Consider the following 57502-nt stretch of genomic DNA (forward strand, 5'->3'; position numbering starts at 1 on the left):
TGGCCACTGCACAAGGCGGTCTGACGGTGGTGGCCGCAGATGCTGGCGTCCAGTTCAATAGCCGTGGCGATCTGGTACTCGATGGCGTGGGTGACGCCGGACGCCTGGAGATGAAAAACTCGACGGGTTACACCGACGCATCCGGTGCTTCTCATGACGGAGGCGGTTACAGCGGTTTCTCATTGTGGACGCCGAACACCGCGATCGATCTGTTCAGCGCGGGCGGCAACCTGACGCCGTTCCTGAAGACTGAAATCAACCCAAGCCTCAATACACCAGGCGCTGGCGGACGTATGTTCTATCCATCGATTCTGCGTGCGGTGGCGGCCAATGGCAGTCTTTACTATGGATCTTCGGCATTCGGCCTCAGCGGCGATGGCGATTCATCGACATATTCATTGATGACGGCGCCTTCGGCCAATGCCGAACTGCAATTGATTGCCAGCGACTCGATCTACGCCGGCGGTTATGCGGTGACACAATCAGGGGCCGATCCGGCGCGGATCCCCACACCGTTCAACCCGGTGTTCGTAGGGACCAATTCGTTCGGGGGTGTCGGCTATAACAACTTCAGTGCAGATGTTTACGATTCCGAATTCAACAGGTTCCCGCTGTTCACCTTTGGCGCCAACACCTACACCAACATGGCCTGGCCGGACCGCAAGCCTGTGCGTTTCTATGCCATCAATGGCGACATCATCGGTTTGCGTACGGGGGAAATCCTGCGTTTTACGGAGACAGATAACCAAGTCCGCTATGAGGGCAGTGGTCCGGTCCGGATCATGGCCGGCCGGGACATTGTCAATTCCGGTGTGCCCCTGGATCAATACACGCTTGTACCGGCTACCGTCCGCCACGCGGGTGGCCGATCCACCGGCAACCTGATCGTCCATAGCCGGGCCGATGATATTTCCATCGTTTCAGCCGGGCGCGATATTCGCCTGAGCACGTTCAACGTCGCCGGCCCCGGTTTGCTGGAAGTGACCGCCGGCCGCAATCTGTATGGCGCCGGCTCGGGTGTGGGCCAGGTGTATCAGGAGGGTGGCTTTAACAGCATCGGCCATGTTGATGCCCGTTCCTCGGTCAACGAGGGGGGTGCATCGATTTCGCTGACCGTCGGCGCCGGGGCTCAAGGGCCGAACTACCAAGGCTTGCTGAGTCGGTACCTGGGGCAGGGTGCGATCAAAAACTACAGCGCCGAACTGGCGCAGTGGTTGACCGAACGCTTTGGTTTCATCGGGGACGACAAACAGGTGGCCGCTTATTTCGCGGCCCTGCCGGCCGAGCAGCAACGGGTCTTCGCTCGCCAGATCTACTTCGCCGAACTCAAGGTCGGCGGGCGCGAATACAACACCGTCGGCGCCACTCGCAGTGGCAGTTATGCGCGAGGTCGCGAGGCGATTGCCGCCCTGTTCCCGACCAAGGACGTGGCCGGCAATACGATCAATTACGACGGCGACGTCACGCTCTATGGCGGAGCGGGCATTCACACCGATTTCGGTGGCGACATCCAGGTGCTGACGCCGGGCGGACGGCAGATCTACGGCATCGAAGGCGCGGCGCCGCCGTCCACGGCGGGGGTGATCACCCAGGGTTCCGGTGACATTCAGTTGTATGCCCAGGACAGTATTCTGCTGGGCCAGAGCCGGATCATGACCACGTTCGGTGGTTCGATTTTCGGCTGGTCGGCCCAGGGCGACATCAACGCCGGGCGCGGCTCGAAAACCACCGTGGTGTACACCCCACCGAAACGCGTCTACGACACCTGGGGCAACGTGACCCTGTCGCCGTCGGTGCCGAGCACTGGCGCGGGGATCGCGACGTTGAATCCGATTCCGGAAGTGGCGCCGGGGGACATCGACCTCATTGCGCCGCTGGGCACCATCGATGCCGGCGAGGCGGGGATCCGGGTATCGGGCAACGTCAACATCGCCGCGCTGACCGTGGTCAACGCGGCCAACATTCAGACCCAGGGCAAGTCATCCGGGGTGCCGGTCAGTGCTTCGGTCAATACCGGGGCCATTACGTCGGCCAGTTCGGCGGCGTCATCGGCCACCCAGGCGGCAGAAGACGTGGCGCGTCAGCAGCAGGCAGCGGCGCGACAGAACCAGGCGTCGGTGTTCACCGTGCAGGTCTTGAGCTTTGGCTCGGAACAACTGGCCCCCTCGCGCGATGGCGCGAGTCTGGCACCGACCAAGGGGTACAACCCCGACAGCCCGGTGCAAGTCCTGGGCGCCGGGGCGCTGGATGAACAGGCGCGGCAGCAATTGACGGAGGAGGAGCGGGGGCAATTGACCTTGTAGTGTGCAGACTGTGAGGGCCTCTTCGCGGGCAAGCCTCGCTCCTACAGGGATCGCGTCGAACAGAGCATTCGTATAAACCGCCGACCCCGTGTAGGAGCGAGGCTTGCCCGCGAAGGCGTCGTGTCAGCCAACATCAATGCTGACTGCGAAACCGTTATCGCGAGCAAGCTTTGCTCCTACAGGGGGATGAGGTGGCTGCCCGTCAAAACGCATACGGAATGCTGATTTTCGCCCACAGCATTTCGCCTTCAGGCCGGTTCTCCACGTCGAATTCCTTGGCCCAGCGAATCTCCGCGCTGGCGTATTTGAGGAAGGTCAGGTGCAGCGCCGGGCCGATGGCGAACACCTGGCCGCGCACGCCGTCGTTGACGTCTTCGCCGTTGAACTGCACGGTGCGGCCGAACTGTTTGTCGTCGGTGGTTTGCTTGAGGTAGTAGCCGTTCAAGCCAAGCATCAGGTTGTCGGTGATCTTGTAGCTGGCGGAATAATCGAAGTGGAAAATCTGCCCCGACTTGTAGTCGGTGTCCTTGTTCTTTTCGTTGAAGCTGTAAGTGGTCTTCATCGACAGCTCGGTGCGCTCCGTCGGCAGCCAGGTGAAGGAGAACAGCGGTTTGTAGGTGTAGAAGTTGTTGCTGGTGTTGGCCAGGCGATCGGCGCTGTATTCGCCGGTCGGCACGGTGATTTCCACGGCGGCGCCGAGGGTCAGGTTTTTGCCCATGTCCCACAGGATGATCGGCGCGACGGTGGTGTCGCCCATGCCTTCGCGGGTGTCCTGCAAGCCGAACACCGAGACTTCCTGCTTCAGCCAGGGCTGGGCGATGTAACCGGCCAACCGTCCGCCGAAAATGCGCACGGGGCTCAAATAATCCAGGCGCGGGATCACGGCGGTGGATTCGATATCGACCTTCGGCACTTTGCCGCCGAGGGAGCTGATGTTCAGCTTCGTGGATTTGTAATGGTTGTAGTAAACGTTGAAGGCCACCATGTTGTCCGGGAGGCTGTCCACCTCCAGCGGCAGCATGAAGAAGCCATCGGTGCCGGGGCCGATGTTGTCCACGCCCGCCTCGGTGGCGAGCGCCGGCAACTGGATGGCAAACACACCGGCCAGGCTGACGGCCAGGCGCAAGCAGAATGTCGTGCGGGTCGGGTTCATGGGTGTACTCATTATTATTGTTAGGGACGCACCGCCGGCCGCGCGGGCCGTTGCATAGAAATAAGCGGTTCAGGCCTTGCCGGGCAGGGTATTGGCGGCCACGTAGGGGGACTTCTGCGGACAGCCGTAAAACCCTGTGCTAAGTTCTTTCGACATAACCGGTAACAAAAATAAGAATTCAGCCTGCTCCGGGATGTCTTGCGCCATGCAAATGAAAGTCGTCGACCCTACCTACGAACTGGCGCTGGTTTCGCCATTTCTGTTGCAAACCCTGGCCGAAGTGGCCGAGCTCAACCAGGTTAATCCCGAGAGTCTCTGCCGAGGTTTGGGCTTCACCCTGGAAGACCTCCAGGACCCGGCCCAACGCATTTCCTACCGACAAGCCGTGGCGATGATCCAGCGCGCGCTCAAAGTGCTGCCCAATCGCGGGCTCGGCTTGTGGGTTGGCGCGCAGAACGTGCTGGGCACCCTCGGTTTGCTGGGCCATGTGCTGTCGCTGTGCAAGACCTTGCGCGACGCCTTTGAACTGGGCATCCGCCACCAGCACACCTCTGGCGGCATCGTGGTGTCGAGCGTGGAGGAGGCGGGCGACCGGGTGTTTGTCGACATCGAATGCCGCCTGCCGTTTGCCGATGTGCAGTTGTTTGCGGTGGAAGAGTTCTTCGCCAGCCTGTTGGTGTACGGGCGGGCCTTGGTCGGGGCGGATTTCAAACCGATGGCGGTGGAGTTTGTGCATGCCGCACCGGATTACCTCGCGGAATACCAGCGCTTGCTCGGGCCGGATGTGCGTTTCGGTTGCCTGCAAAACCGCATGGTGATTGCCGCGCATTGGCTGGATGTGCGGCTGCCCAATCACCATTCGTTAGCGCTGCGTCAGGCCGTCAAGTTGCTGGAACTGGAAGCGGCGCAGGTGCATCAGAAAATCGACCTGATCCAGGCGGTGGAACGGGCGATTGCCCGGGACCTGACGCGGGGCAGCCATATCGAAAAGATTGCCGGCGATTTGAACATGAGCAGCCGGACGTTGCGGCGGCGCCTGACTGAACATGCGTTGACGTTCGAGACATTGCTGGAGCAGGTGCGCCAGGCGCGAACCTTGAGTCTGCTGGCCAACCCGGAGATCTCGATCGAGCGAATTACCGAAGAAGTCGGGTATAGCGACGTACGCAGCTTTCGCCGGGCGTTCAAGCGCTGGACGGGGATGAGTCCGACGGCGTTTCGGATCAGCTCATAAATCGGGCGCCGCCCAACCCTGTAGGAGCAAGGCTTGCCCGCGAAGGCGGCGTCACATCCAACAAAGATGTTGATTGACCCACCGCTTTCGCGGGCAAGCCTCGCTCCTACACGGGATCGGTGGTGTATATGCATGCGGTGTTCGGCGCCAATCCCTGTAGGAGCAAGCTTTGCTCCTACGGGTGAACTTTTGACCTGAAAGCACACAACAGCCTTTGCCCCGGTTAAACTCCGCGCTTCTTTCCCAAGGAGTTCATATGAGTTACTACCAGCCGGGCATTCTCGCCACCCCTGTTCCGCCTCAAGCCCGTCATATGTTCTTCGCCCTCGAATCCACCGCCGCGCTGCCGGCCGCGCTCGAAAAGTTGATGCACCTGGTGGACGGCCAATCGGCGGTGGTCGGTTTCGGTGAATCCCTGGTCAAGGCCCTGCACGGTCAGATCGAAGGCCTGCGCGCGTTCCCGGCCATGACCGGCGTCGGCGTCGATAACCCATCGACCCAGCACGCGCTGTGGTGCTGGCTGCACGGCGTCGACCGCGGTGAATTGCTCAACCGCAGCACCGCCATCGAAGCCGCGCTGGCCCCGGCGTTTCGCCTGGTGCAGATGAACGAAACCTTCCGCCATCTCACCGGCCATGACCTGACCGGTTACGAAGACGGCACCGAAAACCCCCACGACGAAGCCGCCGTGGCCGCCGCGCTGGTCAGCAACGGCGCCGATGGCACGGTCGGTGGCAGCTTCGCCGCGATCCAACAGTGGCAGCACGACCTCAAGGGTTTCCGCGCGCTGCCGTCCCACGAGACGGACAACATCATGGGCCGTCGCCTGAGCGACAACGAAGAACTCGACGACGCGCCGATCTCCGCCCACGTCAAACGCACCGCCCAGGAAAGCTTCGCCCCCGAAGCCTTCGTGGTGCGCCGCTCGATGCCGTGGATCGAAGGCGACCGCGCCGGTCTGATGTTCCTCGCGTTCGGCTTTTCCCTCGATGCCTTCGAAGCGCAACTGCGGCGCATGAGCGGTCTGGAAGACGGCATTACCGACGGTTTGTATCGCATCAGCCGGCCGATCACGGGCGGCTATTATTGGTGTCCGCCGATCAAGGACGGCCATCTGGACCTGCGCGCATTGCGCATGGGCTAAACCATCAAGGAGTGACTATGAACGTGGTGCGCTGGGGCATGATTGGTTGTGGGGATGTCACCGAACGCAAGAGCGGGCCGGCCTTCTACAAGGCACCCGGTTCGGCGCTGGTGGCGGTGATGGGGCGACGGCAGGAGGCGGTGACCGACTACGCCGCGCGCCACGGCATCGCCCGGGTCTACACCGATGCTCAGTCGCTGATCAACGACCCCGAGGTGGACGCGGTGTACATCGCCACGCCACCGGACAGTCACCGCGCTTATGCCCTGATGGTGGCGGCCGCCGGCAAACATTGCTGCGTCGAAAAGCCGATGTCGCTGAATGCCGGGCAAAGCCGTGAGATGCAAAAGGTCTTCGCCGATGCCGGGCTGCACCTGTTCGTCTCTTACTACCGACGTTCGCTGCCGCGCTTCCAGCAAGTGCGGCAATGGCTGGCGGCGGGGCGGATCGGCGAGGTCCGGCACCTGAGTTGGACGCTGACCAAGGCCCCTTCACCGGCGGATCTGGGCGGCACCAACAACTGGCGCACCGACCCGGTGATCGCCGGCGGCGGTTACTTTGCCGACCTGGCCAGCCATGGCTTTGACCTGTTTCAGTACCTGCTCGGCGACATCGTCGACGTCGCCGGGTTTACCGCACAACAGGCCGGGTTGTACGCGGCGGAAGATGCGGTCAGCGCCAGTTGGCGCTTCGCCAGCGGGGCACTGGGCATGGGCTGCTGGAATTTTGTCGCGGACCGGCGTGAAGATCGGGTCGAGGTGATTGGCAGTAAGGGGCGGATCAGTTTTGCGGTGTTCGATGAGCATCCGGTGGTGCTCGAAGCCGATGAAACCCTGAGCCTGGACATTGCCCATCACGAGCATATCCAGTGGCATCACGTGCTGGGCATGAATGCGCATATCCGGGGTGAGGCGCGGCACCCGGCGGTGGCTGAAGAGGCGCTGAAGACTGATTGGGTGATGGACCAGATTCTCAAGCGCGGCTGATCAAGATCAAAAGATCGCAGGCTTTTGTGGCAGTTGATTTCCTGTGGCGAGGGAGCTTGCTCCCGTTGGGCTGCGAAGCAGCCCCAAACCCAACAACCCCAATCCATCAGACATACCGCGTGCTCAGGTTTTACGACTGCTGCGCAGCCGAGCGGGAGCAAGCTCCCTCGCCACAAGGACAGATGGCACTCAGCTCTAACCTTATGCATAAACAATATTTCTCAACCCCCACACGACCTCTCTAAGATCACGTCATAACTCGTTATAACAAGTGATCTCAGATGACCGATAACGTTCTATCCCTCAGCAGCGTGCCTTTGCACACCCAACTGCGCGACGTGCTGCGCAGCCGTATCCTCGACGGCGAATACCCGCAAGACAGCCAGATGCCATCCGAAAGCGAACTCGGTGCGCTGTTCAAAGTCAGCCGCATCACCGTGCGTCAGGCACTTGGTGATCTGCAGAAAGAAGGCCTGATCTTCAAGATCCACGGCAAAGGCACTTTCGTCGCCAAGCCCAAGACCTTCCAGAACGTCAGCACTCTGCAAGGCCTGGCCGAGTCCATGACCGGTCGCGGCTACGAGGTGATCAACCGCCTGCGCAGTTTCAAATTCATCGCCGCCGACAAACTGGTCGCCGAGCGTTTACAGGTCGCTGAAGGCGAAACCGTGGCGCAGATCAAACGGGTTCGCCTGATCAACCGCGAGCCGATCTCCCTGGAAATCACCTACCTGCCCAAAGCCATCGGCGAGCGGTTGGAGAAGGCTGACCTGGTCACCCGCGACATCTTCCTGATCCTGGAAAACGACTGCGGCCTCGCTCTCGGCCACGCCGACCTGGCCATCGACGCGGTGCTGGCCGACAGCGACCTGACCCAGGCCCTGAACGTCGAACCCGGCTCGCCGATCATGCGCATCGAGCGCCTGACCCACGATGCCGCTGGCGTTCCGGTGGACTTCGAACACCTTTACTACCGTGGCGATGCCTTCCAGTACCGCTTACGGATCGACCGGCAAAAAGGGGATCAGGCATGACCCGAACGACTCTGGAACAGGAATACGACATCGTCGTGATCGGCGGTGGCACCGCCGGCCCGATGGCGGCGATCAAGGCCAAGGAACGCAACCGCGACTTGCGCGTGTTGCTGATCGACAAGGCCAACGTCAAGCGCAGCGGCGCGATCAGCATGGGCATGGACGGCCTGAACAACGCGATCATCCCCGGCCACTCGACGCCGGAGCAGTACACCAAGGAAATCACCATCGCCAACGACGGCATCGTCAATCAGGCGGCGGTGTACGCCTACGCGACCCACAGTTTCGAAACCATCGAGCAACTGGACCGCTGGGGCGTGAAGTTCGAGAAGGACGAAACCGGCGACTACGCGGTGAAAAAGGTCCACCACATGGGCGCCTACGTGCTGCCGATGCCGGAAGGGCACGACATCAAGAAAGTCCTCTATCGCCAGTTGAAACGCGCGCGGGTCAGCATCACCAATCGTGTGGTCTGCACCCGTTTGCTCACGGACGAAGAGGGCACGGTCAACGGCCTGATGGGCTTCGATTGCCGCACCGCCGACTTCCATGTGATCAAGGCCAAGGCTGTGATTCTCGCCTGCGGTGCCGCCGGGCGTTTGGGCCTGCCGTCCTCGGGCTACCTGATGGGCACCTACGAAAACCCCACCAACGCCGGCGACGGTTACGCCATGGCCTATCACGCCGGGGCCGAACTGGCGAACCTCGAATGCTTCCAGATCAACCCGCTGATCAAGGATTACAACGGCCCGGCCTGCGCCTACGTCACCGGTCCGTTGGGTGGCTACACCGCGAATAACAAGGGCGAGCGTTTTATAGAGTGCGACTACTGGAGCGGCCAAATGATGTGGGAGTTCCACCAGGAACTCGAAAGCGGCAACGGCCCGGTGTTCCTCAAACTCGATCACCTGGCCGAGGAAACCATCCAGAACATCGAGGAAATCCTGCACAGCAACGAACGCCCGAGTCGCGGCCAGTTCCACGCCAATCGCGGCACGGACTACCGCACGCAGATGGTTGAAATGCACATCTCCGAGATCGGTTTTTGCAGCGGTCACTCGGCGTCCGGGGTGTGGGTCAACGAGAGGGCTGAAACCTCGGTCAAGGGTTTGTACTCGGCCGGCGACATGGCGGCAGTGCCGCATAACTACATGCTCGGCGCGTTCACCTATGGCTGGTTTGCTGGCACCAACGCCGCAGATTTTGTCGCCGGACGCGAGTTTTCAGCGGTCGATGTCCAACAGATCGAGACGGAAAAGCAGAGGGTCTACGCACCGCTGGACCGCGAACACGGCCTGCCGCCCGCGCAAGTCGAATACAAGCTGCGCCGTTTCGTGAATGACTACCTGCAACCGCCGAAAGTGACCAAGAAGATGCAAATCGGCCTGCAACGCTTCAGCGATATCCAGCGCGACCTCGATCAGATCAAGGCCCACAACCCCCACGAACTGATGCGCGCCATGGAAGTCAGCATGATCCGCGACTGCGCCGAAATGGCCGCCCGCGCCTCGTTGTTCCGCGCTGAAAGTCGCTGGGGGCTTTACCACTATCGGGTTGACCACCCGCAACGCAACGACAGCGACTGGTTCTGCCATTGCCACCTGAAGAAGGGCGACGACGGCCGGATGACCAGTTTCAAGAAAGCCGTCGAGCCTTACATCATCCCGCTCGATGCCGAAGAAATGCAGGCCTACGACCGGCTGCGGGTCGGCGCGTTTGCGGCCTGAGCCTGACTATAAGAGAGACCGAGAAATGGCCTATCAACCCCAGGAAGTCTTCTTCCGCTCCAACGCGCCGGTCACGGTCGACGAGGACCTTTGCATCGCCCACAAAGGCTGCACCGTGTGCGTCGACGTCTGCCCGATGGACCTGCTGGCGATCAACCCGGCCACGCAAAAGGCCTACATGGCGTTCGACGAATGCTGGTACTGCATGCCCTGTGAAAAGGATTGCCCGACCGGGGCGGTGAAGGTCGAGATTCCATATCTGTTGCGTTGAACCCCGCTTGCGTTAAAGCCATCCGGCAACACCGGACGCCTGATCCGAACACCCCTCGTTTCCCACCGCGCCCTGATCGTGGCGGAGACGAACATCCAATTAATGATTCGAGGGGAAATACGTATGTTATTGCGTGCAGCATTAGCCGGTCTGGTACTGGCCTCATTCACCGTGTCCGCGTCGGCTGAAACCATCCGCATCGCCATCGGCACCCAGGACACCACCATCAACTGCGCCGCTGGCGGCCTGCTGATCCGTGAACTCGGTTTGCTCGACAAATACCTGCCCCACGACGGCCAATACAAAGACGCCAAATACGAGGTGGAGTGGAAGAACTTCACCAGCGGCGCGCCCCTGACCAATGAGATGGTTGCCGGCAAACTCGACTTCGGTGCCATGGCCGATTTCCCCGGCGCGTTCAACGGTGTGGCGTTCGAAACGGCCGGCAAGCACAGCCTGTTTATCAGCGTGCTGTCGGGCAGCATCAAAGGCAGCGGCAACGGCATCGTGGTGCCGAGCGCGTCCGGTGTGCAGTCCCTGGCCGAACTCAAGGGCAAGACCATTTCCGTGCCGTTCGCCTCCACTGCCCACGGCATGTTGCTGCGCGCCGTGGCCGCCCAGGGCTGGGACCCGCTCAAAGACGTGAACATCATCGCCCAGCCACCGGAAGTCGCCGGCTCGGCGTTGCAGGCCGGCAAGATCGACGCCCACGCCGATTTCGTGCCGTTTGCCGAACTGTTCCCGAGCCGTGGTTTCGCGCGCAAGATTTATGACGGCGCCCAAGCCAATGCGCCGACCTTCCACGGAGCGTTGGTGGATCAGGCCTACGCGAAGAAGTACCCGGAAATCGTCGTGGCCTACCTGCGGGCGAGCATCGAAGCCAATCAACGGCTGGCGGCGGAACCGGAGAAGTACAGCGAGCTGATCGCCAAGGTCACCGGCGTGGACGCCGAGGTCAACTACCTGTTCCACGGCCCGCTGGGCGTGCAGACCCGCGACCTGAGCTGGAAACCGGAATATCGCCAGGCGGTCGGCACCGCCATCGATACCCTCAAGTTGTTGAAGAAGGCTGATCGGGGCCTCGACCTGAATACCTTCATCGATGACCAGTACATCCGCGCCGCGTTCAAGGCATCGAACCTGGACTACACCGCGCAACTGGCCAACTACGCGCAAACGCCGCTCAACGCGGTGGATGCGCTCAGCGGCAAAGCCATCACCGATGTCAGCCACGTGGCGGAAATCTGGGTGCGCGGCGAGCCGAAAGTCCGGCAGTACGCCTCGGCGGAAGCAGCGTTCAGCGCGTTGGCCGGATTGAAGGCAGAAGGCAAGAACATCCGCGCGGTGTATGCCCAGGCGAGTGACAGCGGCATCAAGTTACTGGCGGATCAGGCGTGGTTTGCCAGCGATGCCAAGGGCCGGCTCAGTGCGTTCCTGCTCAAGGGCCAGGCCCAGCAATTCGCCACGGCTCAGGGCGGCAAGGTGTTCGATTTTACCGACGCCACCACCCAGGCCGTGGCCAGCCGCTGAGTCAGATCGTTCCCACGCTCTGCGTGGGAATGCCGCCAGGGACGCTCCGCGTTCCGCTCTTGTATGTGACGCAGAGCGTCACGGGATGCATTCCCACGCAGAGCGTGGGAACGATCAGAGGTGACATATGAATTCACGCTGGCTCCCCCGAACCGCCTCACTGCTGCTGTGCCTGCTGTTCTGGCAACTTGCTGCGAGCGGTCACTGGAACCTCGGCCTGGTGACCTTCGCCAATGTGCCGACGCCCCTGTCGGTGATCCACGCCGCGTTGGGCCTGGGCGACTCCGGAAAACTCGGCCAACACCTGAGCGCCAGCCTCAGCCGGGTCTTCGCCGGTTACCTCGCGGCGCTGGTCATCGGCATCGCCCTGGGCCTGGCCATCGGCCGCTCGAAATGGGCCGAAGACTTGCTGCTGCCGCCTCTTGAAGTCTTAAGACCAATCCCCGCCGTCGCGTGGATCCCGTTGGCCATCCTGATGTTCCCGTCCTCGGAACTGTCGATGGTCTTCATCACCTTCACCGGCGCACTGTTTCCGATCCTGCTCAACACCATCCACGGCGTCGAAGGCGTCGACCCACGCCTGATCGCCTCGGCCCGCAGCCTCGGGGCAGGGCGCCGCGCGATTTTGCTGGAGGTGATCCTGCCCGGCGCCGCGCCGAGCATCATCACCGGCCTGGCCATCGGCATGGGCACGTCGTGGTTCTGTCTGGTGACCGCCGAGATGATCTCCGGTCAGTTCGGCATCGGCTATTACACCTGGGAGTCCTACACCATCCAGAACTACGCCGACATCGTCGTCGGCATGTTGCTGATCGGCGTGCTCGGGATGGGCAGCAGCCTGCTGATCAAACGCCTGGGCGGGCTGTTCACGCCTTGGCATCGACCACGAGGAAAAGCCTGATGAGCGTTTTTCAACACCCCGAAGGGCGCATCGATATTCGTGATTTGTCGATCAGCCTGGGCGAGGGCAGCACGGCGTTCGAAGCGGTCCAGGGCCTGGATTGCCAGATCGAACCGGGCCAGTTCGTGTGCATTCTCGGGCCGTCCGGTTGCGGCAAATCCACCTTGCTCGGCGCATTGGCCGGGCATCTGCAACCGCGCATCGGCTCCTTGAATGTCGATGGCGCGCCGATCTGCGGCCCGTCGCCGCAGCGCGGCATGGTGTTCCAGCATCACACGCTGTTCCCTTGGCGCACGGTGCGCGACAACGTCGCTTTCGGCCTGAAAATGCGCGGCATCGGCAAGACCGAACGCCACAAAGCCGCCGATGAAATCCTCGCGTTGGTGGGGTTGGAAGGTTTTGCCGAACGCTGGCCGGACCAGCTCTCCGGCGGCATGCAACAGCGGGTCGAAATCGCCCGGGTGCTGATCAATCGCCCACGGCTGTTGCTGATGGATGAACCGTTCGGCGCCCTCGATGCCCTGACCCGACTGAACATGCAGGAGCTGCTGCTGGACATCTGGACACGGATTCGCACCACCGTGGTGTTTGTCACCCATGACATCGACGAGGCGCTGTTCCTCGCCGATCGCTTGCTGGTGATGAGTTCGCGCCCCGGTCGCATCATCGAAGACCTGCGCCTCGATTTCCCCCGGCCACGTACCCCCGAATTGGTGACCAGCCACGACTTTTCCCGCTTGAAGCGTCACTGCCTTGAGCTCCTGCGTCACGAGGACGGTCGGCAGCTGCCACGCCTGAACCCCCTCGGACTTCCCCCAGAAAACAAACTGCCGCGATTTGCCCTATGACCTCATTATTTGATGCAACCGAAAACGACGACATCCTCGCCCTGCAACCGCGCCTGACTGATGCCGATCCCGGCGTGCGCCGCATTGCGCTGATTGAACTGGCTGATCTCGAAGAGCCGGAGGGCTTGCTGTGGCTGGTCGATCGCCTGGCCGAAGACCCGACTGAAGAGGTCCGCGCCGAAGCCGCGCGATTGCTGGAAGCCTGGGAGGACGAACCGGTTGTTGAGGCGCTGTGCCAGGCGCTGACCGATCCGTCATTGGCCGTGCAAGCCGCCGCCGCGCAGAGTTTAAGCCTGCTTAAGAGCGAAGCGGCGGGCCGGGTGATTTTGCCGTGGACCGGGCATGCCGATATCAGCGTGCGGGTGGCGGCGTTCAGGGCTTTGCGCGAATTACGGTTCCCCGAGGCTGTCGGCGCTGCTTTAAACGCGTTAAACGATCAAGACGCCAGCGTGCGCCGCGAAGCCGTTGGCGTACTCGGCTGGCTCAAGCAGCTGGACGCCTTGCCAGCCCTGGCCCGACTGGCCAGTGACGACCCGGACACCGAAGTCCGCCGCGCCGCCACCGGTGCCCTCGGATTGGCCTCCGACATTCAAGTCCTGCCGGCCCTGCGCCAGGCGTTGCAGGACCACGCCTGGCAAGTGCGCGAAGAAGCTGCCACCACGTTGGGCAAAGTGGGGCATGTGGATGCAGGCCCGGCATTGGTCGAAGCCTTGAGTGACGATTACTGGCAAGTCCGCCTGCGCGCCACCCGCAGCCTCGGCCGCTTGCGTTACGCCCCGGCCCTCGACGCGCTGATCGAAACGTTAGGCCATCGCATCAGTAATTTGCGCAAGGAAGCAGCGCTGGCCCTCGGTGAATTGAACGATCGAGGCGCGGTTTCCGCCCTGCAAGCCGCCCAGGACGACGGCGACCCGGAAGTGCGCAAAGCCGTGCGCATCGCCTTGAGTCAACTGCAATGAGCCCGCTGGCGGTGGGCAATTCCCAGAGCAGACAGCAATTGCGGCTGAACTGGCCGGATGGGCGCGAGCAATTGCTCGATCACGCCGACCTGCGCCGCCAGTGCCCGTGCTCGCAATGCCGGGCGTTTCGGCTGCAAGGGCTGACCGTGAAGGTCGATTCGCGGATTCGCGTGGTCGAGTTGAATAGCCAGGGCTACGGCCTGCAACTGGTGTTCAGCGACGGCCACGAACGCGGCATCTATCCGTGGCCCTACCTCGCAGAATTGACCTGATCCCTGCCCGAAACGCGGCTGTCTGACCGGAACCCTGTAGGAGCGAGGCTTGCCCGCGAAGGCGATGCCCCTGACACACCGCCTTCGCGGGCAAGCCTCGCTCCTACGGTTCACCGGATCAGTTCCGCAGGTGTCGGCGGTTCAGAACGATTTACTGACGCTCGCCACCACCGTCGCCGTGCACACATCACCAAACCCCCAATTGCTGGCGCATTGGCTTTGCGACAGGTCGGTGTCGATGTAGCTGACCCCCAGCAACACCCCGGCCAGTTCATGGGTCAGCTTCACTTCCCATTCGTGGTACGCGTCTTCGGCGTGGCCGTTCGAGGCGTACAGGTGCGGGTCCTTGAAGTCCATTTCGCCGTAGCGCAGTTTCAAACCCAAGTCGTAGGGCAATTCGGTTTCGTAGCCGATGTAGCTGTAGAGCGAACTCTGCTGGCTGTCGATGCCCGGCGCATCCGCCGAATAATAGGCGGCGAGTTTCACCCCATACACACTGAGGATGCCGTAGGTTTCGCTCTGATTGAACTGGCCTTCCTTGGGGTAGGCGTACTTCAAATAGCCGAGGTCCAGGCTCACTGCATCGGTCGCCTGCCACAGCCAACCGGCGTAGTAATCGATTTCCTGCCGGGTTTTCAGGCCGCCGCCGAAATCGACATTCGAACTCCATACACCCGCATACAAACCACTGCTGTGAGCCAGGGTGACTCCGGCCTGCACGGCGGGATCGTTCTGGGTTTGCGAGATGCCGCGGGTGCGGTAATCGCTGGCCAGGGTCAGGTCCAACAGCAGGTTGAAATCGTCATTCAAGGGGATGGCCTGGCTGCTCAAGGGCAGCAGGCTTAACGGCAACAAAGTTAAAGAGCGGAGGGCGAACAGGGTGAAAGCTTTCATGGGACGGTGCCTTTGTTGTGATTGTTCTGGGCAGTTTTCGGGCAAGGCTGCGCCACACCCCGGCGACGGTCGCAGGGGCAGGGCAGCAAGAGGGTTTCTTATAGGGTCGGTGCGTAGACTTCGCGTCCGGCAAACCAGGTTTGCAAGACTTTGGTGTCGTTCAGAGCTTTGTTATCGACCGTGAACACATCGCGATCCAGCACGATGAAATCGGCCTGTTTGCCGGCGGTCAGCGAACCGATCTGCTTCTCCAGCCCGATGGTCCGCGCCGCGTTGAGGGTGTAGGCGTAGAACAGGGTTTCGCGGTCCAGGCGTTCATCGGCATTCAGCACACCCAGCGGACCTTTGCGGGTGATCGCCTGGGCCATGGCATTAAACGGATTGGGCGTGGACACCGGCCAGTCGCTGGCCCCGGCAATGGTCGCGCCCTGTTTGAGCAGCGAGTGCGCCGGGTATTGATAACGGAAGGCCAGGGCGCTGACGTAGGGTTTGATCATGTCCAGGGTGTAATCGTCGGCGGTGGCCCACAGCAGTTGCATCGAGGCGATCACGTTCAGCGGCTTGAACCGCGCAAACTCCTTCGGGTTGACCATTTGCAGGTGGGTGATCGAGTGGGTCACGCCGCTCTGGCGATCCTTGCGCGCCTGGGCGATACCGTTCAGGGATTCACGCACCGCGCGGTCGCCGATGGCGTGGATGTGCACCAGCCAGCCACGCTGGTCGATGGCGCTGACCAGTTCGCCGAAATGCTTGGGATCGATCAGCAACTCGCCCTGTTTGTGCGAGTTGCTGTACGGATCGATCATCGCCGCGCTCTGCGCCGGGTATTCGATCACGCCGTCGGCGAAGATCTTGATCCCCGGCAGCGTCAGGTTGGGAATGCCCTGGAACTGCTGGCGGACCTTGTCCAGCACGTCGAGGTCGGCCGGCACACTTTTCGGATTGGCCACCAGCAGCGCGGCGACGTGGACGCTCATGTCGCCGGTTTCCGACAGCGCTTTATAGGCCGGCAGCACACCGACGGTCTTCTCCGTGGGCTTGAGCGCGAACACCGGCTCGCCCGGCGCGGCGTTGGCGGCGGGGTCCATCCACGCGGTAATGCCGAGGCTGTTGTTGTAGCGCATCGCCGATTGCGCGGCCTTGAGCATGTCGGCGGCGCTCGGCACCGGCATTTTCGAGGCGACCCGGTCCCAACCGGCATCCACCAGGAACCCGTTGGGGCTGCCATCGGCGCGTTTGCCGATCGTGTCTTTTTCGGCGTCCGGCAGGCTTTTCAGCAACGCGGCATCGATACCGGCGCGCTCCAGCATCACGTTGTTGGCCCACGCGGTGTGGTGGTCGCTGCCGCTGAATACCACGGGCACGCTGGCCCATTCGCCGTTGTTGAATGTCTTGCCAAAGGCTTCAGCCTGCGCCCAATACGCCGAACTCATGCCGGCCACGCTCAGCACATCGCCATGTTTGGCCTTGCCATCGTCACGCCAGGCGCGCAGGCGTTTTTCCAGTTCGTCGAGGCTGACCACCTCGTCTTGCATATTCGCCGAAACCATTTCCAGGCCGCCGAACACCGCGTGGGAATGGCTGTCGATCAGCCCGGGCATCAGGGTCTTGCCACCGAGGTCGATGACTTGGGTATTGGCGTCGATCAGGGCTTTGATCTGTGCGTCAGTGCCGACTTTCAGCACCTTGCCGTTCTCTACCGCTAGGGCCTGCACCTTCGGTTGGGTGCGGTCGGCGGTGAAAATCTTGCCATTGAGCAGCACCAGATCGGTGGCGGCCATGGCTTCCATCGAGGCAAAACTAACAGCGGCCATCAACAGATTCGGGATGAATCTTTTCATTGAATGTTTCCTTGTTATTGCGTCTGATGGCCAGATTAGTGGCTGCCCGCGCTCAGCAGAACGCCTGCCTCACGAAAAACGTTTTTGCCTGAATGGAAAAAGCATGGACAAGTTGGGCGCATTGAAAATGTTCGTGGTCACCGCGCAGCTCGGCAGTTTCAGCCGCGCCGCCGAGCAACTGGGCAAGACCCCGTCGGCCCTGACCAAAGCGGTCAATCACCTCGAAGCCGAGCTGGGTGCGCGATTGTTCGAGCGCAGCACCCGGCGGATTCTGCTGACGGAAGTGGGGCGGCTGTATCTGGAAACCGCGCGCCAGGTGTTGCAGCGGCTGGAGGAGGTCGGCGAGGAAGTCGAGCAAATGCAGCATGGCCTGCGCGGCAGCCTGAAAATCACCGCGCCGCTGGCGTATGGGCAGGCGTTTCTGGATCAGGTGTGTGGCGGTTTTCTGGAGCAATACCCGCAGATCAACCTGCAAGTGGATTTGTGCGACGAGTTCGTCAATCTGCTGGAAAGCGGCTACGACCTGGCCCTGCGTGAGGGCCATGACGACTTGCCGGGGCTGATCGCCCGGGTCGTCGGCAGCAATCGCCTGGCGTTGTGCGCCAGCCCGGCCTATCTGGCGCGCAAGGGTTTGCCGGTGACGCCGCAAACCCTCGATCAGCACGAATGGCTGCTGTATCGCCACCCGTTGCTCAGCCGCGAATTCTGGTGGGCAGAACGCGACGGCCAGCGTTTGAGCCTGCCGCAGCCCCAGTCGCCCCGGCTGCGCAGCGACAATTACGACTTGCTGCTGGCCAATGCCCTGGCCGGGCGCGGCTTGCTGCACACACCGTTGTGGAGCGCCGCGCCGTACATCGCTGATGGGCGGCTGGTGCGGCTGATGGCGGATTACGCCATCGACCCGGATAGCTTCGGCGCGCACATCCTGGCGGTGTACCCAAGCCATCGGCGGGCGACGGCCAAGGTGGTGGCGTTTATCGATTACATCGCCGATTTCCTGGATGGCCTCGCGCCCTGTACACACCGACTGTAGGAGCCAGGCTTGCCCGCGATAGCGATCTCAAGGACGCCATCGCAGGCAAGCCCGGCCCCTGTAGGAGCAAGGCTTGCCCGCGATGCGATCTCAAGAACGCCATCGCAGGCAAGTCCGGCCCCTGTAGGAGCAAGGCTTGCCCGCGATAGCGATCTCAAGGACGCCATCGCAGGCAAGCCTGGCTCCTACAGTCAGCGTCTACCGATTAGTGGTCGTTGCCAGAAAAACGCCAAAAGAGTACAAATGTACTCCATGACGACTCTCACTCCCCGCCGTACCGCCATCCTGACCTTTATCCGTGATCGAATCGCGGAGCACGGCCAGTCCCCGAGCCTCGCTGAAATCAGCGAGGCCTTTGGTTTCGCCTCCCGCAGCGTGGCGCGCAAGCATGTGCTGGCGCTGACCGAAGCCGGGTTTATCGAGGTCAACCCCAATCAGGCCCGGGGCATTCGTTTGCTCGGGCAACCGGCGCGCCCGGAGCTGCTGGACATCCCGGTGCTTGGCCGGGTGGCGGCGGGTGCGCCGATTGGCGCCGATGCCGAGGTGCACAGCCGCTTGCTGTTCGATCCCTCGATGTTCTCCCGGGTGCCGGACTACCTGCTGCGGGTCCAGGGCGATTCGATGATCGAAGACGGCATTCTCGACGGCGACCTGGTGGGCGTGCACCGCAACCCCGAGGCGCTCAACGGCCAGATCGTGGTGGCGCGGCTCGACGGTGAAGTCACCATCAAGCGTTTCGAACGGGTCGGCGATACGGTGCGACTGCTGCCGCGCAACCCGGCCTATCAACCGATCATCGTCGAAGCCGATCAGGACCTGGCCATCGAAGGGGTGTTTTGCGGTCTGGTGAGGCAAGGGTGATGGGCGCCGTCGTTGCGTTGGATACGCTGTTCAATGGCGGCCAGGTCTGGAAGGGCCGGCCTGCGCCCCCGGCCGTCAGCCCGCAACCCACCGGGCATGCCGCGCTGGATGCGGCATTGCCTACCGGCGGCTGGCCGGAAGCGGCGCTGACCGAAATCCTCTTGGCCGGGCAGGGCGTGGGCGAGTTGCAACTGGTGTGGCCGGCGCTGGCACGGCTGTCGGCGGCGGGCGAGCGCATCGTGCTGATCGCGCCGCCGTACGTGCCGTATCCCCAGGCCTGGCAGAACGCCGGGGTCGATCTGCGTCAGTTGTCGATCATCCAGGCCAGCGAACGGGATGCCTTGTGGGCGGCGGAACAATGCCTGCGCTCGGGCAGTTGCGGCGCGGTGCTGTGTTGGCCGCACAAGGCCGATGACCGCGCCTTGCGACGCTTGCAGGTGGCGGCGGAAACCGGCTCGACCCTGGCATTTGCCTATCGCTCGCTGGCCGAAGCGGTCAACCCTTCGCCGGCAGCCCTGCGCATAGCCATCGACGCGAAACCTGCGCAGTTGCGGGTCTTGAAGTGCCGGGGTGGGTTGGCCCGTACGGCGCCGATTGCCTTTGCCATGGGACATTGAGGTTGCCATGCGCTGGGTGTGCATTCTGTTCCCACAATTGGCGCTGGACGCGGTACTGCGCCAGCGCCCTGATCCCGATGAGCCGTTGGCGCTGCTGACCGGCCCGGCCCAGCGCCGGGTGCTGCAAGCGGTCAACGGCGCGGCGCGGGCGCTGGGCTTGCGCCCGGGCCAGTCGATGACCGCGGCCCAGGCCTTGAGCAAAGGCTTTGTCACTGCCGAGTACGACGCCGCCGAGATCGAACACTGGCAGCAGTTCCTCGCGGCCTGGGCTTATCGCTTCAGTTCCCAGGTCAGCGTGCATTACCCGCGTGCGGTGGTGTTTGAAATCGAGTCGAGCCTGGGCCTGTTCGGGCCCTGGACTACGTTTGAGGCACGGCTGCGCAGCGAACTCAGCGAACTGGGTTTTCGTCACCGCATCGTCGCCGCGCCCAACCCGGTGGCGGCGCGGGTGCTGGCCAACGTGTATGACGGGCTGGTGGTGCCGGACGATCAAGCCTTGCGTTATCACCTGGGACAACTGCCGGTCGACCGCATCGCCCTGGAACCCACGGTGGCCACGGCGTTGTCGCGCATGGGCCTGCGTACCTTGAGCCAGGTGCAGGCGCTGCCGCGACATACCCTGGCCCGGCGTTTCGAGGCCCCGGTGCTCAAGCATCTGGACGCCTTGCTCGGTCTGCGGCACCTGGCCCTGGCGTTCTACCTGCCGCCAGATCGCTTCGATGTGCGCATCGAGCTCAACTTCGACGTGCAATCCCATCAGGCGCTGCTGTTTCCATTGCGCCGGTTGACCGGGGATCTGTCGGCGTTCCTCTGCGGCCGGGACAGCGGTGTGCAGCGTTTCGACCTGCACCTGGAACACGCCGGGTTGCCGGACAGCGTGATCAAGGTCGGGCTGCTCAGCGCCGAGCGTGATCCGGCGATGCTCTTCGAACTGGCCCGGGGCCGCTTGGAGCAAGTACAGGTCGAGGCCCCGGTGCGCGGTTTTCGCCTGTGCGCCGAAGACTTGCCGAGCTTCGTGCCCCAGCGCCAGGAACTGTTCGACGACCGCCCGCAGCAGTCCTTGCCCTGGGAGCAATTACGCGAACGCCTGCGGGCACGGCTGGGGGATGAGGCGGTGCAGGGTTTGCGTTTTCAGGCCGATCACCGCCCCGAGTGTGCGTGGCAGACCCGCGTCGATAACCAGTTCTGCGGCGGATTGCCGGGAGTCCATCGGCCGGGCTGGTTGCTGACCGAACCGCTGGCGGTGCACGAAGGTTCGGCGCGGATTCTCATGGGGCCGGAACGCATTGAGTCCGGTTGGTGGGATGGCGCCGATGTGCGCCGGGATTATTACCTGATCCAGACCCGCGCCGGCCAGCAAGGCTGGGCCTATCGTGTGGTGGGTGAGGGCGGCCCGTTGTGGCTGCAAGGCTGGTTTGCATGAGCGTCGAATATGCCGAACTGCATTGCCTGTCGAATTTCAGTTTCCAGCGCGGGGCCTCCAGCGCGCTGGAGTTGTTTCAACGGGCCAGACAGCAGGGTTACCGGGCCCTGGCGATCACCGATGAATGCACCCTGGCCGGCATTGTCCGGGCGTGGCAAGCGGCGAAGTCGGTTGAGTTACCGCTGATCATCGGCAGCGAAATCCGTATCGAGGACGGGCCGAAACTGGTGCTGCTGGTGGAAAACCTCGAGGGCTATCAGGCGCTGTGTCGGCTGATCACCCGCGCCCGACGCCGCACACAGAAAGGTCAGTATCAAGTCCTAAGGGAGGACTTCAGCGAACCGTTGCCGGGATTGTTGGCGTTGTGGGTGCCGGACGCGGTCGACGATTTTGCCCAAGGTCACTGGCTCAAACAGGCCTTTGCCGAACGCCTGTGGCTGGCGGTCCAGTTGCATCGCGGGCAGGACGATAGCCGACGGCTGAACGACCTGTTGATGCTGGCCAGGGAACTGCGCATTCCGGCGGTGGCCAGTGGTGATGTGCACATGCACGCCCGTGGCCGGCGTGCCTTGCAGGACACCATGACCGCGATCCGCCATCACCTGCCGGTGGCGGCGGCCGGGTTGCGCCTGCATCCCAATGGCGAGCGGCATTTGCGCGGCCTCGACGTCGTGGGTGAACTCTATCCACGAGCCTTGCTCGATGAAACCCTGGTCATCGCCCGGCGTTGCACCTTCGACCTTGGCCAGTTGCGCTATCAATATCCCCGGGAACTGGTGCCGGAAGGTCATACGGCCACGTCCTGGTTGCGGCATTTGACCGAAGAGGGCATCCAGTGGCGCTGGCCGGTGCCGCCGCAGGCCAAGGTGTTGAAGCAGATCGACAAAGAGTTGGAGCTGATCGCCGAGCTGGGCTACGAAAGCTATTTCCTCACGGTTCACGACATCGTGCGCTTCGCCCGCGAGCAAAAAATCCTCTGCCAGGGCCGGGGCTCGGCGGCCAACTCGGCGGTGTGTTTTGCCTTGGGCATCACCGAAATCGACCCGGATCGCACCACGCTGCTGTTCGAACGGTTTCTGTCGAAGGAGCGCAACGAGCCGCCGGACATCGACGTGGATTTCGAGCATGAACGCCGTGAAGAAGTCTTGCAGTACGTGTTCCAGCGTTATGGCCGCAGCCGCGCCGCGCTGACGGCGGTGGTCAGCACCTATCACGCGGCCGGCGCGGTGCGTGATGTGGCCAAGGCCTTGGGCCTGCCGCCGGATCAGGTCAACGCCCTGGCTGATTGTTGTGGTCACTGGAGCGACAAGACCCCGCCCGTCGAACGCCTGCTGGAAGGCGGCTTTGACCCCGAGAGCCCGGTGCTGCACCGGGTCTTGAGCCTGACCGGGCAACTGATCGGCTTTCCCCGGCACCTGTCTCAGCACCCCGGCGGTTTCGTGATTTCCGAGCAGCCGCTGGACAGCCTGGTGCCGGTGGAAAACGCGGCCATGGCCGAGCGCACCATCATCCAGTGGGACAAGGACGACCTCGACGCGGTCGGGTTGCTCAAGGTCGATATTCTGGCCTTGGGCATGCTCAGCGCGATTCGCCGCTGTTTCGATCTGCTGCGCCGTCACCGAAATCTGGACCTGAGTCTGGCGACCATTCCGTCCGAAGACAAACCCACCTACGAAATGATCGGTCGTGCCGACACCATCGGCGTGTTCCAGATCGAGTCCCGGGCGCAGATGTCGATGCTGCCCCGGCTCAAACCGGTGAATTTCTACGACTTGGTCATCGAGGTGGCCATCGTCCGACCGGGGCCGATCCAGGGCGGCATGGTGCATCCGTACCTGCGCCGGCGAAACAAGCAAGAGCCCGAGGTTTATCCGTCCCCGGCACTGGAAACCGTGCTCAAGCGCACCCTGGGCGTGCCGCTGTTCCAGGAACAGGTGATGCAGATCGCGATTGTCGCTGCGGATTACAGCCCCGGCGAGGCCGATCAACTGCGCCGTTCCATGGCCGCCTGGAAACGCCACGGCGGGCTGGAACCGCACAAGGATCGCCTCGCCGCCGGAATGAAGAAAAACGGCTACACGGCAGAGTTCGCCGCGCAGATCTTCGAGCAGATCAAGGGCTTCGGCAGCTACGGTTTCCCCGAGTCCCACGCCGCCAGTTTCGCCCTACTGACCTACGCCAGTTGCTGGCTCAAATGCCACGAACCGGCAGCGTTCGCCTGTGCGCTGATCAACAGCTGGCCCATGGGTTTCTACAGCCCGGACCAGATTCTGCAGGACGCCCGCCGGCATCATTTACAGATTCGCCCGGTGGACGTGCGCGCCAGCGACTGGGATTGCAGCCTGGAACCGATCAGTGGCGCGCAACCGGCGATCCGCATGGGGTTGCGCATGATCAAGGGCTTTCGCGAGGACGATGCCCGGCGCATCGAAGCCGCCCGGTCCCGGGGCGCGTTTGCCGACATCGCCGACCTCGGCGAACGGGCGCAACTCGATGCCCGCGCCCAGGAGCAACTGGCCGATGCCGGGGCCTTGCGCGGGCTGGCCGGCGACCGCCATCGGGCGCGCTGGGAAGTGGCGGGGGTGCAGAAACAGCTCGGGTTGTTCGCCGGGTTGCCGCGTCAGGAAGAACCTGAGGTGTGTTTGCCAAAACCCACGGTGGGCGAAGATTTGCAGGCCGATTACGCCTCGGTTGGCACCACCCTTGGCCCGCACCCATTGGCATTGTTGCGCGCGGAATTGAAGGCCCGACGCTGTCGCAGTTCGAAGGAATTGCTCGACGTCGAACATGGCCGCCCCGTTAGCGTGGCGGGGCTGGTCACCGGCCGCCAACGACCGGGCACCGCCAGCGGCGTGACCTTCGTCACCCTTGAAGATGAGTTCGGCAACGTCAACGTGGTGGTCTGGCGTGATTTGGCCGAACGCCAGCGCCAGGTGTTGGTCGGCTCGCAGTTGCTCAAGGTTGATGGGCGCTGGGAAAAGGAAGGCGAAGTGCGGCACCTGATTGCCGGGCGGTTGAGCGACCTGAGCCCCTTGCTCGACGGCATCAGCGTGCGCAGCCGGGATTTCCGCTGATCCGGGACGCCGATCGTTCCCAAGCTCTGCGTGGGAATGCAGCCCGGGACGCTCCGCGTCCCAATGGAACGCGGAGCGTCCCTTGAGGCATTCCCACGCGGAGCGTAAGAACGATCATCGCGGGCCGTGTGGGGACGATTATTTACCAACAGGCCAAAACCGCTCCCCACCCCCCGGCGCCTCCGTCCACGCCTGCAACGACCGGGTCGGCAAATCGAAATAATCCCGCGTGCGCGCATAGCCATGCCCGCCCATGCGCCCGATCGCGTCCAGTCCCAGTTGATCGATGTACAGGGTTTTCGGGTCGATCAGTTCATCCCGGACGTGGGCCATCAGCACCTCGCCAAAGATAATCTCCCGGGATTGCCCGATGGACAGCGCCATCATCCGCCGACACTCCAGCGCCACCGGCGCTTCGCCGATCCGGGGGCATTTGACGGTGGTGCCGGGGATGGCGGTGAGGCCGGCGGCGGTGAGTTCGTCGAAACCGGGGGCGAAGGGCACGGCGCAGACGTTCATGGCTTCCACCAGCGCATCGTTGACGATGTTGACGGTGAATTCCTGGTTGAGCTGGATATTGCGCGTGGTGTCTTTGGGGCTCTGATCGCCGTAGTTCTCCACGCCCAGGGCGAGGATCGGCGGGTCGGCCGACAGGGCATTGAAGAAGCTGAAGGGCGCGGCATTGATCCGGCCTTCGCCGTCGATGGTGGTGACCAGGGCAATCGGCCGGGGCACCACGCTGCCGATCAGGATCTTGTATTTGTCCCGGGGGCTCAGTTGGCTGAAATCGAAGCTTTGCATGGCAGAAATCTCTAAAGAAGGGGGTCCATCGCGCTCAGCGGCGCGTGTGCGCTGTAGTCATCGGCGAACGGAATGGCCGGTTTGAACAGGTCTCGCCAGTCCGGCTGGCCAAAGGCCCGGTCGCTGTGGCTGCGCATCAGTTTTTCGAATTGGCGTTGGGCCTGGCGTTGCAGTGCGGGGTAATCGACGCCCTGCACCTGGCCGTCCTGCATCACGCAGCGGCCGTCGATGTAACTGGCGATGCAATCGTCGCCGCGCCCGGCCAGTACCAGGTTTTTCAGGGGATCGAACAGCGGCCCCAGATGCTGGCCGCGCAGGCTGAACACGGTGATATCGGCCTTGGCCCCCGGTGCCAGGCGCCCGAGGTCATCGCGGCCCAAGGCCTTGGCGCCGCCGAGGGTGGCGGCGTTGTACATATCCAGCGTGCTGGTTAACGTGTTGCCGCCCTCCATCAACCGGGCGATGTTCAAGCCCTGGCGCATGTTCTCCAGCAAGTCCGCCGGCCAGGTGTCGGTGCCCAGGGCGAAGTTGATGCCCTTGGCCCGGTAGCGACCGAACGAGTTCAACGCTTCACCATCCCGGGCAAACACCACGGGGCAATGCACCAGGCTGGTTCCGCCATCAACCAGCCGTTGCGAATCGTCGTCGCTGGCGTAGATGCCATGGGGCAGCAGACTGCGCGGGGTCAGCAGGTCAAGTTGCTCCAGCCACGCCAACGGCGAAACCCCACGCAGTTGCTCGACCATCGCCACTTCGCCAAGCCCCTGGCAGCAATGCAACCGCATCGGCGCGTTCAATTCCCGGCTCAACGCCGCCGTGCGTTGCAGCAGCGCCGGGGTGCAGGTCTGGATGCGATCCGGGAGCAGGGCGCCACGAATCAAACCGTCATGCGCGCCATCGAAATCATCAAAAAACCGGACAGCCGCCTCCAGCCCGGCCATGCCCCGAGTTTCATCCCAGTGGTGACCCAACGATCCGTCAGCCCGCCAGTAACTCATGCCACTCATGTAGCACGGCCCAAGATAAGTCCGCAGCCCCAACTCGCCAGCCACGCCGGCCACCGCCGCGAACTCGTCGTAGGTTTCAGCCCACTCGCGGTAGTACATCGAGGTGATCGGCATCGCGGTAGTAATGCCGTTGCGGATCAACTGGGTGAAGGCATAGCGATACTTGAACACCTCTTCATCCGGCGTATAGCTCTCCCGCGGACCCGCCTTCAAATAGTCCTCGGACCACATCCGCCCCATGGCCCGCTCATCGCCGTTATCGAGGGTCAGCACCGTGGAATCGAGGTCGCCAAGGGCATCCAGATCGATAAAACCGGGACCGATCAACGCATTGCCGTAATCGACCCACTGCTCCACCGGCCCCGGATACCCGCGCCCGACAAACACAATGCGCGAACCGTCGAATACCACTTCACCGTCGCGCCACAGCACATGCTGCTTGCCATCGAACCCGACCACGCAACTGGCTTTCAAACCGATCACAGGCGACTTTCCAACAAGCGACCCTCGGCCGCGATCAACCGCCCGCCGCGATAAACCTGGCGCAGCGGCCGCGACACCACCGCTTCACCCAAGGTCTGCACCGGCATCAGTAAAAAGTCCGCCGGGCTGCCGATCTCCAACCCATAACCTTCAAGGCCCAACGCCCGAGCGCCATTCACCGTCGCCGCGTTAAACGCCGCCGCCAGTTCCTCGTCCTTGTTCAAATCAAAGCGAAACGCAAGCAACATCGCCCGTTCCAGCATGTCGCCATTGCCCATGGGCGACCAGGCATCGCGAATGCCGTCCGAACCCAGGCACACGTTCACCCCGGCCTCGCGCAAGGCGAGGTACGGCGGTACCGCGCAATCCGCCGGGGCCGAACTCATCAGCGAAATTCGCAGCGCCGCCAGCCGCTGCGCCAGCGGTTTGACCTGACTCCACGCCAACATCCCCAGGCAGTACGCGTGGCTGATCATCACCCGACCCTCGAGCCCAAAACGCTCGGTGTAATCGGCGATCAACTTGATCTGCCACAGCCCCAGTTCACCCTTGTCATGCAGGTGAATGTCCACGCCGCGCCCGAATTCACTGGCCAGCGTGAACACGAAATCGAGCTGGGCAATCGGATCGTTGTCGATGCCACAGGGGTCGAGCCCGCCGACGTTCTCCACGCCCAGGACCATGGCCTCGCGCATCAGTTCGGCGGTGCCGGGGCGGCTGATCAGGCCGGTTTGCGGGAACACCACCAGTTGCAGGTCAATCAGGTCGCGGTAGCGTTCGCGCAGCTGTTGCATGGCCGTGACATGCCGCAGACCGAATTCCGGGTCGATGTCGACGTGGCAGCGCATCGTCAGCGAGCCCCGGGCGATGCAGTTTTCCAGCAGCGCACCGGCACGTTGGGCAATCGGTGTTTCGACGTCCCGCAGCACGGCGCGCTCGTTGGCGATGTAGTCCTTGAGCGTCGGCCCGGCGCTGTTCGGGCGCCAGGGTTGGCCCCAGAGGGTTTTGTCGAGATGGACGTGGCTTTCCACCAGGGCTGGGGTAAGGAGTTGGTGTTGGCCGTCGATGTCGGTGGCGGCCAATGGGGTGTTGGACGCGGGGCGGCGGGCCTTGAACAGGCCGTTTTCGATTTGCAGGTCTTCGACGGTGGCGCCGTAGGGGCGCACGTTTCTTAGCCAGGTCATTGTTTACCTCGTAATCGTTGGTGTTTGGGCGGGCGCCATCGCTGTAGGAGCAAAGCTTGCTCGCGATAGCCGCGCCTCGGTCTCAAACGAGACAATCAACCCTTGAGCTTCGACCAAATCCGATCCTGCAGCTCCCGCGCCTTGTTGCTGCATTCCTTTTCCGGCCGCAGGCGCGAGGCGTATTCGTCGGGCATGTTGATGGCGTCCATGACTTTCCATTTGGCGTCGAGCAACTGGTCGCTCTGGATGCCGTTGGCGTAGGCGATGGCGTTCGACACGGCGGCGGCGTTTTCCGGTTTCATCATCCAGTCGATGAACATCTTCGCGTTGCCGGGGTGCGGCGCACTTTTCGGTACGGCGAAGTTGTCCTGGAACATCGCCAGGCCTTCGCGGGGATACACGTACTTGATGCTGCTCTTCTGCAACGTCGCGCGGGCGGTGGAGCCGTTCCAGTTCTGCATCATGATCACTTCACCGGAAGCCATGCGGTCCACGGTGTTGTCCGAGCTGTACATCTTTAAGAACGGTTTCTGCTTTTGCAGCAGCTCCAGGATGCGCTTGGCGTCCTGGGGGTTTTCCGTGCACTCGTCGACGTTCAGGTAATGGCTGGCGGCATTGATCACGCTGCTGGAGGTGTCGAGGGCGGCGAGTTGACCTTGCAGTTCCTTGCGCGGCTCGAAGAACTCTTTCCACGAGTCGTCGAGCTTGCCCCCCGGCACGCGGGCACTGTCATAGGAAAACCCGGTGGTGCCCCACAGGTACGGTGCGGAAAATTTGCGTCCCGGATCGAAACTCGGATCGCGGAACGGACCTTTGACGTACTGGAAGTTGGCCAGGGTCGGCGTGTCGATTTCCAGCAACAGGTCCTGCTTGATCAGGGTTTGCATGATCGATTGCGACGGCACGATCACGTCATACGCCGCGCCGCCGGCTTGCAACTTGGCGAGCAGGGTTTCGTTGCTGTCGTAGCCGTCCATGGTGACTTTGATCCCGGTTTCCTTTTCGAATTTGGCCAGCAGGTCCACCGGGTAATAGTCGGTCCAGTTGTAGAAGAACAGTTCTTTGGGTTCGGCAGCCTGGACGCTAAAGGCTGCGAAGCAACTCAGGGCCAGACCAGAAATAGCCAAACGCAGGGTTTTCACTTTCATCAGAAAAGCTCCAGAATTTTATTGGTTTTTGCCGCGCTGCCCCAGCCAGAAGGCCAGCACCACCAGCACGATGGAAATCACCAGCATCAGGGTCGAGATCGCGTTGATCTCCGGCGTTACGCCGGCCTTGATCGCCGAGAAGATGTACACCGGCAAGGTCGTGGAACCGGGGCCGGCGACGAAGAAGGTCATGATGAAATCGTCGAGGCTGACCACGAACGCCAGCACCGAACCGGACAACACCGCCGGCCACAGCAGCGGCAACGTCACCCGGCGAAACACCTGCCACGGGTTGGCGTACAGGTCGTTCGCCGCTTCCAGCAGACTCTTGTCCAGATCGTTGAGCCGCGCGCGGATCGGCAGATAAGCGAAGGGAATGCAGAAGCCGATGTGCGCAACGATCACGGTCAGCAACCCGAGCTTGATTCCCAGCGCCATGAACAGCAGCAACGTGGCCACGGCGGTGACGATCTCCGGCAGGATCAACGGCAGGTTGATCCCGCCCTCGACCATTTTCTGGCCATAGAACGGCCGGTAGGTCGCCAGCGCCGCGAGCAAGGCAATGGCCGTGGCGCACACCGTGGCGATGCTGGCGACGATGATCGAGTTCAGCGCCGCCGTCTGGATCGACGGGTTGGCCAGGATCCGCCCGTACCAGGCGAAGGAAAACTCGGTCCACACCGTTGCCGAGCGGTTGGCGTTGAAGCTGTAGGCGATCAGCACAAAGATCGGCACGTACAGATAGGCCAGGATCAGCAGGCTGATTTCCCGGGTCATGGGCAGTTTTTTCAGGTGCAGGGCAATCATGCGGTGGCTCCCCGACGAAGGGTTTTCGCGGCATTGCGGCTATAGAGGGCGTAGAGCACCAGCGACAACAGCAAAATCCCCAGCAACAGGAACGACAGCGAACTGCCCAGGGGCCAGTTGCGCGCGGTGCCGAATTGCTGCTGGATCAGGTTGCCGATCATCAGCGTCTTGCCGCCGCCGAGAATCGCCGGGGTGATGAACGCGCCGAGGCTCGGCACAAACACCAGCAACGCCCCGGCAATCACCCCGGGCATCGACAGCGGCAGGATGATTCGGCGCAACGCATGCCAGCGGTTGGCGCCCAGGTCGTAGGCGGCTTCCACCAGGCGCCAGTCGAGTTTTTCCAGGGTTGAGTAGATCGGCAGAATCATGAACGGCAGGAAGCTGTAGACCAGCCCGACGCTGACCGCGAAGTCGTTGTACAGCAGGGTGATGCCACCGGCGCTCGGGAATAGCGCGTTGAGGCTCTGGGCGACCCAGCCCTGTTCGCGCAGGATGATCAGCCAGGCGTAGTTGCGGATCAGCAGGTTGGTCCAGAACGGAATGGTGATCAGCAACACCATGAGGTTGCGTCTGCGCGGGCTCAGGCTCGACATCCACAACGCCACCGGAAAGCCGAACAGGAAACACAACACCGTGGTGCCGCCGGCCTGGAACACCGAGCGCAACAGCGCCTGGGCGTAGACCCAGTTCAGCTCCAGTTCGCCGTCAAAACCTTCCTGGAAAAACAGCTGGATGTAGCTTTGCAATTGCCAGTCGGCCTGCCAGTCGACGCCGCCATACAGGTTGCGCGGCAACAGGCTGATGTAGCCCATGATCCCTAAGGGAATCGCGATCAGGGCCAATAACGTCAGGACCACCGGGCTGAGCAACAGCGCGCGGTTGAGGGCGGGAGAAGTGCTGCTGACGCTCATCTCAGGCCTCCATCAACAGGCAGGCGTGGGGCGGCAGGTTGACCGCGACGCGATCCCCGACCACCCGGCCACGGTTCAGGCCTTCGTTGTTCTCGCGCAGCATGACCTTGATGTCGTTGTTCAAGCGGCACTGGTAGAGCGTGGCGGTGCCGACGTACAGGACGGCTTCAATGACGCCGCGCAGGTGATGCGGTTGCGAAGGATCGACCAGTTGCGAACGCTCCGGACGGAACGCCAGTTGCACGGCGGCGCCGTCGAAACCCTGGGCCGGGCAGGGGATCTCCACTGGCATGCCGCTGGGCACGAAGAGTTTTTCATTCTGCTGGCCACGCTTGAGGTGGCCGGGGAGGAAGTTGATGTCGCCGATGAACTGGGCGACGAACTGATGCTTGGGGCGCTCGTAGATATCGTTTGGTGTGCCGATCTGCAGGATCTTGCCGGCGGACATCACGGCGATGCGATCGGACAAGGTCAGGGCTTCTTCCTGATCGTGGGTGACGAAAATGAACGTGATCCCGGCTTCTTTCTGCACGCGCTTGAGTTCGACCTGCATTTCCTTGCGCAGTTTGAGGTCGAGCGCTGACAGCGGTTCGTCGAGCAGCAGCACCTTGGGTTTCGGCGCCAAGGCCCGAGCCAGAGCGACCCGCTGCTGTTGACCACCGGACAACTCCGCCGGTTTACGCTTGGCCAGGTGTTGCATTTGCACCAGCGCGAGCATTTCATCGACCCGTTTCGGGATCGACTTGCGATCAAGACCCTGCATCTCAAGGCCGAAGGCGATATTCTGCGCGACACTCATGTGCGGAAACAGCGCGTAGCTCTGGAACACCGTGTTGACCCGGCGCTTGAACGGCGGCAAGTCATTGACCGGTTCGCCCGCCAGGCGGATCTCGCCGTCGCTGACGTGCTCGAAACCGGCGATGGTGCGCAGCAAGGTGGTTTTGCCGCAGCCGGAAGGGCCGAGCAGGGTGAAGAATTCGTTGTCGGCGATGTCCACGGACACGTTATCGAGGGCTGGCGCCAGGCCCGGATCGTCGGAGTACCGCTTGGACACGTTGCGCACTGCAATGGCTATCGGTTGACCCATAATGGTGCAATCCTCTAATTATTGTATGCAATGTTTGGATGCAATCTAGAAATAACCGGATTAATCTGCCCGTGCAACCCCCTTTTTCAAAGGCTGATCAGCGCCAGGGGTCGATTACGCAGGGCCAAAGGAGTGTGGGAATGGCGGAGAAAAAACTGGAGACCACGGTCGACCGCGTCTACCAAGGGGTTTACCAGGCGATCAGCAAGCGCTCGTTGCGTCCGGGGATGAAGCTGGGCGAGGCGTCGTTGGCCGAGCTTTTTAATGTCAGCCGAACGTCGGTTCGTGCCGCGCTCAAGCAATTGGAAGCGGATGGACTGGTGACCACCGAGCCCAATAAAGGGGCGTCGGTGTCATTGCCCAGTGACGAAGAGATTCGTTCACTGTTCGAAACGAGGCGCCTGATCGAGATCGGTATCGTCAGCGAATTGTGCCGGCGTCGTGACACGGCGGTGACCCAGGATTTGCGCGATCACCTGCTGCTCGAAGACGAAGCGCACCGCAGCGGCGACCATGAGCGGCTGATTCATCTGCTCGGCGAGTTCCACATCAAACTCGCCCGCAGCCTGAATAATCCGGTGTTGCTGGACTGGTTCCAGAAACTGATCTCCCGCGCCTCGCTGTACGCCGCCGCGCTGGACGATGACAGCCACGAAGCCTGCCGCGACGACGAGCATTTGCGCTTGATCGAGTACATCGAGGCCGGTAACCAGAGCGCGGCGATCGAGCTGACCTGCATGCACCTGAACGGCATCGAGAAGGCGATCCTCGACGTCGCCGCCACCTTGAAAACTGACTACCATCCGCTCAAGCATTTGATTGAGGTGTAACCCCCAACGCTGGGCCTGAGGCTGCCTCTTCACCTGTGGCGAGGGAGCTTGCTCCCGCTGGAGTGCGCAGCACTCCCAAACCGGCCACCACCGAGTTGGCTGGTTTGCGACTGCTTCGCAGCCGAGCGAGAGCAAGCTCCCTCGCAACAAAAGCCTGGCATGTGTGAATCAGCTAACCTCTATGAAACCATTGGCGCCCAGCGTGCTCGAAACAAACGGTCGCCATTACAGGACGCAGAGTCAGTCAATGCAGTTTCTATCGGATAGTCACGGATGTGCCGGCTGGAATGGCGAAATGGCCGGACGCATTCGCGCGTTCGACTGGAGCCTGACCGAGCTGGGCACGATCGATAGCTGGCCGCGCAGCCTGAGCAGTGCCGTGCAACTGATGCTCGCGTCGCCCTTGCCGATGGTGATGCTCTGGGGACGGGCGGGCTACATGATTTACAACGACGCCTACTCGGCATTCGCCGGTGGCCGCCATCCCTATCTGCTGGGTGCGCCGGTGGAACTCGGGTGGCCGGAAGTCGCCGAGTTCAACCGCCACGTGGTCGATACCTGCCTGGCCGGCGGCACCTTGACCTATCACAATAAAGTCCTGGTGCTGTTACGTAATGGCGTTCCCGAGGACGTCTGGCTCGATCTCTATTACAGCCCGGTCGCCGATGATGCAGGGCGTCCCGCCGGGGTCATGGCGATGGTGGTCGAGACCACCGCCCATGTGATTTCCGAGCGCCGGCGCCAGGAAGCGGAGGACGCCTATCGCGCCGACAACGAACGGGTGCGCCTGGCGCTTAATGCCGGAGCCTTGATCGGTTCGTTCGTCTGGGACATCGAGGCCAACGTATTGTCCGGGGACGAGCGTTTCGCCCGCACCTTTTCCTATCCCCCGGACTGCAACCTCGCCGATTTGCCCTCGCGCATCGCCGAATCGCGCATTCATCCCGACGACCGTGCCTGGGTTCAGGAACAGGTCGATCAAGCCGTGCGAACCGGCGCGCCTTACAACGCCGAATACCGCGTGCTGCGCCCCGACGGCAGCTACCTGTGGGTGCTGGCCAGCGGCTGTTGCGAGTTCAACCAACAGGGCAAGGCGTTTCGCTTTCCCGGGGTGTTGATCGACATTCACGAACGCAAGACCGCTGAAGAGTCCTTGCTCAGGTTCACCCGTAACCTGGAACAGCGGGTGGCCGATGAAGTCGGTGCACGGCTGGCGGCGGAGGAGCAATTGCGCCAGGCCCAGAAGCTGGAAGCCATCGGCGGCCTCACCGGCGGCGTGGCCCATGACTTCAACAACCTGCTGCAAGTGATTGCCGGCAACCTGCATTTACTGGCCCGCCACGAACCGGACAACGCCAACGTGCAGCGCCGGGTCAGTGCCTCGATTGCGGCGGTGGAGCGCGGGGCCAAACTGTCGTCGCAACTGCTCGCGTTTGCCCGCCGTCAACCGCTGTCGCCGGCGGTGTGCGACCCCCGGCAGATCTTCGAAGGCCTGGGCGAGTTGCTGCAACGGGCGCTGGGCGAAACCATTCAGATCAATGTGGCGCTGGCCGACGATGCCTGGCGCGTCCACGTCGACCGCAATCAACTGGAAAACGCCGTCCTCAACCTGGCGATCAACGCCCGCGATGCGATGAAGGGCGAGGGCATCATCGGCCTGAGTGCCGAGAACATCGTCCTGGACCGGCGGTTCTGCGCGGGCAAGGGCATCGTCGCCGGCGACTACCTGCGCGTGACCGTGACCGATGCCGGTGCCGGCATGCCGCCCGAGGTGCTGGCCCAGGCGTTCGAACCGTTTTTTACCACCAAGGCTGATGGCCAGGGAACCGGCCTGGGCTTGAGCATGGTGTTCGGCTTCGTCAAGCAGAGCGGTGGGCATATCGAGATCTCCAGCGTGATCGGCGAAGGCACGCGGGTGCAACTGTACTTCCCGCGCAGCCTGCGACCGTTGCCCAACGAACCAGCGACCCCGGCAGCGCCGCAGCACGGTGGGCATGAAACCATTCTGGTGGTCGAGGACAACGACGCGGTGCGCATTGCGGCGGTGGAGTTGCTGCGCGAGGAGGGCTACGAGGTGCTGACCGCCAACAATGGCGACATGGCCATGCAGATGTTGCTGGAGGGCGTGGCCGTGGACATCATCTTCACCGACGTGGTCATGCCGGGCCTGATAAAAAGCTCGGACCTGGCGGCGTGGGCCAAAGTCCAGGAACCGCCGGTGGCGGTGCTGTTTACCTCGGGACACACCCGCGACATCATCTCGCGCAATCACCAGTTGAGCCCCGATACACACCTGCTCAGCAAGCCGTATGGGCCGCAGGCGCTGGCGCAAATGGTGCGCACCGTCCTCAATGGTTAACACGCGCAAACCTGTAGGAGCGAGGCTTGCCCGCGAAGGCGTCCGTCCAGTCGATATGATGTTGACTGACACACCGCCTTCGCGGGCAAGCCTCGCTCCTACAGGGATTTGCGTTTTTTCAGTGATCTAATCAAGGTAATTTCATGACTTCAAAGCGCACCCCAACCCCTCCTTCCGGCATGGTCAGGGTGCGCGGCGCCCGGGAACACAACCTCAAGAACGTCGACGTGGATATTCCCCGTGACGCGCTGGTGGTGTTCACCGGCGTGTCCGGTTCGGGCAAATCGTCACTGGCGTTCTCAACCCTCTACGCTGAAGCGCAACGGCGCTATTTCGAGTCCGTGGCGCCCTATGCCCGGCGTCTGATCGATCAGGTCGGGGTGCCGGATGTCGACTCCATCGAAGGCCTGCCGCCCGCCGTGGCCCTGCAACAGCAGCGGGGCACGCCGAGCACGCGCTCTTCGGTGGGCAGCGTGACCACGTTGTCGAGCCTGATCCGCATGCTCTATTCCCGCGCCGGCAGTTACCCGCCGGGGCAAACGATGCTTTATGCCGAGGACTTTTCGCCCAACACACCCCAAGGCGCCTGCCCTGAATGCCATGGTCTGGGGCGCGTCTACGAAGTCACCGAAGCGCTGATGGTCCCGGACCCGGGCCTGACCATCCGCCAACGGGCGATTGCGTCCTGGCCGCTGGCCTGGCAAGGGCAGAACCTGCGGGACATCCTCGTGACCATGGGCATCGACGTCGACATTCCCTGGCGCAAGCTGCCGAAAAAGCAGCGCGACTGGATTCTGTTCACCGAAGAAACCCCCACCGTGCCGGTGTACGCCGGGCTGACCCCGGAAGAAACCAGAGTCGCGCTCCAGCGCAAGATGGAACCGAGTTACCAGGGCACTTTCACCGGCGCCCGACGCTACATCCTCCACACCTTCAGCCATTCCCAAAGCGCGTTGATGAAGAAGCGCGTCTCGCAATTCATGCTCGGCAGCCCGTGCCCGTTGTGCGACGGCAAGCGCCTCAAGCGCGAGGCGCTGTCGGTGACCTTTGCCGGTTACGACATCGGCGAGTTGTCGCAGATGCCGTTGCTGCAAGTGGCCGAGGTGCTGAAACCGGTGGCGGCGCACAGTTATCTGGAACAGGCCGACGAGCCCGGCGAAGTCCTGACCCACGACCAGACCCGCGAGGCCCGCGAGCAGCGCGTCGCCCACGGCGCCAGTGGCCACGCCAATGCGCCGGATGTGCGCCACACGCCGAACCTGTCGGTGGAGAAACGCCTGGCCGCGCAACGCATTGCCCAGGACTTGCTGGAGCGGGTCAGCACCTTGACCGATCTGGGCCTCGGTTACCTGGCCCTGGAACGCAGCACGCCGACCCTGTCGTCCGGCGAGTTGCAGCGCCTGCGGTTGGCCACGCAATTGGGTTCGCAGTTGTTTGGCGTGATCTACGTGCTGGATGAGCCTTCTGCCGGTTTGCATCCGGCGGATGGCGAGGCGTTGTTCGAAGCCTTGCAACGCCTGAAAGCGGCGGGCAACACGTTGTTTGTGGTCGAGCATGACCTGGAAACCATGCGCCGCGCCGATTGGTTGATCGACGTGGGACCGGCGGCGGGCGAGCATGGCGGCCACATTCTCTACAGCGGTCATCCTTCGGGGCTGGAGCACGTCACGGCTTCCCAGACTCGTGCCTACCTGTTCGCCGAGCAGGTCACGGCAACGCGCAAGATTCGCAAGGCCAAGGACTGGCTGCGACTGGAAGGCATCACCCGCAATAACCTGAACAACCTCAGCGTCGAGTTCCCACTGGGCTGCTTTACCTCTGTGACCGGTGTGTCGGGTTCCGGCAAGTCGAGCCTGGTCAGCCAGGCGTTGCTGGAACTGGTCGGCGCGCACCTGGGGCGAACGGCCAGCGAACCGGAAGAACTGAGCCTGGAGGACGACGCGCCGCAAGTCAGTGGCGGCCAGGTCACGGCGGGGCTGGAATCGATCAAGCGCCTGGTGCAAGTCGATCAAAAACCCATCGGCCGCACCCCGCGCTCGAACCTGGCGACCTACACCGGACTGTTCGATAACGTGCGCAAGCTGTTCGCTGCTACTCCTGAGGCCCAGGCCGAGGGCTACGACGCCGGGCAGTTTTCCTTCAACGTCGCCAAGGGGCGCTGCCCGACCTGCGAAGGCGAGGGGTTTGTCAGCGTTGAATTGCTGTTCATGCCCAGCGTCTACGCGCCGTGCCCGACCTGCCACGGCGCCCGCTACAACCCTCAGACCCTGGCCATCACCTGGGAGGGCTTGAGCATCGCCCAGGTGTTACAACTGACGGTGGACGAAGCGGTCACGGTGTTTGCCGGGCAACCGGGGATCCACCGCTCGCTGGAGGTGCTGCGCGATATTGGCCTGGGCTACTTGAGGCTGGGCCAGCCGGCGACCGAACTGTCCGGCGGTGAAGCCCAGCGGATCAAACTGGCCACCGAACTGCAACGCAACCAGCGCGGCGCGACCCTGTACGTGCTCGACGAGCCCACCACCGGGTTGCACCCACGGGATGTCGATCGGTTGCTGGAGCAGCTGGATACGCTGGTGACGGCGGGGCACACGGTGATCGTGGTCGAGCATGAAATGCGCGTGGTCGCCCAGAGCGACTGGGTGATCGACATCGGGCCGGGGGCGGGGGATCAGGGTGGCAGGATTGTGGTGGCGGGGACGCCGCAGACCGTGGCAAAAAACAAAAAGAGCCGCACGGCGCCGTTCTTGGCCCGAGTGCTGCAGTAATGATCGTTCCTACGCGCAGCAAAGGAATGCCTCAAGGGACGCTCCGCGTTCCACTGGGACGCAGAGCGTCCCGGGCTGCATTCCCACGCGGAGCGTGGGAACGATCAGGTCCTGTAGGAGCAAGGCTTGTTTTCAGGCGCCGTCGAGGGAGCGGCGAACCTTGTCCAGCAATTCACTGATCTGAAACGGCTTGACCAGCATGTCCATGCCTTCGCCCAGGAACACCTGGCGATTCAGCGCATTCTCCGTATAACCGGTCATGAACAGAATCGGCAACCCTTCACGCCAACCCCGGGCGACATCCGCCAGTTCCCGCCCGCTCATGCGCGGCAACCCGACGTCGGTGAGCATCAGTTCAATCGACGGATCACTCTGCAAACGCTCCAGTGCCGATTCGATATCACCCACCTGCGTGCAGCGATAGCCGGCGTCCACCAGCACTTCGGCGACGAACATGCACACCGAGGGCATGTCCTCGACGATCAGCACATGCTCGCCCGAGCCTTGGGAGTCGACGGTCACCGACGGGATTTCGATCGCCGTCGGATCAGCGCTGGCCGGCAACATAATGGTTACTTCGGTCCCGCGCCGGGCCACGCTGCGAATATGCGCATCGCCCCCCGACTGCCGGGCGAAACCGTAAATGGTCGACAACCCCAACCCGGTGCCCTGGCCCAGCGGCTTGGTGGTGAAGAACGGATCAAACACCTTGTCGATCACACTGTGCTCGATACCGGTGCCGTCATCACGAACCGCCAGTGCCACATACGCGCCGTCCGCCAGATTCGGGTCGCCGTGGGAATAGGCGGCGTAGGTGCTGACCCAGATATTGCCGCCCTGGGGCAGGGCATCCCGGGCGTTGATTACCAGGTTGAGCACGGCACTTTCCAGCTGGATCGGATCGACCAGCGCGATGGCCGCCTTGGAGGTCAGTTCCAGCCTCAGGGTAATGCGCTCGCCGATGGTGCGAATCAGCAGTTCTTCCAGGGAGCGGATGTTCTCGTTGATGTCCACCGGCCGGGTATCCAGCGGCTGCTGACGAGCAAAGGCCAGCAGGCGATGGGTCAGGGACGCAGCGCTCATGGCCGAGTTCAGCGCCGCCTCGGCGTAGAACTGAACCTTTTCGGTGCGCCCATCGGCCATGCGTTTCTGGATCAGTTCCAGACTGGTGATGATGCCGGTGAGCAAATTGTTGAAGTCATGGGCGATGCCGCCAGTGAGCTTGCCCAGGGCATCCATTTTCTGCACTTGCAGCAGTTGTGCTTCGGTGCGCACCCGTTCGGCGACTTCCTTGGCCAGTTGCGTGGTGGCGTCGTCGAGCCGGGCCAGGTGCGAGCGTTCGCGGTGCCGGTGTTCGGTGACATCCTCGACGAAAACCAGGCTCAATTCCGGGGTGCGATAGGGTGAAATCTGCCACTCGGTTTCCCGCACCTGACCTTCGACCCGCATGTTCAGCGTGCCTTTCCAGCGCTCGCCATAGGCCAGGCGCAGGCGCAGTTCATCAATCACCGCGCCTTGATCGTCGGCAAAGCACTCGCGCAGGGTGTCCGGGTCGAGGTTGTCCTGGATCAGTTGGGCGAAGGCGTGATTGCATTCGTGGACTTTCAGCGCCGCGTCCATCACCGCGATGGGCGCCGAGACGTTGGTGAAAATCTCGCGAAAGCGCGCCTCGCTTTCGCGCAAGGCATTCTCGGTGTCGCGCACCCGCAGCAGCGTGCGCAGGGTGGCCAGCAACACGTCCGGGTCCACGGGGTGAATCAGGTAGGCATCGGCGCCGGCGTCCAGGCCGGTGATGATGTCGCCGGTCTGGATCGAGGCTGCTGACACATGGATGACTGGGAGCAGGGCGGTCGCCGCATCGGCGCGCAGTTTGCGCACGATGTCGAAGCCGCTCATGTCCGGCAGGTTGACGTCGAGGATCAGCGCGTCGATCCGCTCGCTGTCGATCAGCGCCAGGCCCTCGCCACCGGTGCCGGCTTCGAGAATAGCGTAGCCATGCCGTTCCAGGCGCCGACGCAGGGCGTAGCGGGTGGCGACGTTGTCGTCGACGATCAACAGGCAGATATCACGTTTCATCGGCAGGCTCCACGGCGATGGCCAGCGGGATGATCACGAAAAAGGTCGAACCGGCACCCGGCGTACTTTGTACCCCGACTTCGCCGCCCAGCAACTCGGCAAAGCGTTTGCACAGTGACAGACCCAGTCCGGTGCCGCGCAAGCGTTTCTGCAATGGCGAGTCAACTTGAGAAAAGTCCTCGAACAATGCGCCATGCAGCTCCGGGGCGATACCTATTCCGGTATCTCTGACGGCGAAGCGCACGTGATCGCTGTTTTCCAGGCGCGCCGAGACCCGGACTTCACCACGGGTGGTGAACTTCAGCGAGTTGGAAATGAAGTTGCGCAGGATCTGCGCGAGTTTCTTGTCGTCGGTGAACAGCCGTGGCAGACCCACCGGCTCTTCGAAGATCAGGTCCACGGCGCTGCCATCGACAATCGGCCGGAACATGCCGCGCAGGGCGGCGAACAGGTCGAGCATGTCGAACCAGGCCGGGGAAATGCTGATGCGCCCGGCCTCGATCTTCGCCAGGTCGAGCAGGTCGTCGACCATGTCGCTCAACTCCCGCGCGGCACCGCTGACAAACGCCACCTGCTTGTGCTGCTCGGGGCTCAACGGGCCGTCGAGTTCATCGGTCAGCAGGCCGGTGATGCTCAGGATCGAGCCCAGCGGCGTGCGGAATTCATGGCTCATGTACGACAGGAAGCGGCTTTTCAGGTCCGAGGCCTGGCGCAGTTGTTCGGCCTGTTCATCCAGCTCGGCGTAGAGCGCCAGCACCCCCTGGTTGGTTTCTTCGAGTTCGTTGCGCAGCGCCGTGGCTTCGCCCTGCAATTGGGCGATCAGCGACGCTTGTTCGTCCGGCGTCAGGTTGGGTGACTCAGCCATGCGCGGCCTCCAGGGCAACGACCACTACCGTTACATCGTCCCGGCCGCGACAGAAATCGCGGTGCAGGACAGCGGCAATCACGGCGGGGTGGCGGTGCACCAGGCCGGGGTAATCTTGCAGGTTCCATCGGGACTGCAGGCCGTCGCTGTACATGATCAATAGGTGTCCGTTCACTTGAGCATAGTCAAAGGGTTGAGCCTTCCGGTATTGGCCGCCGACGATGCCGGGGTGGGAGGCCAGGCCACGGGATTTGTCCGGGGTAATCAGGCAGCCGCCGATATTGCCGATGCCGACATATTTCAAGGCATCGCCATCGAACTGGGCGAAGGCTGCCGCGCCGCCACGGGTGCCGATCATGGCGTGATGCATGTCTTCGAGCAACAACATCGGCGAGGCGAACGGTGCCAGGGAGAAAGCTTTCTCTCCGGCCCGGGCGGCGCGTTCGGCGTCTTCGCCGTGGCCCAGGCCATCGATCACCAGCACACTGATGCGCGGCCCGTCGAACGCCAGGTGCCAGACATCGCCACACGCCGGATCGTTATGCAATGAATGCTGGCTGACGCCGATGCGTCGGTCCGGCGCCTTGTCAGTTCGCGGGTACAGACGCGCCAACAGCACTGCGCCCCGTGAGTCCGCATAGACATCAAACACTTCGGTCTGGCGCGACACCGCCCCGAGCCCGATGCCCTGGGTGCCGCCGGTGGAAAACCCATCGGTCAGGCATGCTTGCAAATCAAAGCCGCCGGCCCGGTCCACAGCGAGGATTTCGATCCCGGCGCCGGTCGGGCGGGGCAGGGTCCTGAGATGCAATTCGCCTCTTGCGGCGTGCTTGAGGATGTTGCTCGCCAGTTCCGTGGCCACCAGCGCCACACGTCCGGCGTCGGTGGCGTCGAAGCCGTTTAATTCTGCGAGTTTTTGCGCGGTGCGCCGGGCATGACCGATCTGACTGCTGTCTTCGATCGGCAACACGAGCGTGAGGGTACCGCCAATGTTCATGTCCATCGGGTAATCGTTATGCGAGTGCCTTTGCCAGGCTCGGTTTCCAGTTCGAACTCTTCCACCAGCCGTTTGGCCCCGGTCAGCCCAAGCCCAAGCCCACTGCCGGAGGTCCAGCCGTCGGTCATGGCCAACTTGATGTCGGGGATGCCCGGGCCTTCGTCACGAAAGACCAGGCGCAACCCGGTGCGCGCGTTTTCGTCGAGGATCTGCCAGTCCATGTCGCCGCCACCGCCATACACCATGGTGTTGCGCGCCAGCTCGCTGACGGCAGTCACCAGTTTGGTCAGGTCGATCAGGCGCATGCCGCATTCCTGGGCGAGTTTGCGCGCGGTCTGGCGGGCCAGGACCACGTCTTGCTCGATTTGGATGGGCTGGCTGCCGCTGCTGCGCACGGTCATTGTTCGCGTACTCGAGCCTGTAGCAGTTTCATCCCCCGCTCGACGTTCAGCGCGGTGCTGACGCCGGGCAGGGTCAGGCCCAACTCCACGAGGGTGATGGCCACGGCCGGTTGCATGCCCACCAGTACGGTCTGGGCATCCATGATTTTCGACAGACCGGAGATGGTGCCGATCATCCGCCCGATGAACGAGTCGACCATGTCCAGCGCCGAGATATCGATCAGCACGCCCCGGGCCGAGGTGCGGCTGATGCGCTCGGAGAGATCGTCCTGAAGAGTGAGGGCGAGCTGGTCATGCATGTCGACCTGGATGGTCACCAGCAGGAAGTCGCCCATTTGCAGAATCGGGATGCGCTCCATCGCCTCATACCGCCTTGCTGACGGTGATTCCCAGTCGGGTCAGGGCCAGTTTCAGGGCATCGGCCAGGTTGGCCTTGGTCACCACGCCTTGCAGGTCCAGGCCCAAGTGCACGATGGTTTGCGCGATCTGCGGACGCACGCCGCTGATGATGCAATCGGCGCCCATCAGGCGAATCGCGGTGACGGTCTTGAGCAGGTGCTGCGCCACCAGGGTGTCAACGGTGGGCACGCCGGTGATGTCGATGATGGCGATTTCCGAGCCGGTGTCGACGATCCGTTGCAGCAGCGATTCCATCACCACCTGGGTGCGTTGCGAGTCGAGGGTGCCGATCATCGGCAGGGCCAGTACGCCGTCCCAGAGCTTGACCACCGGGGTCGACAGTTCCAGCAGTTCTTCTTGCTGACGCTTGATCACCGCCTCGCGAGACTTCTGGAAGGTGCGGATGGTGTGCATGCCCAGGGCATCGAGCAGCTCGGAGACTTCCCAGAGTTGTTCGGCCAATTGCGCCGGGTCCTGTTTGTATTCGGTTTGCAGCAGGCTAAACATCGGTCCCTTGAGGGAAAAGATGAAACTGGCGGTCTGCTGCGAGTCCTGGCCGAGCATGGCGCGGCTATGGGAGAGTTTTTCGAGGAATTGGCGGATCTCGTCCCAGCCGGCCGCGGCGATGTTCTGCCCGTTGCCACGCTCCAGCCCGGTAATGACCAGGTGCAGGAACTCCGAGGTCTGTTGCTTGAGGTCTTGTTCCTTGATGTTGCGCGTGGCACCACTGGCCTCGAGGCTGTTCGTCCATTCGGCGAGCAATTGCGCCTGGGTTTTCTTCATCGCTTCGAGTGTGTTGCTGTGCAGTGCCGCCATGTGTCTTGACTCCTTGGGAATGATGGCCGATACCCCATAAAAATGATCGGCGCGAATCAGTGACATTTGCCGTGCGAAATAGTTGTTCGCGCACGGCAGGATTTTTTACATCCTTCACTCTAGTAGGCGCTGCCGAAGGCTGCGATCTTTTGATCTTGCCTTTGATCTTCACTAATCCAACCGACGCCGTTTGTAGGCGCAAGGCTTGCCCGCGATGGCGATTTCGAAGACGCCTTCGCGGGCAAGCCTCGCTCCTACAGGGAGACCGGGTTTCATGAGATTGAACCCTGCGCCGGGGATGGCTTCGAATCTTCATGGCCGACTGTTTCCAGCCGCGCAAGTGCAGTGACGAACGAGGTAGCTATGAAAGAGCAATCCCAGCAACAGGATCAATCCGGGGCGCCGGTTGATCGCAATGACCCGGCGATTGACCCGCAGGTCCCGGGTGAAGGTAATCGCGGCCAGGGCGAACAGACCGCCAAGCCGGACAGCGCCGACCCCGCGGTCGACCAGAAGAACCGCCACACCGACAACGACAACGAGTTCAGTCCCGGCTTCAAACCGCATCCCGACCGGCCAAAACCCGGTGAGGATACCGATGCCGATATCGATACTGATGGCGGCTAACCGCAGACGAAAAAAAACCGCATCGACCGGATTTATGCCAATCAGTCAAACCTGACACTGAATCTGTGGCGAGGGAGCTTGCTCCCGCTGGGCTGCGCAGCGGCCCCTCTCTTTACCTGACTAAAGAAGGGGGCTGCTGCGCAGTCCAACGGGAGCAAGCTCCCTCGCCACAGGTTACTCATCGCTTGTCTGACTGGCGCTAATCTTCTGGATGCGGTTCTTTGTCCGGGTTATTTGCTTGGATGCTTCGCTTGCAAGGCTTTGGCCGCGTCCAGATGCTTCTCCAGCGCCGGTAACATCTTCTGCGCGAAGCCTTTGAGGTCGGTGGCGCCCGGTTTTTTGTCGTCAGTCACCGTGTCGGCTTCTTTCTTGAACAGTGCGATGGTTTCTTCGTGGGCCTTCACCTGATTGTTGGCGTAGGCCGCATCGAAGGATTCATCGCGCAGGTCGAGGATTTTCGCCTTGGCCTGATTGACCAGTGTCGTGCTGTCCGGCACCTCGATGTCATGCTTTTTCGCCAGCGCCGCCAGTTCATCGTTGGCCTTGGTGTGGTCGGTGATCATCATGTTGGCGAACGATTTGATGTCCGCCGATGCGCTTTTTTCCAGGGCCAGTTTGCTGGTTTCAACTTCAGCGATGCCGCCGGCCGCGGCGTTGTCGACGAAATCATTGGAAGTGGCCGCGAACGCGGTGCCCATGCTGGTGCTCAGGGCAACGGCCAGGGCGAGGTGGCGCAGGGTAAATCCGTCCATTGGTTCTTCTCCACACGGGTTTTATGAGCGATCGAGGTGATCGTTATTCAATGGAGGTCGGGACTCGACGAAAGGTTTGATCGCAAACGCCAAACGACGACGAACGGCCACCGCTGGTCTGACAGGAGGTCGACAGAACCGGGTAACCGAGGCCATTCTGATGGTTGGTGAACGCAATTGATCGCGTTTGCTACCGATCAACAAACGGAGGTGTTCCATGCCGGTGCCACACAACCTTTATCAGGACCTGAACATTCCCAAGGAAGTTATCCAGCAAAAACGCACCACGGATCCGTTACTGGATTCACTGATCAATAAATATGTGCAGGCGGACAATGAGGTGGTCAAGGCCGAAACGGCCCAGTCCGATGCCCCCAGCGACGACGCACTGAAAAAGCTCAAGGAACAGCGATTGCAGGTCAAGGACAAGATCGTCCAGCAACTCCAGGCGTCGTCCTGAGCCACCGACGACCGGTGACTGAATAGTTGGAACGGCGATAAAGCCCGGCACCTCGAAAGTACAGAGTCTCTCCATTCATGACTCGCTTCTCAGAGGTGCCCTTATGACAGAGCCAAAATTCCCCAGTGAAGAGCAGGGCGGGTACGACCCGATCCCGACCCATCCCGAACCGCTGAGCCCCGGCCGCACGACCGTCCACCCCGAGGACGAACCGGGCATCGACGAGCTGCCGAACAACGAAGGCGCCAAGCCGATGGAACAGCGCGACGGCACCGACCTCGACCCTGAACGGGTGCGCGAAGAAACCGACAACGCCGAGCGCGATGGCGAGAGGGATCCGCGTTGATTGGCCTGACCCTCTTCAGATGCCGCCCCCCTGTAGGAGCGAAGCTTGCTCGCGAAGGCGTCATCAAATTCAACATCCATGTTGACTGACACGCCGCGTTCGCGAGCAAGCTTTGCTCCTACAGGTTTGGTGTTTGATTGACGATCAGTTCAAGGCTTTGCTGAGCGGCAACCGCACCATGTGCCGCGCTGTCAACGACCCAAAATACAACCAGTCTCCATACTCGCGCACCGTGGTGATCGGCGAATAATTGCCGCTGCCCGCATCCTGCAAATTGGCAATCACCTTGCCGTCCAGGTCCAGTCCCAACGCGAACGCCCGTTTCTCCACCGGTTTGGGCAACACCATCATCGCCCGCACGATCATCTTGCGCACGAACGGGTGCGGCGCTGTGGCGTCCAGCAGTTTGTTGCGCGGGGCATAGAGCGCCACCCAGAAGCGATCCCGCCCGTTGAACGCCAGGTTGTCCGGCAGCCCCGGCAGGTTGTCGATAAACACATCATGGGTCCCGGCTTTCGGCCCGCTCAGCCAATAGCGAGTGATGCGGTAGGCGCCGGTTTCGTTGACCAGCACAAACGCATCGTCGGGCCCGAGGGTGACGCCGTTGGCGAATTCCAGCTTGTCCAGCAGCAGGGTGGTCTTGCCGGTCTGGAAGTCATAGCGCAGCAAACGACCGTCGCCGCCGTGCTCCATAATCGCCTCGCCATCCTTGCCATAGCCCCAGCGACTCGACGCATCACTGAAGTAGGCGTAGTGCCCGGGCTTGTCGATCACCACGTCATCGGTAAAACCGAATGGCACGCCATTCGCTTCTGTGGTCAATGGGATCACCCGACCCTGGGCATCAAGGGACAGCAAGCCCTTGACCCCGTCAGCGATCACCAGCAAACCATTGGGATGCCGGGCCAGTCCCAACGGCCGGCCACCCGTGTCGGTCAGCACGGTCCTGACGTTGCCGTCGAGGCTGCTGCGAATCACCCGGCCGTCGTGCAAACCGGTGATCAGCAGGTCGTTTTCCAGCAATAACGCCTCAGGCCCGTCGATGTCCGAAGAACCAATACGCTCCACGTCCTTGAGTCGCTGATTGTCGGCGTACACCCCGCTGGCCAATGACGGCGCCGCTGCCGGTGTCCAGGCCACCGGTTCGACTTTGCTTGGCATCAGCAGTAAAAACGCGACAAATACGACGATCAGCAACAACACACACCTGAAGAGGGCCCTCATGCGCTCACGCCTGCGGGTGCCAGGTGCTTTTGCGCCATGTTGCGCAGCGCCAGCATCGACGCCGCCGACTCATGCTCGATGCGCCGCTTGAGCAGCAACAGATTGGCGATGCGCATGCCCAAACCGCTGAACCGATAATCCAGGGTCCGGACAAACCGTGTGCCGTCGCCGAGCGCCTCGCACTCGTAGGTCACCACCAGCGACAACCCATGATCGCCTTGGGCCCGGGCACGCCAGCGTCGCCCTGGCAAATACTCCTCGACCTCCCAGCTCAAGTGCCCGTCACGCCCGCCGGCGCGGATGTCCTCTTCAAAGCGCGACCCCGCATGCAGCGGCCCGGCCTGGCCATCGACCTTGAGCGACGAGGGATGCCACTCCGGCCAACGGGTCACGGTGCTGGCGTAGGCGAGCACGGCAATCGGGTTGCCGGCGATGTCGATCGGGTGCTGCATGCGGGTCATGGGCGTTCTCGTCGGGTTCGGGTGGGTGTGCTCCGGCTCCCAGTACAGGGTGCCGAACAGGTAGTCCATCAGCGGAAACACGATATTGAAATTGCGCTCCTGCATCACTTCGCGGCGGTGATGCAGTTCATGCAGGCGGCGCATCTGGCGGATCCATGGCAGCCGTGTGATCGGGTTGCGCGGCGGCAAATGCTCGCAGGCATGGAACACTTCATAGGTCAGGTAACCCAGGACCATGCAGCCGCCAAACAACCCGGCGACATTGGCGTTGACCCGGGAAAACAGCCACCAGAGGGGTAGGGTGATGACCAGCGTGTGCAGCACGATCAGCCACGCCGGGAACAGAATCACCCGCCAGTCCCGGGCGCTGTCGTAGGTCATGTGGCCGGGGGTAAAGAAGCTGTGATGATCGCCGGCATGCCTGGCATAGAACATCCGCGCGAAGCTCTTTTTGTGGTGCCCAAGGTGGCGATGCACCATGTACACGCCAAAGTTGAAGAACAACAGCGTCAGCGGCACCGTCAGCCATTCCAGCGCCTGCACCTGTTGCACCGTGCGCCAGAACCCGGCGATGGCGAGGAGGCCGAACAGCAGCACGAAGGTGCCGTGCAGCCACGGGTTGTAGAGCCGATGAATGTCGGCCCGGTAACGGCTGCGAAAAGCCTGGGTGGTCTGCCTCACTGCGCTCACCTGTGATTGTTGTTATCACAGCAGATTAGCCGATCCCGCCGGGCAGGCCTGGCGAACGTTGAGGGCGAAACTGCCATGAGCCAGCACGAGGCATTTTTGCGTAGAAGCTTCTTTATATTTTCGGTGCTTATCAGCACTTAAAAGGTATGGTTTTTTAAACGCATGGCGAGTAGGCGGATTTAGAAAAAAGAGAGGCGGCTATGTGTAGAAAATACTAGCCGCCCCGCTCAACTGTTATTCTTGGTTTATAAAAACGTCTTTAGTTCTTTTGGAGATTTGGTCTGCTATAAATTCAGAAAGTTTTTCATTGGAAGTGAGTTTTGTTGCTCCCAGGCTATATTTCTTTATGATAAATTTCAGCTCTTCTTTGTTGAAAGTTGTTAGCTCTTTTTCTATTTCGCTTTTCTTTTTTTCTTTGAAGTTTTCGAAAATATTAAGTTGCTCTATCTCTCCGCGCACGACTTCTTTTTCTTTTGGCTCTTTGTTTTCTTTTTGGTAGAAAGGTCGAAGTAATTTCAATAGAGTGTCAGGGTTTTCCTCAATTGATGCGCCGATTTCTGAAAGTACCTTTCCAAAAATTTCTATGTCTTTTCTACTGATCGTTTTCATGTTTATGCCCCTACTCTATGCAGGAATTCATCAGTTAAGCGGGTGATGATATTTTTTGTGTCTTGGAAATCGCTTTTTCTTTTAGCAGTAGCTGAAGTAATAAACGGTCTTGAATCAACAGGGGCTTCAGCTACTGAGATTCGTTGGGGGAAGTCATTTACAAATACATACTCGCTATAATCACCTGATCGTAGTTCGGTCATCGTCGATTTATGCAAATTAGTTCTATAGTCGACCTTGGTGAAAATAATGCCAGCCAGATCAATTTTGCAACTATGTTTTCTTTTTTTGAAAGTGCTGATTCGGTTCAGAATTAAACTTATACCTATTTTTGATAGAATGTCCGGGACTGTTGGTACGATGTAATAATCGCTAATGCTGATTCCGTTTAAAGTAATTGCTCCGAGGTTTGGAGGGCAGTCGATTAGAATAAAGTCATAATCTTTTTTTATGTTTTCTATGATGTTCCCTAATACGTCGACATGGCTTACATATGCTTTGTTGTCCATGTCAGGAATGTCATCTTGTATCTCTACCAAGTGAATGCTCGAAGGGAGCAAGTCAAGTCCTTCAATATCTGCTACGTCTTTAAGAATAGCTTTGTCGATGCTGAACTGGCTTTCACCCTTAAGCATGTCGTTGAATAGATGGTATAAGGTCTGACCGCTGTCATGTCGCTCCTGCCATTCTTCCTGGTCAATCAGAGAGACTGTTGCGTTTGTTTGAGGATCCAAGTCTATTACCAGGACTTTATAGCCGTCTGTGGCAAGAGTTGCTGCAATATTCACGGTAGTGGTGGTTTTACCCACTCCGCCCTTCAAGTTTATGAAGCTTACGATTTTTGTCATGACCTTATCCTTTAGGTATGTATATTTGTGCTTCTGTTTGGGGGAATAGGTTGCAGCTTTTTCAGTCCCGCCTGAAGCTACTATTTTGCTGGTTATGAGTCCAGTGGTTCTTAGCCGCTAGGCTCGTGGGCAGTAATAATCTGTCTCGGTCTTTAAGCAGATATTCAATTTACTTTTTAGCGAATACTGTTCGCCAGCAACAACCGGTGATGACCTTACGAGTTTTCTGATTGTGATGATTGTTTTATTTTTTCAGTTGCCTGTCAGCCCAACGGGTTCCAGCGCTGGGACCAGTCATCGTCGGTCTTGATCACATCGCGCAGCAGATCGAACGCCTGTTGCAGGGTCGCCGAATCCCGGTCCCGGGAGTAAACCAGGTACGTCGGGTAACTGAATTCCGGGGCCTTGGCCACCGCTTCCAGCACGCCGCTTTCCAGATAACTCTGCACCACCCGGGTGCGGAAATAACCACTGCCACCGTGCTCCAGCAGGTACTGCAAGGCCAATGGGCCGAGGTTGAAACTCAGGGCGGCCTTGGCTTTTTCCGGCAGGGCGGCGTCGTGTTGGCGGCGGAAATCCGGGCCCCAGTCGATGTACACGTACGGGTCGGGTTGGCCAGCCAGGCGCACGAGGATCAGTTTTTCTTCCAGCACCTGTTCCACTTGCAGGCGTGGCCAATATTCGGGCTGGTAGACCAGCGCCGCGTCGAGCACACCCAGTTCCAGTTGGCGCAGCAGGTTTTCACCGTCGCGGATTTCCATGCGCAGGGCGTGGCTGGGGATCTTCTCCCGCAACTCGGCGGCCCAACTGAGCATCAGCGGATTGCACAGGCTGACTTCGCCGCCGATGTGCAACACGTCGCGATAGCCTTCGGGCAACGGCAGGTCCCGGCGCGCAGCTTCCCAGGTTTGCACCAGTTGATTGGCATAGACCACAAAGGCTTCGCCGTTCGGGGTCAGGCGAGCGCCGGCGCGGTTGCGCACGAACAGGGTGCTGCCCAACTGGCTTTCGAGTTTCTGCACCCGCGCGGTGATGGCGGTCTGGGTCACGTGGAGCTTTTGCGCGGCGGCGGCGAGGCTGCCGTGGCGGACGATTTCCAGGAAGGTGCGGGCGAGGTCGATGTCCATGGGGTGGCCGGTGCTGAAGGTGTCCGCATTGTAAGAGCCATCGATACCCTGTGGCGAGGGAGCTTGCTCCCGCTTGAGTGCGCAGCGTTCACAAGATTTTGGGGCCGCTGCGCGACCCAGCGGGAGCAAGCTCCCTCGCCACAGGTTCCATGGTGCCTGCAGGTTTCAGTACCAAAGGTGTCAGAGTTTTCACATTCCCTCTAACCCCCGCGCACTACACTGCATCCATCTCCCGACCCAACGGACGACCTCATGCCGGCAAAACCCACCGCCACGATCCTCGACACCCCGGAAGGCCAGCGCCTGGCCGGCAGCGAGGCCCCGGACTGGCGAGAGTGGGGGCCTTACTTGAGCGAACGCCAGTGGGGCACGGTGCGTGAGGATTACAGCCGTGACGGTGACGCCTGGCGTTATTTTCCCCACGAACATGCGCGCAGCCGCGCCTATCGCTGGGGCGAGGACGGCCTGGCCGGGTTCAGCGACAAGGCCCAGCACTGGTGCCTGGGCCTGGGCTTGTGGAACGAGCGCGACCCGATCATCAAGGAACGCCTGTTCGGCCTGAACAACAGCGAAGGCAATCACGGTGAAGACGTCAAGGAACTGTATTTCTTCATCGACGGCGTGCCGAGCCATGCCTACATGCGCATGCTCTACAAATACCCCCATGCCGAATTTCCTTACGCTGACTTGGTGGCTGAAAACGCCCGCCGGGGCCTGACCGATACCGAATATGAAATCCTCGACACCGGGGTGTTCGACGACAACCGCTATTTCGACGTGACGGTGGAGTACGCCAAGCACACTGCCGACGACATCTTCATGCGCGTCACCGTGCATAACCGCGCCGAGCAGCCGGCGCGCCTGCGCGTGTTGCCGCACCTGTGGGCGCGCAACACCTGGAGCTGGGTGGCCGATGGGCAGAAACCCAACCTGAGCCTCAGTGGTGATCGGGTCCTGGCCCAACATCCGCACATGCCAGACCGCCAAGCCACCGCGTGGGGCGAGGCCGATTGCGAGTGGCTGTTCTGCGAAAACCAGAGCAACTTCCCCACGCTCGATGGCGTGTCGGCGCAAGGCCCGTTCAAGGACGGCATCAATGATTTCATTGTCGATGGCACCACCGATGCAGTGCGCCGTGACAGCGGCACCAAGGTCGCGGCGCATTTCACCCTGAGCTTCGACGCCGGCCAGACTCGCAGCGTGTTCCTGCGCTTTGCCCCGGCCGGTTCCCCGCAGATCAACGCCCGGACCCTGTTCGAACGGCGCCGCGCCGAGGCCGATGGTTTCTACGCCGCGCTGCAAGCCGAGATCAAGGACGCCGATGCGCGCAATGTGCAGCGCCAGGCACTGGCCGGTTTGCTCTGGTCGAAACAGCTCTACTATTTCGACGTCAACCAGTGGCTCGACGGCGACCCGACCCAACCGGCGCCGCCCCCCGAGCGCACGCACATTCGCAACACCCATTGGCGACACCTGTCGAATGTCGACATCGTCTCGATGCCCGATACCTGGGAATACCCGTGGTACGCCTCGTGGGACCTGGGCTTCCAAGCAGTGGCCTTTGCGTTGATCGATCCGGGGTTCGCCAAGCACCAACTGTTGCTGCTGGTCAAAGATCGCTTCATGCACCCCAACGGTCAGTTGCCGGCCTACGAGTGGCGTTTCGACGACGCCAACCCGCCGGTGCATGCCTGGGCCTGCTGGCGCGTGTATCAGCAGGACAAGGCGTTGACCGGCACCGGAGACATGGATTTTCTCGAGCGGATCTTCCACAAACTGCTGCTGAATTTTTCCTGGTGGGTCAACCGCAAGGACGCCGAGGGTCGCAACCTGTTCCAGGGCGGATTCCTGGGGCTGGACAACATCGCACTGTTTGACCGCTCGGCGATTCTGCCCCCCGGTTACCAACTGGATCAGGCCGACGGCACGGCGTGGGTCGCGGCCTATGCGCTGGACCTGATGCGCATCGCCCTGGAGCTGGCCAAGCGCAACAGTGTGTACGTCGATATCGCGGTGAAGTTCTTCGAGCACTTTCTGTACATCGCCGGGGCAATCAACAAGATCGACTCCGAGGCCGAAGGCTTGTGGGATGAGCAGGATCAGTTTTTCTACGACGTGCTGCACCGCCCGGATGGGGTGAACGAGCCGCTGCGCTTGCGCTCGATTGTCGGCCTGATGCCGCTGTTCGCCGTGCAGGTCCTGGAGCAACACGAACATGAAGGTTTGCCCGGTTTGCGCGAACGCTTGCTCGGGTTCATGCGCCATCGCCCGGACCTGGCCAGCCTGGTGTCGCGCTGGACCGAACCCGGCGAAGGCAATCGCATGTTGCTCGCGCTGTTGCGGGGCGAACGGACCAAGGACTTGCTCAAGCGCATGCTCGATGAAAGTGAGTTTTTATCGGCGTTCGGTATCCGTTCCCTGTCCAAGGCTTTTGCCAAACAACCCTTCGGCATTCGGATCAATGGCGACAGTTTGTGCGCGCACTATGAGCCGGCGGAATCCGAATCGCGGCTGTACGGCGGCAACTCCAACTGGCGCGGGCCGGTGTGGATGCCGATCAACTACATGCTGATTGAGTCGTTGCGCGAGTTTCACCGGTACTACGACCAGAATTTTTCGGTGGAATACCCTACGGGGTCGGGGTTTCTGGCGTCATTGGAGGAGGTGGCGGACAGCTTGAGCCAGCGACTGACCAAGCTGTTTCTGCGCGATGAAGAGGGTAATCGGCCGTCGATGGCCGGTTATGCGCAGTTGCAGGCTGACCCGGCCAGCCGCGACCTGGTGTTGTTCCATGAATATTTTCATGGCGAGACCGGGCGCGGGTTGGGGGCCAGCCATCAGACGGGGTGGACGGCGTTGGTGGCGCTTCTTTTACAGCCTTGAAGATGTTCGTTCCCACGCTCCGCGTGGGAATGCAGCCCGGGACGCTCTGCGTCCCCTTGGAACGCGGAGCGTCCCTTGAGGCATTCCCACGCAGAGCGTGGGAACGATCATTAACGATCAGTCGGTTAACTCGACCTGCCGCGCCCAATCCGCGACCAACCGCTGCGGCGTGCCACACGCCTTGCGCTTGAACACGAAGTGGCTGCACTTCTCGGCGAACTGTTTGCGGTTCTGCACCATGTCCAGGTGCATCTCTTCCAGCTCGGCATTTCGGCAATGCTGCATCAGTTGGGTGTCGTTGCGTCCCTTGCGCTCACGGATGGCGGCGTACGCCGGATCGTTCAGCGCGCCATTGGCCCGTTGCAGCAACCACAAGCCAAACTCGTTGGGGCAACGCGGGCCGATTTCCTGGACCATGCCCAATTGCAGGGCCTGGGCGGCGCTCACCGGCAGGCATTGTTCGGTCAGTTGTTCCGCCATGGCCTGGCCGACCGCGCGGGGCAGGCTGTAGGTCCAGTATTCGGAGCCGTACAGGCCCATGGTTTTGTAGTGCGGATTGAGCACGATCTCGGCACGGGCGAACACGATGTCGGCGGCCAGCGCCAGCATCACGCCGCCAGCCCCGGCACTGCCGGTCACGCCGCTGATCACCAGTTGCCGGGCCGTCAGCAGTTCCTCGCAGACGTCGTCAATCGCCTGAATATTCGCCCAGGCTTCCAGCCCCGGCACCTCGGCGGCCTGGATCACGTTCAAGTGCACGCCATTGGAAAAACTGCCGCGCCCGCCCTTGATCAGCAACACCTGGGTGTCCCGGGCCTTGGCCCAGCGCAGCGCCTCGACCAGCCGTTGGCACTGCTCGGTGCTCATGGCGCCGTTGTAGAACTCGAACGTCAATTCGCCGACCTGCCCGGACTCGCGATAACTGATCGGTTGATAGGCCTCAAGGTTGAAAGGGTTCGACGCAATCGACCAGTCCAGAGTCAGCACTTCACTCAACTGCCGACCGAGCACATGCCGGGCCGGACGCTTGAAGGTTTCTTCGCCGGGCAGCGGTTTGCGCCGCAAGGAGCCGATCCACAGGCTGTGATCACCGGTCGCCACCAGCACCGCATCGTCATGCACCGCCAGAATCTGCCCCGGCGTGCCCGTGCGTGAGTCCAGATGCGCGTCATACAGGTAGTACTGACCGCCGGCCAGACTGGCCAGCACACCGGGCTGACCATCGGCCGCGTCGATGCTGCGTTTGATGAACTGCGAGCAGTCGTGCCAGCTGAACGTGCGATCGACCTGTTTCATGTTCGGCTGCAAGCGGCCCAGCACCTGATGCTGGCGGTAATCCACCGGCACCGGGACAAACCCGGCGATGAATTTTTCTACGACTTCGCGGATACAACGGATCGCCGCGTCACTGACCCGCCCGTTGTACAGCTCGGATTTACGCAGGCCCTGGGGCAGGTTGAATTCACTCGTGGCCCAGACCGGCCCGGCATCCATTTCTTCCACCGCTTGCAACGCGGTGACACCCCAGCGATCCCGCTCATGGGTGATGGCCCAGTCCAGCGCGCTGGCGCCACGGTCGCCGACGATGCCGGGATGGATGATTACCAGTGGACGCTTGGGATTGCTCCACAGTTGTTGCGGCACCCGGTCCTTGAGGAACGGGCAGATCACCAGGTCGGCGCCGGACTGTTCGATCTGTTCGCACACCGCGTTTTCGTCGGTAAACAGGACGACGCTGGGACTATGCCCGGCCTGGCGCAATTCCAGCCAGGCCCGTTGGGTCAGGCCATTGAAGGCTGATGACAGCAGGATGATCTTCAGTGAACGCATGATTGCCTCTTCCTTGAGAATGTTCAGCCACAGCGCTCGCAATGAGCCGTCCTTGGCTTTCGATGGAAGGGCGATAGTAGAGAGTGCCCGGGCATACCCACCTGACCGGGATCAATCTTTTTTCTTCATTCACGCAAAGCCCTTGTAGGAGCAAGCTCCTACAGGTTTTGCACGCATCTGTAGGAGCAAGGCTTGCCCGCGAAGGCGATTTCAACGACGCCATCGCGAGCAAGCTTTGCTCCTACAGGGTTCGTGGTTAGAAGGCGAAACAGGAACAGCCAAACGCCCCCCAGAACCCCTGGAAGTCACTGACCGGCGCCGACGACAACCGCGCCCGCTGGTGACTGTGGGCATGCACCGCGCACGCGCCGACACATTGATGAACCTGCGCGGCCAACGGCTTCCAGTGGCCCGGCACTTGGGTGACCGGCGACCACTCGGGCACCACCGGGATCGGCGGTGGCGAGAGTTTTTCAAACTCGACACTGCCGTAGACAATCTTGCCGTCGACAATGGTCAGCACCGATTCGATCCACTTGATCCCTTCGTCCTCGATGTGGAAGTAGTCCGCCGACAGCGCAATCAAATCCGCCAATTGCCCGGCCTTGATCTGGCCTTTCTGCCCTTGTTCGGACGAGAACCAGGCGCTGCCATGGGTGAACAGCTCCAGCGCCGTGTCGCGGCTCAGGCCTTGGGGGTACAACTCCAGACCGCCGACGGTGCGGCCGCTGACCAGCCAATACATTGAGGTCCACGGGTTGTAGCTCGACACCCGCGTCGCATCGGTGCCGGCGCCGACGGGAATGCCTTCGGCCAACATCCGCGCAATCGGCGGCGTGTGTTCGGCGGCTTTGGCGCCATAGCGGTCAACGAAGTATTCGCCCTGGAACGCCATGCGATCCTGAATCGCAATGCCACCGCCCAGGGCTTTGACCCGCTCGATGTTCTGCGGGGTGATGGTTTCGGCGTGATCAAAGAACCATGGCAAACCATCGAACGGAATGTCGCGATTGACCTTCTCGAACACGTCGAGCATGCGGCTGATGGATTCGTTGTAGGTGGCGTGCAAACGGAACGGCCAGCGTTGCTCGACGAGGTGACGCACCACCGGTTCGAGCTCTTGCTCCATGGTTTGCGGCAGGTCCGGGCGCGGCTCCAGGAAGTCCTCGAAATCCGCCGCCGAGAACACCAGCATTTCCCCGGCGCCGTTGTGTCGCAGGAAGTCGTCGCCCTGGCCGTAATGGGAGGTGCTGGTCCAGTTCTTGAAGTCGGTCAGTTCTTCCTTGGGTTTCTGGGTGAACAGGTTGTAGGCGATGCGCACCGTGAGTTGCTTGTCGTCCGCCAGTTGCTGGATGACCTGATAGTCGTCCGGGTAATTCTGATAGCCGCCACCGGCATCGATGGCGCTGGTCACGCCCAAGCGATTGAGTTCGCGCATGAACTGCCGGGTCGAGTTGACCTGGTGTTCCAGCGGCAGTTTCGGTCCCTTGGCCAGGGTCGAGTAGAGAATCATCGCGTTGGGGCGGGCGATCAGCATGCCGGTGGGGTCGCCATTGGCGTCGCGGACGATTTCGCCGCCGGGCGGGTTCGGCGTGTCGCGGGTGTAGCCGACCACTTTCAGCGCGGCGCGATTGAGCAGGGCGCGGTCGTAGAGGTGCAGGACGAACACCGGGGTGTCCGGCGCGGCTTTGTTCAGTTCTTCAATGGTGGGCAGGCGTTTCTCGGCGAACTGGAATTCGTTCCAGCCACCGACCACGCGCACCCATTGTGGCGTCGGCGTGCGGTCGGCCTGGTCCTTGAGCAGGCGCAATGCGTCGACCAGCGACGGCACGCCTTCCCAGCGCAGTTCCAGGTTGTAGTTCAGGCCGCCGCGAATCAGGTGCAGGTGCGAGTCGTTGAGGCCGGGAATCACCGTGCGCCCGTGCAGGTCGATGATCTGCGTGCCGGGGCCTTGCAGGGCCATGGCCTGGGCATCGCTGCCGACCACCACGAAGCGTCCGTCCTTGATCGCCACGGCACTGGCCTGGGGTTTCTTGCGGTCGACGGTGTGCAAGCGACCGTTGTACAGAATCAGATCGGCCGGGGCGTCGGGCATGGTTTTACTCCCTGCGAAAAGTGGGCTGACCCAGGCACCGACGGCGCCTGCTGTAAGGCCTTGCAATACATGGCGGCGGTTGAATCCGTTGTGCTCGTCAGGTGGGCTCATGGCAGTGTTCTGCGCTCAGTTCTTCATCAAAAAACCGGGATTGAACAGCCGATGTCTGACGCATGCGGCCAGAAGGAATATAGACCGCAAATCCATGGGCAGCCTGTTTTAACTCCGGGGCCAATCGGTTAGATTCCCCGCCCGCCTAAACAAGGATGTAGACGATGATTAAACTCGGTAACCCGAAAGGTATCTTGATGGCGGCGCTGATCGCGGTCGGGCTGGTCGGGACTTATCTGTATGCCGGCCAGGGCAGCACCATCCCCATTCCCGACACGGTGATGATGACGTCTCGCGATGCAGGCCCTATTGGGCCGAGGTTCGATGCGACGAAATGGTTTCGAAGCGGCATGTACGTACCGCAGGAGCTCGACGGCAAGATCAATCCGTAC

Annotated in this window: 49 protein-coding genes (2 of these 49 running past the window's edge); 25 read left to right on the top strand and 24 right to left on the bottom strand. The window is 61.7% G+C overall.

The genetic code is table 11. The features are described 5' to 3' along the window. A protein-coding gene (locus ACY4LX_RS15940; protein ID WP_463260505.1) for a filamentous haemagglutinin family protein crosses the window boundary here: on the top strand, window positions 1-2303 show its 3' end. Its footprint begins 10162 nt before the window's first position; the window shows 2303 of its 12465 coding nt (coding positions 10163-12465); the start codon falls outside the window, past its left edge; the stop codon is at window positions 2301-2303. Window positions 2304-2505: 202 nt separating this feature from the next. Here the strand turns inward: ACY4LX_RS15940 and ACY4LX_RS15945 are convergent, their stop codons facing one another. Next, window positions 2506-3456 carry a SphA family protein gene (locus ACY4LX_RS15945; RefSeq protein ID WP_463260506.1) on the bottom strand — a complete coding sequence of 317 codons (951 nt, stop codon included), beginning with the start codon at window positions 3454-3456 and terminating at the stop codon, window positions 2506-2508. 205 nt (window positions 3457-3661) lie between these two features. Between ACY4LX_RS15945 and ACY4LX_RS15950 the strand changes: the two genes are divergently transcribed. The 11 genes from ACY4LX_RS15950 (at window position 3662) to ACY4LX_RS16000 (ending at window position 14362) form a co-directional block, all read left to right on the top strand. Then, window positions 3662-4690: an AraC family transcriptional regulator gene (locus tag ACY4LX_RS15950; RefSeq protein WP_463260507.1), complete on the top strand. Its 1029-nt coding sequence runs from the start codon at window positions 3662-3664 to the stop codon at window positions 4688-4690. Window positions 4691-4946: 256 nt separating this feature from the next. Continuing rightward, window positions 4947-5834 (top strand): Dyp-type peroxidase, encoded by an 888-nt coding sequence (locus ACY4LX_RS15955; RefSeq protein WP_463260508.1) that lies wholly within the window; start codon window positions 4947-4949, stop codon window positions 5832-5834. Between the two features lie 17 nt (window positions 5835-5851). Next, window positions 5852-6820 carry a Gfo/Idh/MocA family protein gene (locus ACY4LX_RS15960; RefSeq protein WP_463260509.1) on the top strand — a complete coding sequence of 323 codons (969 nt, stop codon included), beginning with the start codon at window positions 5852-5854 and terminating at the stop codon, window positions 6818-6820. 281 nt (window positions 6821-7101) lie between these two features. Beyond that, window positions 7102-7854: a GntR family transcriptional regulator gene (locus tag ACY4LX_RS15965; protein WP_149658212.1), complete on the top strand. Its 753-nt coding sequence runs from the start codon at window positions 7102-7104 to the stop codon at window positions 7852-7854. After that, window positions 7851-9581, top strand: coding sequence for a fumarate reductase/succinate dehydrogenase flavoprotein subunit (locus ACY4LX_RS15970; protein ID WP_463260510.1), 1731 nt, complete (start codon window positions 7851-7853; stop codon window positions 9579-9581). The genes ACY4LX_RS15965 and ACY4LX_RS15970 overlap by 4 nt, the downstream gene beginning before the upstream one ends. 25 nt (window positions 9582-9606) lie before the next feature. Beyond that, window positions 9607-9852, top strand: coding sequence for a 4Fe-4S dicluster domain-containing protein (locus tag ACY4LX_RS15975; RefSeq protein WP_463260511.1), 246 nt, complete (start codon window positions 9607-9609; stop codon window positions 9850-9852). Window positions 9853-9975: 123 nt separating this feature from the next. Then, window positions 9976-11382, top strand: a complete 1407-nt coding sequence (locus tag ACY4LX_RS15980; RefSeq protein WP_463260512.1) for an ABC transporter substrate-binding protein — start codon at window positions 9976-9978, stop codon at window positions 11380-11382. Window positions 11383-11509: 127 nt separating this feature from the next. Continuing rightward, window positions 11510-12283 (top strand): ABC transporter permease, encoded by a 774-nt coding sequence (locus ACY4LX_RS15985; protein ID WP_463260513.1) that lies wholly within the window; start codon window positions 11510-11512, stop codon window positions 12281-12283. Further along, window positions 12283-13131 carry an ABC transporter ATP-binding protein gene (locus ACY4LX_RS15990; RefSeq protein WP_463260514.1) on the top strand — a complete coding sequence of 283 codons (849 nt, stop codon included), beginning with the start codon at window positions 12283-12285 and terminating at the stop codon, window positions 13129-13131. Before ACY4LX_RS15985 ends, ACY4LX_RS15990 begins: the two co-directional genes overlap by 1 nt. Further along, window positions 13128-14090 carry a HEAT repeat domain-containing protein gene (locus ACY4LX_RS15995; protein WP_463260515.1) on the top strand — a complete coding sequence of 321 codons (963 nt, stop codon included), beginning with the start codon at window positions 13128-13130 and terminating at the stop codon, window positions 14088-14090. The genes ACY4LX_RS15990 and ACY4LX_RS15995 overlap by 4 nt, the downstream gene beginning before the upstream one ends. Then, window positions 14087-14362, top strand: coding sequence for a DUF971 domain-containing protein (locus ACY4LX_RS16000; RefSeq protein WP_463260516.1), 276 nt, complete (start codon window positions 14087-14089; stop codon window positions 14360-14362). The genes ACY4LX_RS15995 and ACY4LX_RS16000 overlap by 4 nt, the downstream gene beginning before the upstream one ends. A 141-nt stretch (window positions 14363-14503) precedes the next feature. On the opposite strand, the gene ACY4LX_RS16005 is transcribed toward ACY4LX_RS16000, so the two are convergent. Both ACY4LX_RS16005 and ACY4LX_RS16010 read right to left on the bottom strand, forming a co-directional pair. Further along, complete coding sequence (locus ACY4LX_RS16005) at window positions 14504-15256, bottom strand: TorF family putative porin (RefSeq protein WP_463260517.1); 753 nt, start codon at window positions 15254-15256, stop codon at window positions 14504-14506. Between the two features lie 98 nt (window positions 15257-15354). Beyond that, window positions 15355-17097: an amidohydrolase gene (locus tag ACY4LX_RS16010; protein WP_463260518.1), complete on the bottom strand. Its 1743-nt coding sequence runs from the start codon at window positions 17095-17097 to the stop codon at window positions 15355-15357. A gap of 103 nt (window positions 17098-17200) precedes the next feature. Here ACY4LX_RS16010 and ACY4LX_RS16015 point away from each other — a divergent pair, with 103 nt between their 5' ends. The 5 genes from ACY4LX_RS16015 (at window position 17201) to ACY4LX_RS16035 (ending at window position 24105) form a co-directional block, all read left to right on the top strand. Further along, complete coding sequence (locus ACY4LX_RS16015) at window positions 17201-18130, top strand: LysR family transcriptional regulator (protein ID WP_463260519.1); 930 nt, start codon at window positions 17201-17203, stop codon at window positions 18128-18130. Between the two features lie 243 nt (window positions 18131-18373). Further along, a complete protein-coding gene (lexA, locus tag ACY4LX_RS16020) occupies window positions 18374-18991 on the top strand; it encodes a transcriptional repressor LexA (protein WP_463260520.1) in 618 nt (205 codons plus the stop codon). Beyond that, window positions 18991-19608: a translesion DNA synthesis-associated protein ImuA gene (gene imuA, locus ACY4LX_RS16025; protein ID WP_149658201.1), complete on the top strand. Its 618-nt coding sequence runs from the start codon at window positions 18991-18993 to the stop codon at window positions 19606-19608. The genes lexA and imuA overlap by 1 nt, the downstream gene beginning before the upstream one ends. A gap of 7 nt (window positions 19609-19615) precedes the next feature. After that, a complete protein-coding gene (locus tag ACY4LX_RS16030) occupies window positions 19616-21031 on the top strand; it encodes a Y-family DNA polymerase (protein WP_463260521.1) in 1416 nt (471 codons plus the stop codon). Then, the gene (locus ACY4LX_RS16035) at window positions 21028-24105 is read left to right on the top strand and encodes an error-prone DNA polymerase (protein ID WP_463260522.1); all 3078 of its coding nucleotides are present in this window, start codon (window positions 21028-21030) and stop codon (window positions 24103-24105) included. The genes ACY4LX_RS16030 and ACY4LX_RS16035 overlap by 4 nt, the downstream gene beginning before the upstream one ends. 138 nt (window positions 24106-24243) lie before the next feature. Here ACY4LX_RS16035 and ACY4LX_RS16040 read toward each other — a convergent pair whose 3' ends face one another. The 7 genes from ACY4LX_RS16040 to ACY4LX_RS16070 all read right to left on the bottom strand — a co-directional run bounded on the left by ACY4LX_RS16040 (window position 24244) and on the right by ACY4LX_RS16070 (window position 31536). Further along, window positions 24244-24906 carry a flavin reductase family protein gene (locus ACY4LX_RS16040; RefSeq protein ID WP_463260523.1) on the bottom strand — a complete coding sequence of 221 codons (663 nt, stop codon included), beginning with the start codon at window positions 24904-24906 and terminating at the stop codon, window positions 24244-24246. A gap of 11 nt (window positions 24907-24917) precedes the next feature. After that, window positions 24918-26396: an amidohydrolase family protein gene (locus tag ACY4LX_RS16045; protein WP_463260524.1), complete on the bottom strand. Its 1479-nt coding sequence runs from the start codon at window positions 26394-26396 to the stop codon at window positions 24918-24920. Further along, the gene (locus tag ACY4LX_RS16050) at window positions 26393-27580 is read right to left on the bottom strand and encodes an amidohydrolase family protein (RefSeq protein ID WP_463260525.1); all 1188 of its coding nucleotides are present in this window, start codon (window positions 27578-27580) and stop codon (window positions 26393-26395) included. The genes ACY4LX_RS16045 and ACY4LX_RS16050 overlap by 4 nt, the downstream gene beginning before the upstream one ends. 95 nt (window positions 27581-27675) lie before the next feature. Continuing rightward, window positions 27676-28728, bottom strand: a complete 1053-nt coding sequence (locus tag ACY4LX_RS16055; RefSeq protein WP_463260526.1) for an extracellular solute-binding protein — start codon at window positions 28726-28728, stop codon at window positions 27676-27678. Between the two features lie 18 nt (window positions 28729-28746). Beyond that, window positions 28747-29535: an ABC transporter permease gene (locus ACY4LX_RS16060; RefSeq protein WP_149658194.1), complete on the bottom strand. Its 789-nt coding sequence runs from the start codon at window positions 29533-29535 to the stop codon at window positions 28747-28749. Continuing rightward, complete coding sequence (locus tag ACY4LX_RS16065; protein ID WP_463260527.1) at window positions 29532-30449, bottom strand: ABC transporter permease; 918 nt, start codon at window positions 30447-30449, stop codon at window positions 29532-29534. The genes ACY4LX_RS16060 and ACY4LX_RS16065 overlap by 4 nt, the downstream gene beginning before the upstream one ends. 1 nt (window position 30450) lies before the next feature. Then, window positions 30451-31536 carry an ABC transporter ATP-binding protein gene (locus ACY4LX_RS16070; protein WP_149658192.1) on the bottom strand — a complete coding sequence of 362 codons (1086 nt, stop codon included), beginning with the start codon at window positions 31534-31536 and terminating at the stop codon, window positions 30451-30453. A gap of 140 nt (window positions 31537-31676) precedes the next feature. On the opposite strand from ACY4LX_RS16070, the gene ACY4LX_RS16075 reads away from it, so the two are divergent. From ACY4LX_RS16075 to ACY4LX_RS16085, 3 genes are all read left to right on the top strand, one after another. Continuing rightward, complete coding sequence (locus ACY4LX_RS16075) at window positions 31677-32366, top strand: GntR family transcriptional regulator (RefSeq protein WP_149658191.1); 690 nt, start codon at window positions 31677-31679, stop codon at window positions 32364-32366. Window positions 32367-32613: 247 nt separating this feature from the next. After that, window positions 32614-34725 carry a hybrid sensor histidine kinase/response regulator gene (locus ACY4LX_RS16080; protein ID WP_463260528.1) on the top strand — a complete coding sequence of 704 codons (2112 nt, stop codon included), beginning with the start codon at window positions 32614-32616 and terminating at the stop codon, window positions 34723-34725. A 143-nt stretch (window positions 34726-34868) separates the two neighbouring features. Beyond that, window positions 34869-37493: an excinuclease ABC subunit UvrA gene (locus tag ACY4LX_RS16085; RefSeq protein WP_463260529.1), complete on the top strand. Its 2625-nt coding sequence runs from the start codon at window positions 34869-34871 to the stop codon at window positions 37491-37493. Between the two features lie 132 nt (window positions 37494-37625). Here ACY4LX_RS16085 and ACY4LX_RS16090 read toward each other — a convergent pair whose 3' ends face one another. The 6 genes from ACY4LX_RS16090 to ACY4LX_RS16115 are packed head-to-tail and all read right to left on the bottom strand — an operon-like array spanning window position 37626 to window position 43047. Beyond that, on the bottom strand, window positions 37626-39569 hold the full coding sequence (locus tag ACY4LX_RS16090) for a response regulator (RefSeq protein WP_463260530.1): 1944 nt from the start codon (window positions 39567-39569) through the stop codon (window positions 37626-37628). Continuing rightward, the gene (locus ACY4LX_RS16095; RefSeq protein ID WP_463260531.1) at window positions 39559-40434 is read right to left on the bottom strand and encodes a sensor histidine kinase; all 876 of its coding nucleotides are present in this window, start codon (window positions 40432-40434) and stop codon (window positions 39559-39561) included. Before ACY4LX_RS16095 ends, ACY4LX_RS16090 begins: the two co-directional genes overlap by 11 nt. Then, on the bottom strand, window positions 40427-41431 hold the full coding sequence (locus tag ACY4LX_RS16100; RefSeq protein WP_463260603.1) for an ATP-binding protein: 1005 nt from the start codon (window positions 41429-41431) through the stop codon (window positions 40427-40429). The genes ACY4LX_RS16095 and ACY4LX_RS16100 overlap by 8 nt, the downstream gene beginning before the upstream one ends. Then, on the bottom strand, window positions 41428-41832 hold the full coding sequence (locus tag ACY4LX_RS16105; RefSeq protein WP_054055096.1) for an anti-sigma regulatory factor: 405 nt from the start codon (window positions 41830-41832) through the stop codon (window positions 41428-41430). The genes ACY4LX_RS16100 and ACY4LX_RS16105 overlap by 4 nt, the downstream gene beginning before the upstream one ends. After that, window positions 41829-42191: an STAS domain-containing protein gene (locus ACY4LX_RS16110; protein ID WP_059405963.1), complete on the bottom strand. Its 363-nt coding sequence runs from the start codon at window positions 42189-42191 to the stop codon at window positions 41829-41831. Before ACY4LX_RS16110 ends, ACY4LX_RS16105 begins: the two co-directional genes overlap by 4 nt. A 4-nt stretch (window positions 42192-42195) precedes the next feature. Then, the gene (locus tag ACY4LX_RS16115; protein ID WP_149658187.1) at window positions 42196-43047 is read right to left on the bottom strand and encodes an STAS domain-containing protein; all 852 of its coding nucleotides are present in this window, start codon (window positions 43045-43047) and stop codon (window positions 42196-42198) included. 363 nt (window positions 43048-43410) lie between these two features. Here ACY4LX_RS16115 and ACY4LX_RS16120 point away from each other — a divergent pair, with 363 nt between their 5' ends. Further along, entirely contained in the window at window positions 43411-43674 is a 264-nt protein-coding gene (locus ACY4LX_RS16120; RefSeq protein ID WP_463260532.1) for a hypothetical protein, read from the top strand. Between the two features lie 230 nt (window positions 43675-43904). On the opposite strand, the gene ACY4LX_RS16125 is transcribed toward ACY4LX_RS16120, so the two are convergent. Then, a complete protein-coding gene (locus ACY4LX_RS16125; RefSeq protein ID WP_149658185.1) occupies window positions 43905-44426 on the bottom strand; it encodes a DUF4142 domain-containing protein in 522 nt (173 codons plus the stop codon). A gap of 217 nt (window positions 44427-44643) precedes the next feature. Here ACY4LX_RS16125 and ACY4LX_RS16130 point away from each other — a divergent pair, with 217 nt between their 5' ends. Beyond that, on the top strand, window positions 44644-44886 hold the full coding sequence (locus tag ACY4LX_RS16130) for a YdcH family protein (RefSeq protein WP_133836247.1): 243 nt from the start codon (window positions 44644-44646) through the stop codon (window positions 44884-44886). A 103-nt stretch (window positions 44887-44989) separates the two neighbouring features. Next, window positions 44990-45232: a hypothetical protein gene (locus ACY4LX_RS16135; RefSeq protein WP_463260533.1), complete on the top strand. Its 243-nt coding sequence runs from the start codon at window positions 44990-44992 to the stop codon at window positions 45230-45232. Window positions 45233-45376: 144 nt separating this feature from the next. Here ACY4LX_RS16135 and ACY4LX_RS16140 read toward each other — a convergent pair whose 3' ends face one another. The 5 genes from ACY4LX_RS16140 to ACY4LX_RS16160 all read right to left on the bottom strand — a co-directional run bounded on the left by ACY4LX_RS16140 (window position 45377) and on the right by ACY4LX_RS16160 (window position 50191). Further along, window positions 45377-46456 (bottom strand): SMP-30/gluconolactonase/LRE family protein, encoded by a 1080-nt coding sequence (locus ACY4LX_RS16140; RefSeq protein ID WP_149658183.1) that lies wholly within the window; start codon window positions 46454-46456, stop codon window positions 45377-45379. Next, window positions 46453-47598 (bottom strand): sterol desaturase/SRPBCC family protein, encoded by a 1146-nt coding sequence (locus tag ACY4LX_RS16145; protein WP_463260534.1) that lies wholly within the window; start codon window positions 47596-47598, stop codon window positions 46453-46455. The genes ACY4LX_RS16140 and ACY4LX_RS16145 overlap by 4 nt, the downstream gene beginning before the upstream one ends. Window positions 47599-47841: 243 nt before the next feature. Beyond that, window positions 47842-48216 (bottom strand): hypothetical protein, encoded by a 375-nt coding sequence (locus ACY4LX_RS16150; RefSeq protein WP_463260535.1) that lies wholly within the window; start codon window positions 48214-48216, stop codon window positions 47842-47844. A gap of 2 nt (window positions 48217-48218) precedes the next feature. Beyond that, window positions 48219-49064, bottom strand: a complete 846-nt coding sequence (locus ACY4LX_RS16155) for a ParA family protein (protein ID WP_463260536.1) — start codon at window positions 49062-49064, stop codon at window positions 48219-48221. A 263-nt stretch (window positions 49065-49327) separates the two neighbouring features. Continuing rightward, complete coding sequence (locus ACY4LX_RS16160) at window positions 49328-50191, bottom strand: LysR family transcriptional regulator (protein ID WP_149658181.1); 864 nt, start codon at window positions 50189-50191, stop codon at window positions 49328-49330. 252 nt (window positions 50192-50443) lie between these two features. Between ACY4LX_RS16160 and ACY4LX_RS16165 the strand changes: the two genes are divergently transcribed. Then, on the top strand, window positions 50444-53074 hold the full coding sequence (locus tag ACY4LX_RS16165) for an MGH1-like glycoside hydrolase domain-containing protein (protein ID WP_463260537.1): 2631 nt from the start codon (window positions 50444-50446) through the stop codon (window positions 53072-53074). Between the two features lie 117 nt (window positions 53075-53191). Here ACY4LX_RS16165 and ACY4LX_RS16170 read toward each other — a convergent pair whose 3' ends face one another. Both ACY4LX_RS16170 and ACY4LX_RS16175 read right to left on the bottom strand, forming a co-directional pair. Continuing rightward, window positions 53192-54904: a hydrogenase maturation protein gene (locus tag ACY4LX_RS16170; protein WP_463260538.1), complete on the bottom strand. Its 1713-nt coding sequence runs from the start codon at window positions 54902-54904 to the stop codon at window positions 53192-53194. Window positions 54905-55160: 256 nt separating this feature from the next. Further along, a complete protein-coding gene (locus ACY4LX_RS16175) occupies window positions 55161-56999 on the bottom strand; it encodes an amidohydrolase (protein ID WP_463260539.1) in 1839 nt (612 codons plus the stop codon). Window positions 57000-57274: 275 nt separating this feature from the next. Here ACY4LX_RS16175 and ACY4LX_RS16180 point away from each other — a divergent pair, with 275 nt between their 5' ends. Continuing rightward, window positions 57275-57502, top strand: partial view of a hypothetical protein gene (locus tag ACY4LX_RS16180; RefSeq protein ID WP_149658177.1) — the 5' portion only. 369 nt of this gene lie beyond the right edge of the window; only the first 228 of its 597 coding nucleotides appear in the window; its start codon is at window positions 57275-57277; its stop codon lies off the right edge, out of view.

The sequence above is a fragment of the Pseudomonas sp. Emmai genome, assembly GCF_055179735.1.

Excerpts from the sequence above, each read along its gene's own strand:
- ACY4LX_RS16080 (WP_463260528.1), top strand. The coding sequence starts at position 32,614 with ATGCAGTTTCTATCGGATAGTCACGGATGTGCCGGCTGGAATGGCGAA.
- ACY4LX_RS16140 (WP_149658183.1), bottom strand. The coding sequence starts at position 46,456 with ATGAGGGCCCTCTTCAGGTGTGTGTTGTTGCTGATCGTCGTATTTGTC.
- ACY4LX_RS16030 (WP_463260521.1), top strand. The coding sequence starts at position 19,616 with ATGCGCTGGGTGTGCATTCTGTTCCCACAATTGGCGCTGGACGCGGTA.
- ACY4LX_RS15980 (WP_463260512.1), top strand. The coding sequence starts at position 9,976 with ATGTTATTGCGTGCAGCATTAGCCGGTCTGGTACTGGCCTCATTCACC.
- ACY4LX_RS15950 (WP_463260507.1), top strand. The coding sequence starts at position 3,662 with ATGCAAATGAAAGTCGTCGACCCTACCTACGAACTGGCGCTGGTTTCG.
- ACY4LX_RS16135 (WP_463260533.1), top strand. The coding sequence starts at position 44,990 with ATGACAGAGCCAAAATTCCCCAGTGAAGAGCAGGGCGGGTACGACCCG.
- ACY4LX_RS15975 (WP_463260511.1), top strand. The coding sequence starts at position 9,607 with ATGGCCTATCAACCCCAGGAAGTCTTCTTCCGCTCCAACGCGCCGGTC.
- ACY4LX_RS16010 (WP_463260518.1), bottom strand. The coding sequence starts at position 17,097 with ATGAAAAGATTCATCCCGAATCTGTTGATGGCCGCTGTTAGTTTTGCC.
- ACY4LX_RS15995 (WP_463260515.1), top strand. The coding sequence starts at position 13,128 with ATGACCTCATTATTTGATGCAACCGAAAACGACGACATCCTCGCCCTG.
- ACY4LX_RS16155 (WP_463260536.1), bottom strand. The coding sequence starts at position 49,064 with ATGACAAAAATCGTAAGCTTCATAAACTTGAAGGGCGGAGTGGGTAAA.
- ACY4LX_RS16095 (WP_463260531.1), bottom strand. The coding sequence starts at position 40,434 with ATGGCTGAGTCACCCAACCTGACGCCGGACGAACAAGCGTCGCTGATC.
- ACY4LX_RS15990 (WP_463260514.1), top strand. The coding sequence starts at position 12,283 with ATGAGCGTTTTTCAACACCCCGAAGGGCGCATCGATATTCGTGATTTG.
- ACY4LX_RS16000 (WP_463260516.1), top strand. The coding sequence starts at position 14,087 with ATGAGCCCGCTGGCGGTGGGCAATTCCCAGAGCAGACAGCAATTGCGG.
- ACY4LX_RS16065 (WP_463260527.1), bottom strand. The coding sequence starts at position 30,449 with ATGAGCGTCAGCAGCACTTCTCCCGCCCTCAACCGCGCGCTGTTGCTC.
- ACY4LX_RS15955 (WP_463260508.1), top strand. The coding sequence starts at position 4,947 with ATGAGTTACTACCAGCCGGGCATTCTCGCCACCCCTGTTCCGCCTCAA.
- ACY4LX_RS16175 (WP_463260539.1), bottom strand. The coding sequence starts at position 56,999 with ATGCCCGACGCCCCGGCCGATCTGATTCTGTACAACGGTCGCTTGCAC.
- ACY4LX_RS15965 (WP_149658212.1), top strand. The coding sequence starts at position 7,102 with ATGACCGATAACGTTCTATCCCTCAGCAGCGTGCCTTTGCACACCCAA.
- ACY4LX_RS16060 (WP_149658194.1), bottom strand. The coding sequence starts at position 29,535 with ATGATTGCCCTGCACCTGAAAAAACTGCCCATGACCCGGGAAATCAGC.
- ACY4LX_RS16050 (WP_463260525.1), bottom strand. The coding sequence starts at position 27,580 with ATGACCTGGCTAAGAAACGTGCGCCCCTACGGCGCCACCGTCGAAGAC.
- ACY4LX_RS15960 (WP_463260509.1), top strand. The coding sequence starts at position 5,852 with ATGAACGTGGTGCGCTGGGGCATGATTGGTTGTGGGGATGTCACCGAA.
- ACY4LX_RS16105 (WP_054055096.1), bottom strand. The coding sequence starts at position 41,832 with ATGACCGTGCGCAGCAGCGGCAGCCAGCCCATCCAAATCGAGCAAGAC.
- ACY4LX_RS15945 (WP_463260506.1), bottom strand. The coding sequence starts at position 3,456 with ATGAACCCGACCCGCACGACATTCTGCTTGCGCCTGGCCGTCAGCCTG.
- imuA (WP_149658201.1), top strand. The coding sequence starts at position 18,991 with ATGGGCGCCGTCGTTGCGTTGGATACGCTGTTCAATGGCGGCCAGGTC.
- ACY4LX_RS16170 (WP_463260538.1), bottom strand. The coding sequence starts at position 54,904 with ATGCGTTCACTGAAGATCATCCTGCTGTCATCAGCCTTCAATGGCCTG.
- ACY4LX_RS16110 (WP_059405963.1), bottom strand. The coding sequence starts at position 42,191 with ATGGAGCGCATCCCGATTCTGCAAATGGGCGACTTCCTGCTGGTGACC.
- ACY4LX_RS16125 (WP_149658185.1), bottom strand. The coding sequence starts at position 44,426 with ATGGACGGATTTACCCTGCGCCACCTCGCCCTGGCCGTTGCCCTGAGC.
- ACY4LX_RS16070 (WP_149658192.1), bottom strand. The coding sequence starts at position 31,536 with ATGGGTCAACCGATAGCCATTGCAGTGCGCAACGTGTCCAAGCGGTAC.
- ACY4LX_RS16015 (WP_463260519.1), top strand. The coding sequence starts at position 17,201 with ATGGACAAGTTGGGCGCATTGAAAATGTTCGTGGTCACCGCGCAGCTC.
- ACY4LX_RS16090 (WP_463260530.1), bottom strand. The coding sequence starts at position 39,569 with ATGAAACGTGATATCTGCCTGTTGATCGTCGACGACAACGTCGCCACC.
- ACY4LX_RS16035 (WP_463260522.1), top strand. The coding sequence starts at position 21,028 with ATGAGCGTCGAATATGCCGAACTGCATTGCCTGTCGAATTTCAGTTTC.
- ACY4LX_RS16085 (WP_463260529.1), top strand. The coding sequence starts at position 34,869 with ATGACTTCAAAGCGCACCCCAACCCCTCCTTCCGGCATGGTCAGGGTG.
- ACY4LX_RS16160 (WP_149658181.1), bottom strand. The coding sequence starts at position 50,191 with ATGGACATCGACCTCGCCCGCACCTTCCTGGAAATCGTCCGCCACGGC.
- ACY4LX_RS15970 (WP_463260510.1), top strand. The coding sequence starts at position 7,851 with ATGACCCGAACGACTCTGGAACAGGAATACGACATCGTCGTGATCGGC.
- ACY4LX_RS16100 (WP_463260603.1), bottom strand. The coding sequence starts at position 41,431 with ATGAACATTGGCGGTACCCTCACGCTCGTGTTGCCGATCGAAGACAGC.
- ACY4LX_RS16165 (WP_463260537.1), top strand. The coding sequence starts at position 50,444 with ATGCCGGCAAAACCCACCGCCACGATCCTCGACACCCCGGAAGGCCAG.
- ACY4LX_RS16055 (WP_463260526.1), bottom strand. The coding sequence starts at position 28,728 with ATGAAAGTGAAAACCCTGCGTTTGGCTATTTCTGGTCTGGCCCTGAGT.
- ACY4LX_RS16115 (WP_149658187.1), bottom strand. The coding sequence starts at position 43,047 with ATGGCGGCACTGCACAGCAACACACTCGAAGCGATGAAGAAAACCCAG.
- ACY4LX_RS16150 (WP_463260535.1), bottom strand. The coding sequence starts at position 48,216 with ATGAAAACGATCAGTAGAAAAGACATAGAAATTTTTGGAAAGGTACTT.
- lexA (WP_463260520.1), top strand. The coding sequence starts at position 18,374 with ATGTACTCCATGACGACTCTCACTCCCCGCCGTACCGCCATCCTGACC.
- ACY4LX_RS16130 (WP_133836247.1), top strand. The coding sequence starts at position 44,644 with ATGCCGGTGCCACACAACCTTTATCAGGACCTGAACATTCCCAAGGAA.
- ACY4LX_RS16005 (WP_463260517.1), bottom strand. The coding sequence starts at position 15,256 with ATGAAAGCTTTCACCCTGTTCGCCCTCCGCTCTTTAACTTTGTTGCCG.
- ACY4LX_RS16120 (WP_463260532.1), top strand. The coding sequence starts at position 43,411 with ATGAAAGAGCAATCCCAGCAACAGGATCAATCCGGGGCGCCGGTTGAT.
- ACY4LX_RS16040 (WP_463260523.1), bottom strand. The coding sequence starts at position 24,906 with ATGCAAAGCTTCGATTTCAGCCAACTGAGCCCCCGGGACAAATACAAG.
- ACY4LX_RS15985 (WP_463260513.1), top strand. The coding sequence starts at position 11,510 with ATGAATTCACGCTGGCTCCCCCGAACCGCCTCACTGCTGCTGTGCCTG.
- ACY4LX_RS16075 (WP_149658191.1), top strand. The coding sequence starts at position 31,677 with ATGGCGGAGAAAAAACTGGAGACCACGGTCGACCGCGTCTACCAAGGG.